This window comes from Pseudomonas sp. MT92, from assembly GCF_058792515.1.
Window position 1 is genome coordinate 55,992 of the sequence record NZ_JBXAFA010000014.1, and the last position, 52,750, is coordinate 108,741.

At 54.7% G+C, this 52,750-nt stretch carries 69 protein-coding genes and 1 pseudogene (2 of these 70 only partly in view); 27 read left to right on the plus strand and 43 right to left on the minus strand.

Translation table 11 applies throughout. From position 1 onward, the window contains the following. Nucleotides 1-228, minus strand: the 5' portion of a protein-coding gene (locus AC1Q6D_RS24235; RefSeq protein ID WP_050683034.1) for a hypothetical protein. Its footprint begins 45 nt before the window's first position; 228 of the gene's 273 nt are visible here — the first part of the coding sequence; the start codon lies at nucleotides 226-228; its stop codon lies beyond the left edge, outside the window. A gap of 286 nt (nucleotides 229-514) precedes the next feature. Here AC1Q6D_RS24235 and AC1Q6D_RS24240 point away from each other — a divergent pair, with 286 nt between their 5' ends. The 3 genes from AC1Q6D_RS24240 (at nucleotide 515) to AC1Q6D_RS24250 (ending at nucleotide 2,331) form a co-directional block, all read left to right on the plus strand. Beyond that, nucleotides 515-1,036, plus strand: coding sequence for a hypothetical protein (locus tag AC1Q6D_RS24240; protein WP_103403800.1), 522 nt, complete (start codon nucleotides 515-517; stop codon nucleotides 1,034-1,036). Between the two features lie 137 nt (nucleotides 1,037-1,173). Beyond that, nucleotides 1,174-1,536: a hypothetical protein gene (locus AC1Q6D_RS24245; protein ID WP_050683032.1), complete on the plus strand. Its 363-nt coding sequence runs from the start codon at nucleotides 1,174-1,176 to the stop codon at nucleotides 1,534-1,536. A 201-nt stretch (nucleotides 1,537-1,737) separates the two neighbouring features. Beyond that, nucleotides 1,738-2,331, plus strand: coding sequence for a GNAT family N-acetyltransferase (locus AC1Q6D_RS24250; protein ID WP_050683031.1), 594 nt, complete (start codon nucleotides 1,738-1,740; stop codon nucleotides 2,329-2,331). Between the two features lie 58 nt (nucleotides 2,332-2,389). On the opposite strand, the gene AC1Q6D_RS24255 is transcribed toward AC1Q6D_RS24250, so the two are convergent. The 6 genes from AC1Q6D_RS24255 to AC1Q6D_RS24280 form a co-directional block, all read right to left on the minus strand. Beyond that, entirely contained in the window at nucleotides 2,390-3,085 is a 696-nt protein-coding gene (locus AC1Q6D_RS24255) for a hypothetical protein (protein ID WP_050683030.1), read from the minus strand. A gap of 36 nt (nucleotides 3,086-3,121) precedes the next feature. Beyond that, nucleotides 3,122-3,421, minus strand: a complete 300-nt coding sequence (locus AC1Q6D_RS24260) for a hypothetical protein (protein WP_103403799.1) — start codon at nucleotides 3,419-3,421, stop codon at nucleotides 3,122-3,124. 17 nt (nucleotides 3,422-3,438) lie between these two features. Continuing rightward, on the minus strand, nucleotides 3,439-3,714 hold the full coding sequence (locus AC1Q6D_RS24265) for a hypothetical protein (RefSeq protein WP_082239634.1): 276 nt from the start codon (nucleotides 3,712-3,714) through the stop codon (nucleotides 3,439-3,441). A 328-nt stretch (nucleotides 3,715-4,042) separates the two neighbouring features. Continuing rightward, entirely contained in the window at nucleotides 4,043-4,306 is a 264-nt protein-coding gene (locus AC1Q6D_RS24270) for a hypothetical protein (protein ID WP_050683028.1), read from the minus strand. Nucleotides 4,307-4,614: 308 nt separating this feature from the next. Continuing rightward, entirely contained in the window at nucleotides 4,615-4,872 is a 258-nt protein-coding gene (locus AC1Q6D_RS24275) for a hypothetical protein (protein WP_050683027.1), read from the minus strand. Between the two features lie 61 nt (nucleotides 4,873-4,933). After that, on the minus strand, nucleotides 4,934-5,371 hold the full coding sequence (locus AC1Q6D_RS24280) for a hypothetical protein (RefSeq protein WP_050683026.1): 438 nt from the start codon (nucleotides 5,369-5,371) through the stop codon (nucleotides 4,934-4,936). Nucleotides 5,372-5,622: 251 nt separating this feature from the next. Between AC1Q6D_RS24280 and AC1Q6D_RS24285 the strand changes: the two genes are divergently transcribed. The 3 genes from AC1Q6D_RS24285 (at nucleotide 5,623) to AC1Q6D_RS24295 (ending at nucleotide 7,743) form a co-directional block, all read left to right on the plus strand. Continuing rightward, nucleotides 5,623-6,075, plus strand: a complete 453-nt coding sequence (locus AC1Q6D_RS24285; RefSeq protein ID WP_103403798.1) for a hypothetical protein — start codon at nucleotides 5,623-5,625, stop codon at nucleotides 6,073-6,075. A gap of 79 nt (nucleotides 6,076-6,154) precedes the next feature. Further along, on the plus strand, nucleotides 6,155-6,595 hold the full coding sequence (locus AC1Q6D_RS24290) for a hypothetical protein (RefSeq protein ID WP_103403797.1): 441 nt from the start codon (nucleotides 6,155-6,157) through the stop codon (nucleotides 6,593-6,595). 2 nt (nucleotides 6,596-6,597) lie between these two features. After that, nucleotides 6,598-7,743, plus strand: a complete 1,146-nt coding sequence (locus AC1Q6D_RS24295; protein ID WP_158249383.1) for a tandem-95 repeat protein — start codon at nucleotides 6,598-6,600, stop codon at nucleotides 7,741-7,743. Nucleotides 7,744-7,816: 73 nt separating this feature from the next. Here the strand turns inward: AC1Q6D_RS24295 and AC1Q6D_RS24300 are convergent, their stop codons facing one another. Next, nucleotides 7,817-8,119 (minus strand): hypothetical protein, encoded by a 303-nt coding sequence (locus AC1Q6D_RS24300; protein WP_050683023.1) that lies wholly within the window; start codon nucleotides 8,117-8,119, stop codon nucleotides 7,817-7,819. 502 nt (nucleotides 8,120-8,621) lie between these two features. Here AC1Q6D_RS24300 and AC1Q6D_RS24305 point away from each other — a divergent pair. After that, the gene (locus tag AC1Q6D_RS24305; RefSeq protein ID WP_103403796.1) at nucleotides 8,622-9,164 is read left to right on the plus strand and encodes a hypothetical protein; all 543 of its coding nucleotides are present in this window, start codon (nucleotides 8,622-8,624) and stop codon (nucleotides 9,162-9,164) included. Between the two features lie 657 nt (nucleotides 9,165-9,821). Then, nucleotides 9,822-12,803 carry a YARHG domain-containing protein gene (locus tag AC1Q6D_RS24310; protein ID WP_158249382.1) on the plus strand — a complete coding sequence of 994 codons (2,982 nt, stop codon included), beginning with the start codon at nucleotides 9,822-9,824 and terminating at the stop codon, nucleotides 12,801-12,803. Between the two features lie 174 nt (nucleotides 12,804-12,977). Here AC1Q6D_RS24310 and AC1Q6D_RS24315 read toward each other — a convergent pair whose 3' ends face one another. After that, a complete protein-coding gene (locus AC1Q6D_RS24315) occupies nucleotides 12,978-14,189 on the minus strand; it encodes an adenine nucleotide alpha hydrolase family protein (protein WP_256590184.1) in 1,212 nt (403 codons plus the stop codon). Nucleotides 14,190-14,192: 3 nt separating this feature from the next. Then, nucleotides 14,193-14,702 (minus strand): adenine nucleotide alpha hydrolase family protein, encoded by a 510-nt coding sequence (locus tag AC1Q6D_RS24320; RefSeq protein WP_256590183.1) that lies wholly within the window; start codon nucleotides 14,700-14,702, stop codon nucleotides 14,193-14,195. A 251-nt stretch (nucleotides 14,703-14,953) separates the two neighbouring features. Between AC1Q6D_RS24320 and AC1Q6D_RS24325 the strand changes: the two genes are divergently transcribed. Both AC1Q6D_RS24325 and AC1Q6D_RS24330 read left to right on the plus strand, forming a co-directional pair. Beyond that, entirely contained in the window at nucleotides 14,954-15,697 is a 744-nt protein-coding gene (locus AC1Q6D_RS24325) for a hypothetical protein (RefSeq protein WP_103403794.1), read from the plus strand. A 144-nt stretch (nucleotides 15,698-15,841) separates the two neighbouring features. Then, entirely contained in the window at nucleotides 15,842-16,507 is a 666-nt protein-coding gene (locus tag AC1Q6D_RS24330) for a hypothetical protein (protein WP_103403793.1), read from the plus strand. A gap of 267 nt (nucleotides 16,508-16,774) precedes the next feature. On the opposite strand, the gene AC1Q6D_RS24335 is transcribed toward AC1Q6D_RS24330, so the two are convergent. Next, the gene (locus AC1Q6D_RS24335) at nucleotides 16,775-17,872 is read right to left on the minus strand and encodes a hypothetical protein (protein ID WP_103403792.1); all 1,098 of its coding nucleotides are present in this window, start codon (nucleotides 17,870-17,872) and stop codon (nucleotides 16,775-16,777) included. 214 nt (nucleotides 17,873-18,086) lie between these two features. Here AC1Q6D_RS24335 and AC1Q6D_RS24340 point away from each other — a divergent pair, with 214 nt between their 5' ends. The 4 genes from AC1Q6D_RS24340 to AC1Q6D_RS24355 all read left to right on the plus strand — a co-directional run bounded on the left by AC1Q6D_RS24340 (nucleotide 18,087) and on the right by AC1Q6D_RS24355 (nucleotide 22,477). Beyond that, entirely contained in the window at nucleotides 18,087-19,265 is a 1,179-nt protein-coding gene (locus tag AC1Q6D_RS24340) for a merozoite surface protein 3b (RefSeq protein WP_256590182.1), read from the plus strand. A gap of 1 nt (nucleotide 19,266) precedes the next feature. Further along, on the plus strand, nucleotides 19,267-20,691 hold the full coding sequence (locus AC1Q6D_RS24345; protein ID WP_178083120.1) for a DUF6384 family protein: 1,425 nt from the start codon (nucleotides 19,267-19,269) through the stop codon (nucleotides 20,689-20,691). Further along, nucleotides 20,691-22,010: a hypothetical protein gene (locus AC1Q6D_RS24350; protein WP_103403790.1), complete on the plus strand. Its 1,320-nt coding sequence runs from the start codon at nucleotides 20,691-20,693 to the stop codon at nucleotides 22,008-22,010. The genes AC1Q6D_RS24345 and AC1Q6D_RS24350 overlap by 1 nt, the downstream gene beginning before the upstream one ends. A 182-nt stretch (nucleotides 22,011-22,192) precedes the next feature. Continuing rightward, nucleotides 22,193-22,477, plus strand: a complete 285-nt coding sequence (locus AC1Q6D_RS24355; RefSeq protein WP_103403789.1) for a hypothetical protein — start codon at nucleotides 22,193-22,195, stop codon at nucleotides 22,475-22,477. 576 nt (nucleotides 22,478-23,053) lie between these two features. Here AC1Q6D_RS24355 and AC1Q6D_RS24360 read toward each other — a convergent pair. From AC1Q6D_RS24360 to istA, 3 genes are all read right to left on the minus strand, one after another. Then, nucleotides 23,054-24,355 (minus strand): hypothetical protein, encoded by a 1,302-nt coding sequence (locus AC1Q6D_RS24360; protein ID WP_103403787.1) that lies wholly within the window; start codon nucleotides 24,353-24,355, stop codon nucleotides 23,054-23,056. Nucleotides 24,356-24,564: 209 nt separating this feature from the next. Next, entirely contained in the window at nucleotides 24,565-25,368 is an 804-nt protein-coding gene (gene istB, locus AC1Q6D_RS24365; RefSeq protein WP_029241171.1) for an IS21-like element ISPsy20 family helper ATPase IstB, read from the minus strand. After that, the gene (gene istA / locus AC1Q6D_RS24370; protein ID WP_102619021.1) at nucleotides 25,361-26,860 is read right to left on the minus strand and encodes an IS21 family transposase; all 1,500 of its coding nucleotides are present in this window, start codon (nucleotides 26,858-26,860) and stop codon (nucleotides 25,361-25,363) included. The genes istB and istA overlap by 8 nt, the downstream gene beginning before the upstream one ends. Before the next feature lie 106 nt (nucleotides 26,861-26,966). Here istA and AC1Q6D_RS24375 point away from each other — a divergent pair. From AC1Q6D_RS24375 to AC1Q6D_RS24385, 3 genes and pseudogenes are all read left to right on the plus strand, one after another. Next, nucleotides 26,967-27,437 (plus strand): annotated as a pseudogene (locus AC1Q6D_RS24375) (polymorphic toxin type 44 domain-containing protein); the annotation flags it as partial. Further along, on the plus strand, nucleotides 27,409-27,825 hold the full coding sequence (locus AC1Q6D_RS24380; protein ID WP_050683012.1) for a hypothetical protein: 417 nt from the start codon (nucleotides 27,409-27,411) through the stop codon (nucleotides 27,823-27,825). The pseudogene AC1Q6D_RS24375 and the gene AC1Q6D_RS24380, both read left to right, overlap by 29 nt. Nucleotides 27,826-28,104: 279 nt before the next feature. Beyond that, nucleotides 28,105-29,049, plus strand: coding sequence for a restriction endonuclease (locus AC1Q6D_RS24385; protein WP_103403785.1), 945 nt, complete (start codon nucleotides 28,105-28,107; stop codon nucleotides 29,047-29,049). Between the two features lie 145 nt (nucleotides 29,050-29,194). On the opposite strand, the gene AC1Q6D_RS24390 is transcribed toward AC1Q6D_RS24385, so the two are convergent. From AC1Q6D_RS24390 to AC1Q6D_RS24435, 10 genes are all read right to left on the minus strand, one after another. Further along, a complete protein-coding gene (locus AC1Q6D_RS24390; RefSeq protein WP_050683010.1) occupies nucleotides 29,195-29,431 on the minus strand; it encodes a hypothetical protein in 237 nt (78 codons plus the stop codon). Between the two features lie 70 nt (nucleotides 29,432-29,501). Then, nucleotides 29,502-29,660, minus strand: a complete 159-nt coding sequence (locus tag AC1Q6D_RS24395) for a hypothetical protein (protein ID WP_158249381.1) — start codon at nucleotides 29,658-29,660, stop codon at nucleotides 29,502-29,504. A gap of 228 nt (nucleotides 29,661-29,888) precedes the next feature. After that, entirely contained in the window at nucleotides 29,889-30,254 is a 366-nt protein-coding gene (locus AC1Q6D_RS24400) for a hypothetical protein (RefSeq protein ID WP_103403784.1), read from the minus strand. A gap of 111 nt (nucleotides 30,255-30,365) precedes the next feature. Further along, complete coding sequence (locus AC1Q6D_RS24405) at nucleotides 30,366-30,608, minus strand: hypothetical protein (protein ID WP_103403783.1); 243 nt, start codon at nucleotides 30,606-30,608, stop codon at nucleotides 30,366-30,368. 12 nt (nucleotides 30,609-30,620) lie between these two features. Next, nucleotides 30,621-30,863 (minus strand): hypothetical protein, encoded by a 243-nt coding sequence (locus AC1Q6D_RS24410; protein ID WP_103403782.1) that lies wholly within the window; start codon nucleotides 30,861-30,863, stop codon nucleotides 30,621-30,623. Nucleotides 30,864-30,872: 9 nt separating this feature from the next. Further along, nucleotides 30,873-31,046, minus strand: coding sequence for a hypothetical protein (locus AC1Q6D_RS24415; RefSeq protein WP_158249380.1), 174 nt, complete (start codon nucleotides 31,044-31,046; stop codon nucleotides 30,873-30,875). 3 nt (nucleotides 31,047-31,049) lie between these two features. Beyond that, nucleotides 31,050-31,241 carry a hypothetical protein gene (locus tag AC1Q6D_RS24420; protein WP_103403781.1) on the minus strand — a complete coding sequence of 64 codons (192 nt, stop codon included), beginning with the start codon at nucleotides 31,239-31,241 and terminating at the stop codon, nucleotides 31,050-31,052. A 14-nt stretch (nucleotides 31,242-31,255) separates the two neighbouring features. Then, nucleotides 31,256-31,570: a hypothetical protein gene (locus AC1Q6D_RS24425; protein WP_050683005.1), complete on the minus strand. Its 315-nt coding sequence runs from the start codon at nucleotides 31,568-31,570 to the stop codon at nucleotides 31,256-31,258. A 107-nt stretch (nucleotides 31,571-31,677) separates the two neighbouring features. Further along, nucleotides 31,678-31,911 carry a hypothetical protein gene (locus AC1Q6D_RS24430; RefSeq protein WP_050683004.1) on the minus strand — a complete coding sequence of 78 codons (234 nt, stop codon included), beginning with the start codon at nucleotides 31,909-31,911 and terminating at the stop codon, nucleotides 31,678-31,680. 50 nt (nucleotides 31,912-31,961) lie between these two features. Continuing rightward, nucleotides 31,962-32,450 carry a hypothetical protein gene (locus tag AC1Q6D_RS24435; protein ID WP_050683002.1) on the minus strand — a complete coding sequence of 163 codons (489 nt, stop codon included), beginning with the start codon at nucleotides 32,448-32,450 and terminating at the stop codon, nucleotides 31,962-31,964. A 294-nt stretch (nucleotides 32,451-32,744) separates the two neighbouring features. On the opposite strand from AC1Q6D_RS24435, the gene AC1Q6D_RS24440 reads away from it, so the two are divergent. The 5 genes from AC1Q6D_RS24440 (at nucleotide 32,745) to AC1Q6D_RS24460 (ending at nucleotide 35,968) form a co-directional block, all read left to right on the plus strand. Beyond that, entirely contained in the window at nucleotides 32,745-33,692 is a 948-nt protein-coding gene (locus AC1Q6D_RS24440) for a hypothetical protein (RefSeq protein WP_146041474.1), read from the plus strand. A gap of 178 nt (nucleotides 33,693-33,870) precedes the next feature. Next, entirely contained in the window at nucleotides 33,871-34,143 is a 273-nt protein-coding gene (locus tag AC1Q6D_RS24445) for a hypothetical protein (protein WP_256590181.1), read from the plus strand. A gap of 263 nt (nucleotides 34,144-34,406) precedes the next feature. Beyond that, a complete protein-coding gene (locus AC1Q6D_RS24450) occupies nucleotides 34,407-34,799 on the plus strand; it encodes a hypothetical protein (RefSeq protein WP_103403778.1) in 393 nt (130 codons plus the stop codon). 96 nt (nucleotides 34,800-34,895) lie between these two features. Beyond that, nucleotides 34,896-35,450 carry a hypothetical protein gene (locus AC1Q6D_RS24455; RefSeq protein ID WP_146041473.1) on the plus strand — a complete coding sequence of 185 codons (555 nt, stop codon included), beginning with the start codon at nucleotides 34,896-34,898 and terminating at the stop codon, nucleotides 35,448-35,450. A 71-nt stretch (nucleotides 35,451-35,521) separates the two neighbouring features. Next, nucleotides 35,522-35,968: a hypothetical protein gene (locus tag AC1Q6D_RS24460; protein ID WP_103403776.1), complete on the plus strand. Its 447-nt coding sequence runs from the start codon at nucleotides 35,522-35,524 to the stop codon at nucleotides 35,966-35,968. Between the two features lie 248 nt (nucleotides 35,969-36,216). On the opposite strand, the gene AC1Q6D_RS24465 is transcribed toward AC1Q6D_RS24460, so the two are convergent. After that, nucleotides 36,217-36,816, minus strand: a complete 600-nt coding sequence (locus tag AC1Q6D_RS24465) for a hypothetical protein (protein WP_103403775.1) — start codon at nucleotides 36,814-36,816, stop codon at nucleotides 36,217-36,219. A 94-nt stretch (nucleotides 36,817-36,910) separates the two neighbouring features. Further along, nucleotides 36,911-37,423, minus strand: coding sequence for an Arc family DNA-binding protein (locus AC1Q6D_RS24470; protein ID WP_050683327.1), 513 nt, complete (start codon nucleotides 37,421-37,423; stop codon nucleotides 36,911-36,913). Between the two features lie 185 nt (nucleotides 37,424-37,608). Here AC1Q6D_RS24470 and AC1Q6D_RS24475 point away from each other — a divergent pair, with 185 nt between their 5' ends. Together AC1Q6D_RS24475 and AC1Q6D_RS24480 are read left to right on the plus strand one after the other, a co-directional pair. Continuing rightward, on the plus strand, nucleotides 37,609-38,208 hold the full coding sequence (locus AC1Q6D_RS24475; RefSeq protein ID WP_103403774.1) for a hypothetical protein: 600 nt from the start codon (nucleotides 37,609-37,611) through the stop codon (nucleotides 38,206-38,208). A gap of 229 nt (nucleotides 38,209-38,437) precedes the next feature. Beyond that, nucleotides 38,438-38,674, plus strand: a complete 237-nt coding sequence (locus AC1Q6D_RS24480) for a hypothetical protein (protein WP_050683325.1) — start codon at nucleotides 38,438-38,440, stop codon at nucleotides 38,672-38,674. Nucleotides 38,675-38,809: 135 nt separating this feature from the next. Here the strand turns inward: AC1Q6D_RS24480 and AC1Q6D_RS24485 are convergent, their stop codons facing one another. Both AC1Q6D_RS24485 and AC1Q6D_RS24490 read right to left on the minus strand, forming a co-directional pair. Next, entirely contained in the window at nucleotides 38,810-40,513 is a 1,704-nt protein-coding gene (locus AC1Q6D_RS24485) for a DNA cytosine methyltransferase (protein WP_103403773.1), read from the minus strand. 899 nt (nucleotides 40,514-41,412) lie between these two features. Next, entirely contained in the window at nucleotides 41,413-42,342 is a 930-nt protein-coding gene (locus AC1Q6D_RS24490; RefSeq protein ID WP_050682895.1) for a S49 family peptidase, read from the minus strand. A gap of 278 nt (nucleotides 42,343-42,620) precedes the next feature. On the opposite strand from AC1Q6D_RS24490, the gene dnaB (AC1Q6D_RS24495) reads away from it, so the two are divergent. After that, on the plus strand, nucleotides 42,621-44,123 hold the full coding sequence (gene dnaB, locus AC1Q6D_RS24495; protein ID WP_371919894.1) for a replicative DNA helicase: 1,503 nt from the start codon (nucleotides 42,621-42,623) through the stop codon (nucleotides 44,121-44,123). 170 nt (nucleotides 44,124-44,293) lie between these two features. Here dnaB (AC1Q6D_RS24495) and AC1Q6D_RS24500 read toward each other — a convergent pair whose 3' ends face one another. The 14 genes from AC1Q6D_RS24500 to AC1Q6D_RS24565 all read right to left on the minus strand — a co-directional run bounded on the left by AC1Q6D_RS24500 (nucleotide 44,294) and on the right by AC1Q6D_RS24565 (nucleotide 49,499). Next, the gene (locus AC1Q6D_RS24500; protein ID WP_103403771.1) at nucleotides 44,294-44,899 is read right to left on the minus strand and encodes a hypothetical protein; all 606 of its coding nucleotides are present in this window, start codon (nucleotides 44,897-44,899) and stop codon (nucleotides 44,294-44,296) included. Nucleotides 44,900-45,006: 107 nt separating this feature from the next. Beyond that, nucleotides 45,007-45,687, minus strand: coding sequence for a GNAT family N-acetyltransferase (locus tag AC1Q6D_RS24505; RefSeq protein WP_103403770.1), 681 nt, complete (start codon nucleotides 45,685-45,687; stop codon nucleotides 45,007-45,009). 10 nt (nucleotides 45,688-45,697) lie between these two features. Further along, entirely contained in the window at nucleotides 45,698-45,880 is a 183-nt protein-coding gene (locus AC1Q6D_RS24510) for a hypothetical protein (protein ID WP_146041472.1), read from the minus strand. 9 nt (nucleotides 45,881-45,889) lie between these two features. Then, complete coding sequence (locus tag AC1Q6D_RS24515; protein WP_103403769.1) at nucleotides 45,890-46,303, minus strand: hypothetical protein; 414 nt, start codon at nucleotides 46,301-46,303, stop codon at nucleotides 45,890-45,892. Between the two features lie 106 nt (nucleotides 46,304-46,409). Continuing rightward, nucleotides 46,410-46,703 carry a hypothetical protein gene (locus tag AC1Q6D_RS24520; protein WP_256590179.1) on the minus strand — a complete coding sequence of 98 codons (294 nt, stop codon included), beginning with the start codon at nucleotides 46,701-46,703 and terminating at the stop codon, nucleotides 46,410-46,412. Nucleotides 46,704-46,738: 35 nt separating this feature from the next. Beyond that, the gene (locus AC1Q6D_RS24525) at nucleotides 46,739-47,029 is read right to left on the minus strand and encodes a hypothetical protein (RefSeq protein ID WP_103403767.1); all 291 of its coding nucleotides are present in this window, start codon (nucleotides 47,027-47,029) and stop codon (nucleotides 46,739-46,741) included. Between the two features lie 12 nt (nucleotides 47,030-47,041). Next, nucleotides 47,042-47,248: a hypothetical protein gene (locus AC1Q6D_RS24530; RefSeq protein WP_103403766.1), complete on the minus strand. Its 207-nt coding sequence runs from the start codon at nucleotides 47,246-47,248 to the stop codon at nucleotides 47,042-47,044. Nucleotides 47,249-47,278: 30 nt separating this feature from the next. After that, entirely contained in the window at nucleotides 47,279-47,419 is a 141-nt protein-coding gene (locus tag AC1Q6D_RS24535; RefSeq protein WP_158249379.1) for a hypothetical protein, read from the minus strand. A gap of 10 nt (nucleotides 47,420-47,429) precedes the next feature. Continuing rightward, the gene (locus tag AC1Q6D_RS24540) at nucleotides 47,430-47,756 is read right to left on the minus strand and encodes a DUF6388 family protein (protein ID WP_103403765.1); all 327 of its coding nucleotides are present in this window, start codon (nucleotides 47,754-47,756) and stop codon (nucleotides 47,430-47,432) included. 31 nt (nucleotides 47,757-47,787) lie between these two features. Continuing rightward, nucleotides 47,788-48,024 carry a hypothetical protein gene (locus AC1Q6D_RS24545; RefSeq protein ID WP_146041471.1) on the minus strand — a complete coding sequence of 79 codons (237 nt, stop codon included), beginning with the start codon at nucleotides 48,022-48,024 and terminating at the stop codon, nucleotides 47,788-47,790. Nucleotides 48,025-48,127: 103 nt separating this feature from the next. Then, nucleotides 48,128-48,454, minus strand: coding sequence for a hypothetical protein (locus AC1Q6D_RS24550; RefSeq protein WP_103403764.1), 327 nt, complete (start codon nucleotides 48,452-48,454; stop codon nucleotides 48,128-48,130). An 11-nt stretch (nucleotides 48,455-48,465) separates the two neighbouring features. Beyond that, complete coding sequence (locus tag AC1Q6D_RS24555; RefSeq protein ID WP_103403763.1) at nucleotides 48,466-48,783, minus strand: hypothetical protein; 318 nt, start codon at nucleotides 48,781-48,783, stop codon at nucleotides 48,466-48,468. A 100-nt stretch (nucleotides 48,784-48,883) separates the two neighbouring features. Then, nucleotides 48,884-49,099, minus strand: coding sequence for a hypothetical protein (locus AC1Q6D_RS24560; RefSeq protein ID WP_103403762.1), 216 nt, complete (start codon nucleotides 49,097-49,099; stop codon nucleotides 48,884-48,886). Between the two features lie 16 nt (nucleotides 49,100-49,115). Continuing rightward, entirely contained in the window at nucleotides 49,116-49,499 is a 384-nt protein-coding gene (locus AC1Q6D_RS24565; protein WP_103403761.1) for a hypothetical protein, read from the minus strand. A 995-nt stretch (nucleotides 49,500-50,494) separates the two neighbouring features. Between AC1Q6D_RS24565 and AC1Q6D_RS24570 the strand changes: the two genes are divergently transcribed. After that, nucleotides 50,495-50,956: a hypothetical protein gene (locus AC1Q6D_RS24570; protein WP_103403760.1), complete on the plus strand. Its 462-nt coding sequence runs from the start codon at nucleotides 50,495-50,497 to the stop codon at nucleotides 50,954-50,956. A gap of 63 nt (nucleotides 50,957-51,019) precedes the next feature. Here AC1Q6D_RS24570 and AC1Q6D_RS24575 read toward each other — a convergent pair whose 3' ends face one another. Further along, the gene (locus AC1Q6D_RS24575; protein WP_050682409.1) at nucleotides 51,020-51,271 is read right to left on the minus strand and encodes a hypothetical protein; all 252 of its coding nucleotides are present in this window, start codon (nucleotides 51,269-51,271) and stop codon (nucleotides 51,020-51,022) included. Nucleotides 51,272-52,080: 809 nt separating this feature from the next. Between AC1Q6D_RS24575 and dnaB (AC1Q6D_RS24580) the strand changes: the two genes are divergently transcribed. Further along, on the plus strand, nucleotides 52,081-52,750 hold the 5' end (the start) of the coding sequence (gene dnaB / locus AC1Q6D_RS24580; RefSeq protein ID WP_050682408.1) for a replicative DNA helicase. 725 nt of this gene lie beyond the right edge of the window; 670 of the gene's 1,395 nt are visible here — the first part of the coding sequence; it begins with the start codon at nucleotides 52,081-52,083; its stop codon lies off the right edge, out of view.

Sequence of the window (52,750 nt, forward strand, 5' to 3'; positions counted from 1 at the left end):
GGCGATCGCCTGACCAGCGTCCCGATCTATGGCATGCAACTCTTCTGCGGCGCTTTCACCCAGCCCGCTATTTGCGAGGGTGGCCAGCATTGTCAGGCCATTGAGCATCCAGAAAGACGACGAGATCTTGGAAGTGCGATCCGGCCCCTCTGGCAGCAACAGCGCACAGCGCAGGTTCTGCAGTTCGTGGCGGGCTTGCTCAACGATGGTCGTTTCTAAAAGGGTCATACGTGACTGTCCGAGATGTGTGAGAGCAAGAGGGCGTCCTTTTAAGTTCTCCATCCCAGACTCGGCCGAGGCTTTGGATCTAAAACTCAGTAGTGTTGGAACATCCAGTGCTCCAAAAGTGAACAGGATTATACGCAAGTGCTGCAGGTAGCGGAGAGCGTGGCCACAGCTGTCTGAGGCTGACGCTTGCATGTTCGAATTGAGTGGGAGAATTTCCCGCATAGAGCCTGGGTTAGGGCAATGCCGATACCCCCTGCCTTCAAATCAACTGTCGAACGGAAAAACAATGTCCCCTGAATCGCATCCTCAAGTCATCGTCAAAACCGTTACCTCCGAAAATGGAGACATGAACCATTGCTTGGTGATGGTGGGCGGCGCCACCTTCGAAGCACACTTTAATCAAAGCAGTACGGCGCTGCGAGATATGGTTCTGGACGCAACCGGCGTTTCCCTTTCGGTTGAAGAAATGATGATGGTTACCCGCGCTTCACGCTCCCAGATGGAACGTGAGGCCGAACGGCTTAAGCAGGCCCTAATTGGGATGCCTCGCGGTACCGTGGCCACACTCAGGGACGGCCTGTACTTCTGGATCGATGGTCGCGGAAACCTGCTATGGGTGGAATGGGTCGAGCCTGGCTGCTCTGACGCCAAGGAAGTCACTCCTGGCTTTATCACGTGCATTGGAGAAATCGACACGGAAGAATTGTTCGCGGTCGCAGAAGCGATTCGTATCTGGTTTCAATCACCTTCAACGATCCATGTCGATACAACCTGGCTCGAACTTGCCGAGTCCAGCCTTCAAACCTGAAGCCCGGGTAAACACCGAGGACAGCATATTTCTGCGCGGAATGGACAAACAACTCAAGCCCGGCATTGCCGGGCCGAAGCAGTGGAGGGGCGCGGCAAATCGTGCCCGTGAATTACAGTAAGCCGAAGGAATGATTCATGAAGAAGATTTTTGCAATGGCCTTGATGTTGGCTGCCGGTTCCGCTCAGGCAGGGATTCCGGCTGGAATGCCTGCAACTGCGTCTGCGATGACCTTGCGTGACGATTGCTTCCAGCGTCTGCGGGGCCATTTGGACTCGTCCGCGCAGCAGCGTGGCCTTCAGGTCACGGCGATGACTGAAGGGTATGGCGCCCAAATGGAGAACGGCAATTTCGAGTGCAGGGCGAAATTTGACTTGAAGGCAGCAGACGGTGTTCGCCAAAGTTCGCCATGGCTTACATACGTGGTTTTTGCGAACGGCCAGCCGGCTGGGAGCAAATCGTCGGCGGATGAGTTGCGTGACGCAATGAAAGGGCTGTGAAGTCAGAATTGAGCACCACTAACAGCCCCGTGGTAGCGGGGCCTTGGTCGCAACCGGGTAATTAGTATGCGCCGTTGAGAGCTTGGCTGCTGCCGCTTCCAGCGCAACGAGAAAACCCATCGTATTCGCCAGCCCGCCAGCGCGAGCTATGTCAGTATGGGACATCCATTTTTGTCCTCTAAAAACTGACAGAGACCGTCTATGACACAGCAGCCAGAGTCACCCCAGGACCTTGTCGGTACCTTCCTTCCGACGATTTTTGAAAATGACGCGAAAGGAATTTTGGCTGATTTATTGGCGCAACCTGGGCTCGCCATGCACTTCATGGGCTTCACAGAGGTCCAGACGATGCGGGCGATCCGCCACGTTGTAGGCATCCTTGAAGAGTGTTATCGAGCTGGCCACCTGAAAATTGCAATCAGTCATGAAGACGGCCGTCTTTACGGCTATGCCATGTTTTTTGTGCATCCAGACCCTGCGATGTCCCGATATCTACACAAGATCTTTGTCTTCAAGGCATACAGAGGCCACGGTATAGGCAGCCAGTTGCTGGACGGCGTTCTGAACTATTCGCAGGGCACCTGCCTACTCTGCAGCCACGATCTGATTCCGTTCTATGAGCGTGCCGGCTTGGAGTTCAAGGGCGGCTTCACGCCCCCGAGTGCACAGCAAGGCTTTGCCCTCACAAGGGACATGTACGCAGATCTCGCCTTAATGGGGAGCCCTGGGACCGATGGGGCCGCACCGGTGTTCATGTTGAACGATGACGACATCAAGCAGCTTCTAGTCAGCTGACCCTCGAAGCTGCAGTGAGAAATGTCGTCATGGGCGTCGAGCCTGGTCAGGTGCGGGCCTAGCGCTCCAGCTGCAGAAGAGATGCCTCGCGGTCTACGGCAGCTTTAATATCGCGCACGGCGACCGCGAGGTCTTCACTGCTGCCCTCAACGTAGTCAGGCCATGGCGTGAAGGGCTGCTGAGAATCCTGATTGAAGAGAACACTAGTGGGGCAGCGGTAGGCGAGGGGGCCAGTGTCTCTGAACTGCACCAGGGCGACCCCACTTGCGCATGCTTTCATGTCGCCCAGTTCGGCCTCATCGCGCAGAAGTTCAACGTTGGCAATGCCGTCATTGTCAGTGCTGAAAAAGGTTAGGTGCTTGTAGGCCGATAGCACTCCGACCGTGCCGGCGAGGAGAAGAATGACAAGACGACCGGAAGCCCAGAAGGCGAGTTTTCTGTCAGACCAGGCCTTACGTGCTCCGATGAGGGCTGTGACCAGAATGACCAGTGAGCCGGCAAGGAGCAGGTAGATCTGCCCGCGGCCACTGGTGGCATCGATCCGCACATTCTCACCGGTAAAGAGGACTCCGAGGACCACGGTCATTACCGGTGCGGTATAGGCTGCGGCCACCATGATGGGGATCAAGGCAGCGGCTGGGTTGGGGCGTGCGCCTTCTGTGGTGCTCAAAAACTCGAGCATCTGCAGCACTACTTTGTGGACTTTGACCATGGCGACAATCATCACCAGGGAACATAAGAGCAGGTACAGCATTGGAAATCCTTCCGCGGTGGATCTTGAGTGGAATGTCTAAGCCTTAAAGATGCCCAGTCGGCGCAATTGGCTGCGTTCTTCAGCCCTCGTCATGGCCTCATCAAACTGCCTTTCAGGCAGCCAATAATCCTCATCGCTGCGCGCTTGCGAGCCCGAAGTAAAGAGCCACGAATCGCTTGCCTTCCGGTAATACGGGCGAAGGGTGTAAACAGTCATAATCCCGTCCGGGCCGTGTCGTGCGACGACATAACGAGCGCCGTCCTCCGGCTCTCGGGAGTTTTCAAACTCCGGCAGTAGGTCTTCGGCGGTAACGTCGCGCCATGGGTCACGATTCATTTTTGGGCCTCCTTCGCTTATTGCTCGACGGTAGTACCATGGTCGGTCAATTCCCCTAAACTTTCGGCGCGACGCGCCAAGGCGCGCTGCATGTATTCAATTGCCAGTTCGAGCTTAGCAACGGCCCAATCCGGACACGGTGTTGAACTAGGCTTCTCAGGATCGTTAACCCATGACCGGACGGTGCGCGCTGCGCAAGGGCGGCCTGTAACCGCTGCAATCAGTTCAGCACTTTTAGCCTGGGTGATCTCGTAGTCATCCAGCAGTTGTAAATAGCGTGTGCGATTGTCCACGCGTCCTCCGCTTTATCTGTAATAGGCAATCTTGCCTATGCAAGCATATAGGCAAGATTGCCTATTAATCTATTTCCCGAAACGGCCCCAAATGTGCCGCTATCTACGCACGCGGCCTCACATTTAAAGCGGGGATGGCGAGATTTCCTATCCCCGCCGGGTTGCGCGTCGGGCACGACGGGCAGCCTTGCGCGATGCTTTGGATTTCGGAGAGCCACCACGGGTAGCTGCTGGGCGATCCTTGAGAATCTGACCTGCTTGCTTGCCCATGAAGGCAGTAGATCGAATTAGAGAGTCCGCAAGCGATTCATTAATGTTCATTGGTTTCCTACGTCGCTTCGGGTGCTGGTGTGAGCTGCAACATGCTGCACGCTGACATGTACAAAGCATCGCTCACAGCAGCCGTATGGGTTCCCTTCACAGGGAACGGGAACTGGGCGAACTTACCCCCGTTGAAAGTGATATGGATAACGCGCTGTGACCCCGCGCCGATTCGACTACCTTTCACCGTTTCTACCGGGAAGGCTGGGTGGTGTTCCTTGAGCGTTGCCATGAGCTTCCTGGCAAAGAATGCATCGCTATGGGTAGTCATGGCCGCCTCTTTTTATACTGACCTGACCTGACCTGAGCTGTCGTCGCACTTCGACATGCGATGAGCTTTGAATGCAAAAAACGTGGTTACGAGTAGCGTCACGCAAAGTCCGGCGAATTGCCATTCACTTAGTGATTGCTCGTTTAACACATTGAGGAGCTGAGCAACGCTCGCAACCCCGAAAAATAAAACACCTAGATCGTAGGCGGGTATTTCCGGTGCGCAGGGATGCTTATGCTTTACAGTCATGATGATTTTCACTTGTTGGTGTAGCTGGTTGGGCGTCTTGTCCGTTTCTAGATCACTGCCTACTCGTGGAGGAGTCGCTCAACGAGCAAGACCTTTACCTTTTGTTTTGGGTCATGGACTGCATCTTCGCCATTGAGGAAATTCCAGAACCGTTCGTAGGTGACTTCAACATCGCGAACGGTCTGGCATTGCGTGAAGCCTTCATTTGACAGGGTGTCGATTACCTCTTCACGCGGCGCTTCCAGGGAGAAGGGTGGTACCAGCGATAGCGGGACGGTGGTGGTGTCGATCGCTACAGAGAGAACGCGAAATTTCATCTGGGTTTCCTAATCGGATCAGGACTTGTTGGGATGTCCAAAGGGTGCGGGCCGGAGCGGGTTAGGTTGTCAGGCAATATGCCTTAAGACTGTTAGCCAGACGGTGCGCAGTATATGCGTCGACGTCCATGCAGAGGACCTCTGTGTGGTCGGGCCGGCTGATTTCGAGGCGTACTCCCTCGCGGTATGGCTCTCCATCGGTGTTGTGGGTGATCCGGATGATCAGACCGCTTTCTGGGTCCACGCGATTGGTGGATGCACCGGTGCGCTCTTGATAGGGGATAACTCCGTTGCTTGTGGGCGCCAGCTTGAGAATATCCGCAGCGAGGGCATGAGCCTCTTGAGCGCTCAAGGTAAGGACGGCGCTCCCGCGAAAAGAATCTTCGTAGCCCAAGGTCACATCATGTGCTCGCGTGATGAGAGTCAGTTGCGAACGTTCATCAGCGTCACGATTCCAGTTGAAGTACGTCGAGACTTTAGCGCCAGTAATAACTTGCATGTCGCGCTCCTAGTGAGGGAAATCTTTGACCCGAAGGTCGCACGGCCCTGGGTATATGCAAGTTTGCTAAAGCCGGGATTGTAGGTGGAGCCAGCGTGTGTGGGTGCACTGTCTGAACCCAAAACTGGGATGAACTGGACCTATTTTGCACTCTGGCCCGTGAGACGCTTCCGATCAGGCCGGCAACATGGTCAGGAGGATGTCCGACCCGAGTGCGGCGAACTCCAACGTTCCCCTCCCAGAGAAGCGAGATGACAGGATTGAAAACACTAGAACGACGGGTGATCAGCTGGTTGCTTTCAGATGACACCGGCGCATCGAGTCTCTCGATCTGCGCCCACATGCTCGGCGAACCCTGCGAGGGCTACGCGCCGTCTGATTGCTCCGATCTTGGTCGCTGCCTGCGCTTGCTGGACCTGGTGCCGGAGTGGGGGGCGCGTGTTCACGAGATGGCCACGTACGGGCCAGATTGGAAAGGGCTGCTCGATCAATGGGACCAGATCGTCCACCTGTACCACAATGAGGGTGGGGTCCCCGTCAGCGAGCGTCCCCGCTCCCCCGAGACCTACAGGGCCATGAAGTTGGCCATTGCCGAAGGCTACCGAAACAACCCCAACTACGAGTGCGGATTCGGCGACGATGGCACGCTCACGTGGTCCAGGCTAATCGAGGGCGAATCGGAAGAGGAGGAACAGGAGGGCTGATGGCGGCTCGACTTGTTCACGGCTCTAGACCTTTCCAGCAAGTGGATCCGCACAGTTTCCGGTTATACGAGATGATTTTATGACACGCAATATATTGGCCTTGCCACTAATTTTATTCTCTTTAGTAGTTGGGGGCGTGATGACTTACTCCCTGTTTCATATAGACACCGTTGAGGATGTTGATCTTGAACGTCTTGAGGTAGGGCAGCATATTGCTCTAAAAAAGAAAATTGGCATGGTGGATTACGAGGCAACTATTTACGTCAAGGTTGCCGATACAGCAGTTGGGCAGTTGGGTGTTTTTCAGTTAAATGGAGTGGTGGAAGGGCTGGGCTCTAATATGGATGGGCAGGCTGTTGATTTTGTTTCTACCGACAAAGATTGTGTCGGGACTAACTTCCAGCTCATCTACCGTAAATCCTTTGCGGATGTAATAGTACAGCCGGGTGGTATTCCTAGGACATGCAACTTGCATGGTTATTTAAAAGATAATCGCGCTCTAACCCGGGTGGATCAATGAACATGGCTTCATTAATACGCTATACGTTATGTCTGATGGCGACTTTGGCTTTTTCGTTCACGAGTCTGTGCGCTAGGGCGTACATTTATGATGGGATTGTCTATCCACAAACTCCGGGCACGACAATAAGTGGTGCGTCACAAGTGCCGATTGGTTACAGTCAGATGACTTTCACGATAACTTTTCCTAGCAGAATCGGCAATGGCTGTACTGCGTCTGGCATGGGGCCGGTACCCAATGTTGGCGCTAACCTTTTTTACCGGCCTAAAGGCTCTGGCGGCCTATTCACTCTCGTCCCAGTTATGGTGGATGGGTCATTGTTTGGATTCGTTTCTTGCGGTGGGGCATCGCGAACGTCAACAGTGGTAAGCTTCAGCACATTGGGCCCTACCGCACCTGGCGAATACGAGATTGCCATTGCTGTTAGTTGGCAGTTGTGCACGAACTGTTCAACTATCGATGACTATACCAATATCATGACAGTATCGGTGGGCGAAACTAATAGACCTCCGACAGCAGGAAATGCCTCTCTGGTAACTGCTGAGGACACTGTAGGTGCTGTTGCGCTTCCTATATATGACCCTGATGCAGGTGATTACCACTCTTTCCAAATTCTTGGTGGGCCATCAGTTGGATCTGCGTGGCTGTCCGGGAATGTGCTTAACTATTCACCTCCAGCAAATTGGAGCGGTTCCACGTCTGTCACGTACAGAGCAATCGATTCAAAAGGAGCGGCGTCTAACGCGGCTACGGTTTTCATCACCGTTAACCCCGTAAACGACCCACCCGTTGCTGATGCCAAATCACTGACCTTGAACGAAGATACCTCCGGCAGCGTGCAGCTGAGTGGCTCCGACATCGACTCACCGGCGCCGACGGTCTTTCAAATCGTAAGTGCGCCGCCAACGACTCAGGGCAGTGTGAGTATTGTCGGAAACGTGCTCACGTTTACTGGTTTTAAAGATTGGAACGGAGTCACCAGCCTCACCTATAGGGCCCAGGACAATCAGGGCGCTTGGTCGCTACCGGCAACGGTGCAAGTCACCGTTAACCCGGTCAACGATGCCCCTGTGCTGAGAACTCCTCTGAAGATTGAAGCGAGGGAGAGTCGACCGGTAACCATCAAAGGTGTCGTAAGCAAACAATAACGCCAGACAACCCGCTGTCACGCTCTGACAGCGGGTTATTTATTGATAGGGCTTGCGTTATATATCTTGCTCGTCAGATTGGCTCGGCGATGAACTCCTTCATCTGCGTAAGCAATCCGGCGCCTTGCCGGATTGTGCACTTTACGGAAACTCCATTAGAGCCAGCATGCTCTTTCATCAGGTTGATGTAGTTCAGAATCAGTACCGCGGCGATGGCTCCAAATGGCGGCACGCCGGGAGCAAGCAATGCTGCGATCGTAGCTTGTGTGACAGGGCTACTCAGCGTATCCACTTCAGGCTTATTGAGGGTGAAGTAGATATCGCAATCAAGGTCAATACCACGTTGCTCTGGCGGCCCGAACTTAGTGATTTCCATAGCGGCGCTCCGGTTGTAATCGATGAGAACGAATCGAGCGCAGCGGAATGACCGTCGGTTGGAGTGGTTTCAGCTCGCATTTACGGCCTCGACTACGCATCCTCGCCACCATGACCCAGGCTTGCTGAATCATTTTCGGCAGCTCAGTAACTGACGCTAGTCAGTAACCACAACTCTGTCCATCACAGCGCCGACTGCCGTGATCAAATGGGGCGAGGTGCAGTCGACTTTTGGCCATCAGCAGCCTGGGGCCAAGTAGAAGAGGGAGGTGCTGTGACCGCTATAAATTAGATTGGATGTCCGACTTGCCGCCAATCACCACCAGGTTATACTGCGCCTCAGCCATCAGGCACCATCCAAAAGTTTCTTTCAGATCGAGTGTTCGGTCTGAATGAATGGCAGTTCTACTGCCGCCACCAGCTGCGATGCAGCACATCCAAAACCCTCGCGGGATGCCATCCCGCTTGGGGTAGCTCCGCGACTATTGCTCAGGAGCTATACCATGCTTTCCAGAAACCAGAAATTCACCGCTATTCAAGGTGACGTTGAACTGACAGCCGAAATCAGCCCGTGCGTGTTCATGTATCCGGGCTACGGCTTGCAGCTGACAGTCAAATTGCCGAATGGCGGTAACACGATAGTTTCCCGAAAGGATATTCCGATCGAGACCGCTACCGAGCAAGATTGCCAGGCTCTGATGGAAACTGTGAAGGTTTTGCCCTGCAAGACCTGCCAAAAGCCCGCATTTGATCCGTCGACCTGTCGGACCAATCGTGACGGCGAGTGCGAGAGCTGTTTCATGGCCAAGCTCAATGCGGAATTCGAGAAGGACATGAAGAAGGAAGACGACAAGCTCAAACGTGACGACGCCAAGTACAAAGCTCGGGGCTATACGCATCGGGTTCATGCTTGGATTCATCCGCCGAGTGGTTCGGACTACGAGCTCATGATGTGGATGATTAATCCGACACCGGAGCAGATCACCGCTGAATTGAAGAAAAAGAAAAGTGCCGATACGACTGACTACAAGTTGATCGAGCTGTAGCAATACCCAAAGGCCATTCCCATCCCGGGGATGGCCTTTTTTCATTGGGGGGTTGCATATCCAGGAGGTCGTGGAGAATACAAATCAAAGAGGCACCCAAGGAGCACGAGCTCACCTGGTGCCGAACAGTTTCTAGACGACCAAATAGTGGCCACTACTCAGTGTGGCGACGTAGAAATACGTCCGCGGCGATCAGCTACACCGCCGTGGGGGTCCGCAGAAGGTGCCCCGGATTCCAGGGATGAGAGAATCCGCAAAACAGCTGCAGGTTAGATGGACTTGAGGTTCGTTCCACTCAGTAGTTGCGCAGCAATGGGCAACGAACGGCACGGGCAAACCACCTCCACCCTCGATGAGGGTCCGCTACGGGAACGTAGCGTCTCGGAAACGGGAGAGTCCAGGCAAGCCCGACCGCCCCTCCAGTCAATGGGGCAATGATTCGATAAAAAAGCCCGGCCTTTTGCGCCGGGCTTTTTCGTTTCCGGTGTCCCGCTGGAACGGCTCGGGCGCCACGCGCTATGCGTACGGTCCGTGGGGCGCAGCAAATCGGTTGCTCGCTGCTAGACTCCCTGGAGCAGCCGTGATCCGTTTCGCAGTCGCTCCATGGCTCACGTCGTGTTCCTTCGCGACGCCCCTGCCGAAACGGAGACTAATCAGATGGCATTTTTAGCTGCTATTGCTCATTTCGATTCAATTGAAAAAAGGTCGAGAGTTCCGACGTCGCGCTCGGGCGTTGTTCGATGCATAAACCGCCGATGCGCAAGAGCAATGACTTGCTTCTTTCTAATCAGCGTTTTAGCGGGCATTCCAGCTCAAAACTCGCTCGCATTCTCCCTCGACACGCATCTGTATATCGCAACCAAGGTGCTGGATGATGCGCTGACTGGTTCGATATCCGTATGTGCTGGCGAAGCGCTGGCGTCAGCGAAACCTGGCAGTCAATGCGCAAAGCGGTACCCAATCCCCCCGACCACGCTGGAAGCTCTTAAAGGTAATCCGAACGCATATTTGGCTGGAGCGTTGGGTCCAGATGTATTTCCCGACTTCATCACGTCGCAGGTGACGATCCATCCTGGGCTGAAGGATGGGTGGGGGACCGATGACTTTTTGCGCCATCTGCTGGCAAATGCCGGCGGAGGCGCGGACCTGGCATGGGTGAGCGGCTTTCTTTCGCACGCAAGCTCCGACGTGTTCGCTCATTCGTGGGTCAATCACTACGCCGGCGGCATCTTCGACATTGCCGAGCATAGCGACAGCAACGAAATTGAGGTACGACACTTCGTACTGGAGCGCTACATCGCGGATCGGACCCCTCGTATCTGGTCTAAATACGCCGCGATACCAGAAGCCCCGAATGAATTCGTCGCCGACCAACTGATGCTAGCAAACCCCGTCTCATTGCAGTTTAAGAAGGTCATCAAGGTTACTGGACATGTGGTCGCCATAGAAGTGCTGCACGAGAACGTGCAAAAAGTCTACGAGGACGCGCTGGCCATCTCTAAGACCATCAATGACATCGGCCTCAAGAAGCTTCAGCCGTTGGAGATTGCGAAGGGAAATCTAAAGCTGGCGGAGGAAGGGCTGAAGCTGGCCGGCAAGGGGCTGGAGGAAAGCGAGAACGTCCTCAAGCATCGCGACGAACTCATCGAGGCTGCTGGAAGATCACTGCTCGATGCCGCCAAGATAATCGACGAGAACCCGGGGCTGATTACTGGATGGCGGCAACAGATCGAGGTGGCAAAAAATTCGATCAACCTGCAGGAAAGCGGACTAGAGGGATTGCGCGACGCGGCGAGGGCAGCGAAAAATTTGGTCGATGATGCACAGAGAGTGCTCGATGCTACTGGGGCGACCATCTGCAGTAAATGGGGCTGGCTGGGCGATCTACTTTGTTCGACCAATCCGGCATATAGGTCGGCACAAACGACGCTGAATATTGCCAGGGAGGCATTCAATGCCAAGCAGAACGTGCTCAATGAGGCCTTGAGCGTGATCGATGGATTCAAAAAGCTGATTAAGGATCTTGAAAGCAAGATTGTGGAGGCGGAACAAGCCATCGCCAATGCCAGAATCGCGCAGCGGACTGTTGGTCTGCAATTGGAGGCTGATCGCGCACAACGCAAGCTGGACATGGAGGCGGTCAAGTTCACGCGAAAGCGTGTCGAAGAAGCGACAAAATTAGCGCAGCAGTCTCAGCAGGACCTGGACAGGCTGACGAAGGACTTGGCGCCGGTGGTGGACCTGCTCGCGCGTTACAACCCTATCGTGCTCTTTCTGCAACATTGGGCTGCAGATATTCGGCGGGCTTCTGTGGCTTTCTCGAAGTCAAGCCAGGGCGTCGCCGTTCACTTGTTGACCGCTGAAGAGGGCAGTGCGCTCGACCCTTATTTCAAGTGGTATGAGTGTTGGAGCCCCGTGCTAGGTGCCGTACCCAGCGAGGTTCCGCAGACAGTCTGTACTGCCAAGGACATCTACACGGACCTGCACGACAAGTTGACGACTGAAATCAATCAAGTCGTGGACAGCCTGGGCTCGCTTGGCTGGCTGATCGCACCGAACATCAAGGTCCAGCAGGAGTTTGAGAAAAAGGTTAAAAAACCCCTGGAGAAGGAAGTGAGGAAGGCTGTCAGTCGTGCGGGCGGAGAAATTGCGGCGTTTTTGTACAATCCTCAGCTTAAGGTCCTGATAGAACTCATCACCAGCAAGGAGCGTATCTCCGATGCGCGGTTGAACGACATTTACGCAAGAGACGAGAGCAAATCTCGTCTCCTGGAGATCCCTGATGCTGCTGAACGGGTGCGACGTGATGCCGGGCTGGTTTTAGAAAGCGACACGATCTCGGAAGATCGGTTCGCGGCTCTCTACGACGCCATAGTGTTGTCGAAGCTGGCATTGCTGGATGCCTTCGCATTGAACGCGGTCTACAACGATTTAATGGTGGAAGCGAATCCTCAGGCGCAGCCGCGGAAACTGTTCGCAGAGACGCCAGGACAGCCCTTTAGCATCCTGCTGCGGGCGGTTTCGTCAATTGACGGTAATCACCAATGGCAGGCCGTCGGCCTCCCTTACCCGGTGTCCACCGGCGCTGTAAGTGGGTGGCCCTCCAAGAGTCGATTTGGCAGATCGGGATACGCGGGTGCCCAGTCCGGATTTTTGCTTTGGGGTGACCCGAATGCACGAGAGGCGGTGTTCAAACGGCTTTTCCGGGGTCCTTTGAGTCCTGGCATGGACGCACTTCCGGCTATCGTGGCCAACTACCCGTTTCCGTCCTGCGAGCGCTATCCGTTTCCATCAACGACCAAACCGGATGGCTCCGAGGCAACTTATGACACCACCTGTCGTTTGATGCTCGGCGCTGTGGACAATAGGGGTGAATACCCTGTTCTTTCGGAGCGTGTCATCAAGTCACGTGATTTGGCGCAGCTTAGCCCCTGGGCACTCCGTGTCGCGCGCAATGAGATTTTCGCTCGCCATGGCTACAAATTTGGGCCCGATGAATTGGTTCGACATTTTTCCGCTCAGCCTTGGTATGCGCCAAGCGATATTCCGATACCTGAGCTTGTCGAGAATCTGACCCGAACAGAATGGCGAAACATCTCTTTGATCCAGCAAGCAGAGCTTCGAACGAAGAGAAGATGATCGTCAACGATGGTTGCATCCATTATCCCCGCAGGGGAGCCGCTGACGCAGTAGGAGTCGGCACTGGCTGCACCTAGAACTCCATCAGATATTGCCCGTTATCACAACGCGGCACCGGTCGTATTGGGGGCTCAGCGGCCTTTTGGGAGCCACCGGTGGAAGCGAAAAGGCCAGTCAGCTTAGCGACCAGCGCATCAGGGTTATTGAGGATATCCCGCAGCCCGTGCCGGTGCAGCTGATTCCCAATACGCAGCATGCGGTCCCAGGCTGAGTGGCCACCTTTCTTGAACGATACAACGCCATAGCGCAGCAGGTAGTGGAGGGCCTGCGACGGGTATACGTCCTGGTGAGGGCCGTAGTACTCGAGTGCCCGGTCGAGCTCGAAGGAATAAAAGAGCTGGCACCTTCGTCGTCCAAGTCGAACTCGTTTGTCTCATTGACGTTGGTGTAGTAGATGCCCTTCTTCAGAAGGGTGCCCTGGCAGGAGAGCTCATCGTTTACCGAGCGCAGACCTTCAAACATGCCGTTGAATTCCTTGTCGGCGAAGGGCACCTCGATGGATTGGGAGATATCCAGATCCGACCGTTGAAACTCAGTGTACTCAGCTGGAAGCGGGTAGCGTTTACCCTCTTCGAAAATGGCTTTGTACTCGGAAAGGGCAGTGAAAGGCCGCTGATACGAGTACCTCGACCAGTGCAGATCGATGGCCAATACCTCCTTCATGCCCAGAAGCTGGAACCGGGCAGGGCGCTGGTTGCGCTGAGACCACTCAGCCTCATTCGCGTCGATGGTCAGGGCGTAGCGCAGGAGGTCCAGACACAGGTCCGGGGAGTAGGCATTGGCAGCAATCTTGATATGCCCGTTCTCAGGGTTGATCGATCGAGCCAGCCAGTTACGCCCTTTGGGATCGTAGTGGCGGGATTTGAGGTAATTGCGGAATTCGTTGAGTGGCTTCATCCAGTCGTATATGCCGTCCTCATGACCCAGCATGTTCTCCATGCTTTTGTCCGTGCTTACGCGCAAGCACATCCAGCACCCGTGTCGGGCGCCGCATGAGGTTTTGCGCTCTGCCCCCCCATCACGAATCATCACGTTCACCATGCAATCCCCAGCCGAGTCGCGGTAAACCTCGGTCAGTTGAGAGAAGTCCGAGTAGGTCTGCAGACGCCCATTGGTGACCTGAGAAAGAAACGCGAAAATATCCATGGTCGTGAAATCAGCTATGGGACTCATGATCCAGTTGGGTTTGTCGCCCGGCTTAGCCATGTTCACAGGTTGGAAGGCGCTTTCGCCGCGGGCGGCCATATTGCGCCCACGAACCGCCGATTCATCCCGGCGGGTACCGATCAACGTAACGATGGTATCGCTTGTAAAGTCGCCGCCCATTTCCTACTCTATGACGGCCTTGATCTGGCGCTTTGTTCGGTCCATCGGTGACGCCTTGATTTGCTGCTGGCATTTGGCAGAGTTTCCGGGCAATGAGGCGACGGTGCGACCACCGATGATGGAGACCAGCCAATTTTCGGAGAGGTTGGGACTGCAAACCCAGATTCGTACAGGAAGGCCGTGCTTTTCGGAGTACGCCTTCAGAGAACGGATCTCGTCCTTGCTGTAGGAGTGGACACGTGGATTTTCGAGGAGCGTGTCGCTGTTAAGGACATGGAGTTCGGGTACTTCGATACCCTCAGCCTTCAGCTTCTCCATTGCCTTCAGCGCAATCGCGAGAGTGACGGAGCTATCTTTTCCGAACGAACTCGCCACGATTAATCGCTTACCGGCGAGAATCAGCGATTTGATCACTGCAACTGCTTCGGCCACCTTCTCCGCAAACGAGCGCTCGAAAATGGGCGACGCCACCGGGGCTGCATCCTGGAAGAGGGAAGTGGCGATTAGTTGCATGATGATGGCCTACGGGTTGATTGATCTCCCTCAAGATAACTGGACGTAAAAATATGCAAGCCGGTAAACGAATATGAGCTGATTGAAGGACTTGCTTCTGCTGGCGCGAGCTCACATTTCGCCTAGTTGTTATCCGTAGCTTGTGAGACGCCGCGTAGGGTTACTATCGTTGTGGAACCTGCCAGGCTGCCCGTGAGTACCAATAACAGGCATAGCGCAGGGCGGGTAGGTGACTATTTTGGAGGACCTCGATGGCCCGTATGCAATGTCCGCAGGAGAAGGTTCTGAACGATGTTATGCGCAGTGCAGTGGCGGAATTCGTTGCTGCGAAGGATCGATTTGATGTCGAGGGAAGAGCCTATATTCCTGGTAGTTGGTTCCATCGAATTAAACGCAGGGTGCAGGGATGGACAGTACCGGAGCGTGGGTGGACAGCCACGTTCCCCAGTAAGTTTGTAGAGCGCACGATTCCATTTTCTGAAGTGTTTTTTAGAGCCAGCAAGGCACAGCCGATGACAATCGACAGTCGGATGATTGTTTCGGGGGCCTTCAACTACTACACAGACGATGAGCGTTCTGACCAGGCCGTCCAACGAACAATGGACCGGTCTGATGAATATGCATGTCGTGAATTGCTGAAATACCCATTTGCGCCGAGATCATGCCAAATCGGCACATTGCCCCTGATCGTAGCAACGGAAGGAAAGAATCGTGTCGCTCTGTTCAAGTCCCATACGCGTCCGATGCAATCCATGGTTGCTCCCACAGCCTATCCGGATGCCTCATCTCTAATGATTCATCGCTCCTGGCCATTCAAGGTTTATAGCCTGCGCTTTGGGCAATGTCGGCGTGTGCTCCCGCTTCCTGAGGCTGTACTTCCAATCCTCAAAGCCTATGGTGTGAAGACTTCGCAAGCGGTGACGTTTTCCATCCGAGATTATCTAGATTTGCGCCGCGCGCGAGTCGAGCTATGTAATTCTCAGATGGGAGAATAAATAGACTTCAGCCCTACACCCGCCATCTGATTCTTGTTAAGTGATATGCAGGGATAATGCCCTCCGGTAACCGTACTTGCGATAATGACAGCTCTTGGTATGGTGCCTCGTACAACGACTTAACCAGAATCAATGGGGGTAGCAATGGGCGTTCAGCAAGAGCAAACCGTAGGAATGGATAACGAGAAAGCCGCTGAGCTGGTAGCTGGGATTAGTCGATCAGGTGTGGTCATTGCCAATGAGCAATGGTTGGTTGGCAAGTTTGGGGAGAGCGGTGAGCCGGCCAGCAATGTTCGTGATGCTATCTTCTCCGCTGGGGCGCATGGGGTGAAGTTTGACGCGTCTTCTCACGGAATTGACTTCAAAGCATTAGTTCGAGCATTTGCTTCTGTCATTTCTGAAGAGGCGTCAAATGAAGCGGCGCACAACCTAATTGCGAACCTTAAGGATCGCCCTGTTTGGAACGGCAATAAGATCACGACCGAAAAGGTTGAGCGCAGCGACCACCTTGAGGGGTGGCGGAAGTTCGTTCGGCACCAGTATGGATGGCTCGTGATCCTGTGCCTGGCTGTCTTAACGTTCGTGGCTTGGCACGCTTCATTTAACCAAATCATCGTTGTGGCACTTGCACTGTATCCCCCTTTGACATCGGCTTGGTATTACTCAACACCAGAGGTGGTACACGGCCCAAGGTTTAGAGAAATGAATCGGGCGGCACAGATCAATACCATGCTCAGGATTGCGGGTCTGTTCATGTCGTTTGCTGCATTTCTTCACACAATTCCAAAATTGTTCGGAGTTACGGTCTAAGGTCTTGCTCTCGGTCCCACAAAAAAGCGGTGTGGCACTATGCGGTTGAGGCTGTGGGTGCATTCCTCGCCCATACCTAGAATAAGAAACCGCCAGCTTTTGATGCTGGCGGTTTTTTTTGCCCCGTGGTTCCTAGAAAGGTGAAATTTGTGGGTTACAAGCGGTTGAGGCCGATCGCCTCGACGGCTACCTAATTACCGAAACCGGCCGTCCTCAGTGGTCCCAGCTGACTTCATTTTCTTAAGCAGGGTTATGAAAATATCCGAGTTAGATCAACCCAGCTTCCTGGAGCTCGATGGTTTCTATGCGCCTTTTCATAGCCGTCGGTGGGGTGAAAGCGGGATTGAGTTGCGTCGAGGCTTTTTCCACTGCAGCAAAGTAGCTGTGAACATCGGGAGGAGTTCCTTTCACGAAGTCAGCCAGGGCGCAGACGAAATTGACAAGGACTATCCCGTCCTCGAGCTGTTGACCACTTCCAAGACTTGGCCCGCCGTCGAGCTCAAGAGTCAGCCCTCCTGAAGAGTGCTCCCGGAGGAGCCGGACAGATCGCCCAAATCGCTCACGCAGGCGTCTTGTTAGGGTTCCATGGTGATAGGTGCCTGTGTATTGCAGAAAGCTCGCAAGCTGGCGGATCTTTTCGTACACGGTCAGCCAATGACGGCGATTGTCGTCCTCGCGTTGCCCATCGCGGGCCGCCACTCGCGCATCAAACTCTCTGATGCTGATCGACCCTGCCTTGACCTCTCGTAGCCATCTTTCTTCCTCACGCCAAAGAAACTTTCTGCGCAGTGCATACAGGTACTTGTCCAAATAGTGGATCTGCCCATGCGCCGCTAGGTGGTTAACCTGCTTCTCTATGTCGGCTTGGGCATCGAACATGAACTCTGGCTCAAGGGCATCCATAAGCCCGTTGAGCTGGGTTGCGATTGCTACCGCATCCTGTAACCACTGGAGCAAGTCGACTGCGCGAAACCTGCCCGCAATGAATTCGAGGGGGCGTCTCGGCCCCCCATATGGCAGGCCCCTTGTCCTCTGCACAATGTCCGGCAGCGTGTTGGGGAGTCCGAAAACGAAACTGAATCCGTCACCCAGTTGCTGGCGCTTCATTGCAGACCAGGAGCGCGATCGTTCTTGTACGTTGGTCACGGCAGGAAGGTTCTGGACAAGATTGGCTGTCCGACTGTACTGACTGTGGGTGTAACACAGGTCCCGCCCGGCCGGGAGCTCGAACCAGCCGCCCTCGATCGCGGTGAGCACGGCCTCAACTCGATGATCACCTGGCCGGGGCCGCTCTTCCTTGGATTTACGGTACGCAATGGCCGCCGCGATAACAGCGTCCGTGGTGTGTACTTCACATAGGTGCATCACAGGTGTCCTAGAGACGATTCATGCGTGCATTGTCCGTGAGTTAGCGCATATGCAACCCCGCCCGGGCAGCCCCCTTAGAAGGATCGACGGCTTTAGGTTGACGGTGAATTCCGCACATTCTGCTTCAGCTTGAGAGGCCTCACCCGCATCAGTAATTGGTACCGAATACCGGGGCGGATGCCCTCCTTGCATATTCACAGATCAATGGAAGATGGCTTCATCGATCAACAAGGCTTTAGCCTTTGGGAATGTGCTTATGCTCACGAATTACCTCGAACGCTCTATGAACTCGTTGCGGTCGATCGGAATCACCTTTCCCAGCCAGGATGCACCTGTCCTCGCGCTTCTGGACAAGGTGTCGGTGTATGACGCCAACCGCGTAACCAATATTGCGGCAACCCTGCAGCAGTCGACCGTGTTCAATGCCGCGGTGCGCGACAAACTTCAGGGGATGGATATCGGTTCTCGCTACGCAGACATCAGCGCAAGCTTCGACTCGATCCGCGATGATGCGCAGAAAATGATGGAGTGGATGGCCGACGGCAAATTGCAGCTCTCCGAACGGGTGCAGCTGACCTGGTTGAACCTCCGTCGTGGATCGATCCCGGACCGTTTCGAGGACATCCGCAAGAATTACCTCGCCGTTGCAAAGTCTGCAAATTCGCAGATCGAATTGGAAGCGCTCATCCTTGATGCCTATCAGGATTATCGGCTCGCAATGAAGTCGGCCGAAGTTGACGCGTGCGAAGTTCAAAAGCTTGCCCAGGTGCAAATGGATGCCAAGCGCAAGGCACTGGCGGATGCCGGTGCAGCTGTGGAAAGCCCCGATCTGGAGGCCACTGAACGTGTGCGGCTGGAGCTCGCGCGTGATGTGGCACTGCGTGACCTGCAGGAGGAGGACAAGCGCTTCCAGATCATCACGGATATCGCCGATCAGCTGAAGGCTGCTTACAACGCCGCAGAGTTGGTCTTTGCGCGCCTGAACCAGTACCGCTCAGTCAAGGAACGTCTGTACCAGCGTGCGGTAAGCTTTTTCTCTACAAACGAGACGGTGCTTTCCGGCTTGGCCGCCGGCTTCACTTCGTCCAGCGGGCTCGCTGAAACCACCAACACGATCAATGCGATGACCGATGGTATCAACGCCAGCCTTGAGGCGCAGGCCTCCGTAGGAGGGGACCAACTGGATGCTGCGTTGAAGGCCGGCTACGGGTCGAATCTAAAAGCCAGTTCGGTGAAAGCGCTTGCAGACGCTGTGGTGGATTTCCAAGAGAGCAGCCTGAATCTGATTCAGGAGCTCAGGAAGGAATCCAGTACGGCGTCGGCAGAGATCCAGACGATTACCGAAGACAGCAAGCGTCGCTTCTCTGCTCTCCTGCAGAAGGGGGTGTAAGGTGGCGAGCGTTTCCCTCACCGACCAGATGGGCGCTATGGCGCTCATCGACGAATTGCGGCACAGCCAGATGGAGGTCCAAAAGCACTTGGACCTTCCTGAGCGCCGGCGGGCCGTTGCTGAGCGTATTCGAGAATTTTACAAGGCCAAGGGCGTCGACGTGCAAGACGGGTTAGTAGAACAGGGGGTGAAGGACTACTTCGCCGCCCGTTTAACCTACGATGCGCCGCCAATTGGCCCTGTTACCCGACTGCTGACTCGCGTTTATATCACCCGGGGCAAATGGCTGAAGCCCATGATCTTGGTGCTGGCCTTATCTGCCGTTGCCGGCGGCGGTATCCAAGTTGCCGCCCATTGGATTGGCGAGGAGCGAGTTCAAGCCGCTCAGAATCAGGTTGATGGGATTCGCGTTCACGCGCGGTTGCTGACTGGCAAGGTCGAACAGCTGAGGAAGCGTGCTATTCAGCTTCAGCCTGAGGTTGCCGGTTCAAACTTGCCTGCAGCTGGGCGAATGCTGCTGCAAGTGGTGGTTTTGCTGGATAAAGCACAGGGTCAGATGCTGACAACTGTCACGGCCAAGGTCACGGCGGACAGTCGAATTGGAGATCTCAACCTTGCTGCGACGGCGACCAAAGCGCTTGAGGAGGGTACCTCCACCCTACAAGCCGCAGATGAGCAACTGTCCGACATCACGGAGCTCTTGTCTGCCAGCCTGAAGCTGACCGCGCTTTCAACGGGTGACCGATTTACTGCGACCAGTCGCCAACATGCGGCGCTGGCCATTGCAGCCGCACATGCTCGGTCCGCAATTGCGCAAGCGGACACAAAGGGGGTAGCCGCGGCTCGAAATGCGGTGGATCTGGTGGCCAACTTGCTGGGTCGGGCGACAGCGATTGATCCATTTGTCGATCAGCTGCAGGAAGCGCAGGTGGCTGTCCGGGACATGGGGTTGAGCAAGGTGGACGCTGACCAATTCCAGCCGTTGTTCGCCAAGGTGGATGATGCCATCAAGGGGCTCGACGTCAGTGCCGCAGAGCGGGCATTGCAAGAGGTTGAGCAGCTGAAAAAGTTTGCATCAACGGCTCTGAAGCTGAACGTCGTTAGTCGGGCGGGCGAGAAGTCCATGATAGAGCGGAACTTTGATCCGACTGGAGGCAAGACTTGGTACTTGCTGACGGAAGCGACAGATTCGGCCGGTAACGTCGTGTCGGTACCGGTAACGAGCGCCGAGACCGGAAAAAAACGCTTTGCCAAGGTCTTCGGCGTCCGCGTTAGCCAGGCAGCCTACATAGAAGCGAAGAACGACAAGCTTGCCGATGGCCGCGTTGACAACAGCCGTATGGGCGTCAAGGACGCCAATTCATTGACCCTCAAGTTTTCCGAGGGCCGCACATCCGCCAACCCTGATTACATCCTGGAGTGGTAATGAAGTCGAGCAGCATGATTGCCACCGTAGGTGATAACTCCCGGCGGTATGAGAACGATCTGCGCAATGCCCAGCGTGAACTATCCAACGCTCACGAGCATGATCTGCGCTTGCAGCACAGCATCGGTAGCGCCTTCCAGAAAATGGCCAGCTATCAACTCGCTGACGGTGCTGATGTTTCGCGCGAGGTCCAGCGATTGTTGGACCTGCGGGCGGAGAGTGAGGCTGATCTTCGTCGCTGCCTATCCGTCGCCGAGGCGGGTATCGGGCAGCACATGGATGTGGAATCTGGTCTCTGCACTGAAATCGCAGCGGCGGTCGCGGGCGTTAGCCGACAGCTTCAGGATGATCCTGCATACAAAGCCCAGGCCGCCCTTCTAGGGGAGGCCGTAGCTTTGAGCGCTCAAGCTGCGGTTACCTATGCGGAGTTGCGTGAGGAATGCAAAACCAAACTGCAGGCTTTCCAGGGTGACCGACTCTTCCTCTACCTGAAAGGTTCTGAGTACGGTACGGAGGGGTATCGTCGTGGGACGGTAATCCGGGCGATCGATCGTCGGATCGCGCGCCTGTGCAATTTCACTCAGAATCTGGCAACTGAGAAGACTCTTCTGGCCATGCAGGAGGCCAATGAAGGCGCAAACAGCTTGCGTGAGGCGAATCGTGCTGCTCAGCAGGCCGAACTGTCGCGTTTCCACGATGCGGCACTCGTAGTCGCCGGCGTGCCTCAGTTAGAGGATCGTCTGGAGCAAGTTCGCCAAGCTTTGGGGGCGGCGAAGGCCGATGCCAATGGTCTCCATCAGCAACTCGACAGCTATGCGGGTAAGGCCGACCAATTCTTCATCAAGGCTTCAGCGTTGCTCGCAGCCCAGCTTGCAGATATGAGCATGGAGTCCCTGATGCGGCAGGCGAGGAGCACAAGCACGCCGCATGACGACGAGCTGGTAGATCAAGTGCGCTCACTTCGGAGCGAACTCGACGCGCTTCAGTCCCGATTGCCGCTCATGGAAAGGGATTGTAAGCAAGCCGAGCGCAACTACGAACGAGCAAAGCACCTGGAGCGCGACTTGCGGTCCAGCCATTACACAAGTGACAACTACCGGTACTCCGACGGGATGGATCTCGATTCCATGCTGGTTGGATACATGGCTGGCTCGCTCTCTCATTCACAGGTGGTGAGTGAGGTAGACAGTAATCGCCGATCCATCCCCGTCGAGTCCACTCCTACGTTCGGAGGCTCTGGCGGGAGCGACACCGGTGGCTTCTTCAACACGTCCAGCTCCGATGGCGGGGGAGGATTCAGCACTAGCGACAGTCTTTAGTCGCGCCGAAGCCAATCGTCGTCGGGGGCAGGGAGCTTGTAGGGGTTCCCGCCCCCCGATTTTGGTTGAGCACCGCGGAAAAAATTGGGAATGCTGCAAAACGAAAACACGCCGGGAAACTGCCTTGTGGTGAGTGCTGTTTAGGCGTTGAATTAGGCGGGCCTGGGAATGGACGCGAGACAATGAATACAGCCGTAAAACTGATTGGTAAGGGGGTTGGCTCGATAGCTTTGCTGACCACCGCTTCATTATTTGCGGTGTATGCCAAGGATCATTTCCCGGGCTGGGCTTTTGCCCTATCTTTCGTACTGGTGGTATGCGCTTCGATTCCAGCGGTGCTTTTCTTCAACCTGTTTCCGAGTGCAGATGCGCCTCCAGTCAAAACCTATGTGATTGAAGACGACCCAAATAGTGACTGGAACGATCTGTTCAGCCCTTGGAAGGACAAGGACCCGTTCGATGACTGATATTGTTGCTTCCTGGCACGCTATCGTCTTTGACTCAATAGCTGACTAGGGGCCGAGCACTGGGTCTATTCTTAGAGCTAGCCCAAGAACCATGGAACCTTCAAACCAGCTGGATGGAGCACCTTCATGAGTCGAAACGAAGCGCCAGAAGCCCTTAAGGCCCGCAAGCTAGCCGAACTGCGCATTGATCTAGCCCGAGCTATAGAGGAGAAACAGTCTGACCTCCGTATTTGGAGGCAGGGCCTGATCCACGGGCGACTGTTGGAGTTGGAGTCGGCTGGGGTACTTTCCAGTGCGGACAGCGATGCATTTAGCAGGGAGGTCCAGGCGACAATGGAAGCTGCAGAGTGACTCGTTTCTCCTTCGGAGAATTGCACTCCACCTGACTACCCGTTTGCATTAACACTGACCAGTCATTTGCATTCGACCTGACCAAGCGTTTGCATCGGACTTGACCAGCACGCTGCGGGTCCTCGCCCGGCAGGAGTCGCACCATCGCAGTCGCTTGCCACCGGCAGAAATCGGTCGATTCTGTTGTAAGAAACTGCATGGAGCGGCTCTCTAGCGTCAGGCTTGTCACCTCGAATGCGCGTTTAGTAGGACGCGTTGCAATTCCTCGCTGATCTTGTCCTGGTACGCCCTGTTGGAGCGCTGCGCCGCTGCTCCCTCGAGCTTCTCCATGAGTACCTGTGGCGATGTGACCCCCACGAGAGTAGTCGTGAAGGAGCGGGAACCCTTAGTGGAGACGACATCTGAGTCAGGCGCGAGTAATCTAATCAGGCTGATTTCTCCAGATGGTGAAATGCCGATGGACACGTGTACAACCTCACCACCTTTCACGGTTGTCATCTCCCAGGCGATTCTGTTCTGGACGCGCAGTAACGTGCGGTAGTCTAGCGCGAAGTTCACAGCGTCCACAGCTGCACCGAAACCGCCGACAAATCGCTCCCAGCGAGTATCCACCTTGGGCATGAATTTCGAGTTATTGGCGACTTCGCCCATTGCATTGAGGATGGCGGCGGTATCAAGTTGAGGTGCTGGGAAGGGAAAATCGCCTCCGAACAAGGCAAAAAAATCGCCTCCCTTGCCCGTGTAGGAGGCAATGCGTCGTTGCTTCAGGTCCTGTTCGAACCCAGAGGTTAGGATCGACTGGATTTCACTGAGGCTCTCCATCGAGAAGTCCTGCGCCGCCCCTTCACAACTGCGAGCGCACTCATCCATCTTATAAGCTGCGCCTTCTCCCTGGTCTTTGAGTGCGCTTGAATCCTTGAAGAGAATTTCCCGAGCGGCTAGGAACCTGTCCAATTCTTCCTTGCTCCGGTTGTTCCGGTCTTCGTCACTGCCAGGCAAATCGTAAGTCTTTTCGACTGAGCCATAAACGTGGCAATTAACGCCGGGTTCCTTGTGAACGACATCACAGACGACCTTACTTGCTTCCCTTCCCGCGGCGTCAATGGGGTCGACAATTACTTCAAACACCAAATGGCGTACGTCACGACCCGCCTTTTCCAGTACTCGACCGATTTTGTTGCCCCAACGGTACTCCTTCACGGTAGTGGTAGTGGCAGGGAGCGTGCACAGAAATTGCCCGTCGCTGAGCAAGGACACTGCGCCAGAAATGCCGGCAGGCGACTTGCAGCCATAGGGCGGCGCCGGCAGGGCATCGAAGAAGCCGGCACCTTTCACGTCGTAGGTAAACACCCATCCCTGCACAGTCGTGCTCTGGCACGAACTAGGCTGACGGCTGAAAGTCAAATCCGCGGACTGGACTGCACCAATCACATCTCCACGGACAGCCTCCATAAGCTGGTCGATGTCGCGGTACGCCTCGACCGGAGGGTAGGTGCAGTCGTAGTGGGTACCACTCGCATCGGTCATGCGTACTGCCTGGCCGAGCCCTGACTTGGTGAAGTCTGGGTGTTGGCGCTGATTGAAAACTGACCCACCCTGCCGATTGAAAATTGACCCAGGACGGATTGCTGATTTCTGTCCCAGCAATTGTGGATAAGCTTAGCAGCAGTGGGCCGATTCAAGACGCATCAACCCCCACCGCATGTAGGCATGCAGCAGGGTATTTATGGTGCGGATCAAAATGGCTCATCGTCCTCGACATCATCTCCGTCCTTGCGCTTTCGTTCCCGTGACTTGATCTTTGTCTGGGCGGCCAAGGTGCTGTGTTGTAGGCGGTAGGACTCGTTGCCCGTTTCGACGATGTGGCAGTGATGTGTCAGCCGATCCAACAACGCGGTGGTCATCTTGGCGTCGCCAAACACACTCGACCATTCCGAGAAGCTGAGGTTGGTGGTGATGACCACGCTGGTGTGTTCGTACAGTTTGGACAGCAGGTGAAATAACAGGGCACCGCCGCTTTGGCTAAAGGGCAAATATCCCAGCTCATCCAGTATCACCAGGTCTGTGCGAAGCAGTCCCTGGGCGATTCGCCCTGCCTTGCCATCGTACTTCTCACGCTCCAGCAGATTCACCAGATCCACCGTGGAAAAGAAGCGCACGCGTTTGTTGTGGGCCGTGATTCCGGATACAGCCAAGGCACTGGCCAGGTGTGTTTTCCCGGTTCCAGGGCCGCCAATGAACACGACATTCTGCGCCGTTTCAGTGAACGCTAAGCTGGATAGATCGCTGACCAGCCGGGCATCAGCGCTGGAAGCGCTGAAGTCAAAGCCAGCTAAGTCACGGTGCATGGGGAGTTTTGCCATGTTCATCTGATGATTCACCGAGCGCACCGCGCGATCCGCATGTTCCTGCTGAAGCAGATGTTCCAGCAGCCATTTCGATGAAGCCGTCGACGCTGTTCCTTGAGAGACCAGTTCTTCCCAAGCACTGGCCATGCCGTGCAGGCGAAGTTCTTTGAGTTCAGTCATTAGGTCACGCATTGCGATTCTCCTCATCGGTCGCACGGAGCCGGTCGTAGCGTGCTGTATTGGCAACAGGCGCGACCTTGAGTTGCAGGCTGGTTTCTACACTGGGAGGTAGTGCGGTGGAGGTCAGGCGGGCAAGGACATTGAGGATGTGATCGGCGCTCAGACTTCCCGATTCAAGTACCAGCTCCACCGCCACCAGCACAGGTTCGAGCCCCGCAATTGGCACAGCAGCCAGTACCTGCATCATGATTCGATCACCGTTGGTGTGACGCCTCAGTCCTCGTTTGAGAAGCCGTAACGGTTTTGGCAGATCAGCAAATGGCGCACCGTTGCGCAATGCACCAGGCTTGCGTTCGATGAGTGGGATGTAGTGCTGCCAGTCAAAACTGACCTGATCTCGATCAAAGAGGCGCTCGTGACTGGCGATCACCGTTTCGTCAGCAATGACCACGATCCGCGAAGGGTACAAACGGCTACTGACCCACTGGCCGACGCGCTCACATGGCACTGAATAGCGATTTCGCGCCACGCTGATCAGGCAGGTGCTGGAGACCCGCACGGTACGCTCGACGTAGCCATCAAATGCCGTCGGCATTGGCATCATTTCGACCTGCTCCAGCTCTAAGACCTCGGCCACCGTCAGCCCGTTGTACTGCGGATGCACCAGTTCGCTCCAGAGCGACCGACAACGTTGGCCGAGCCAGACATTCAGTTCCTCGAAGGTGTGAAACATACAGTTTTGAGCATCGAGCCAGATTCGCCTCCGGCTGTCCTGAACGTTCTTTTCGACGATGCCTTTTTCCCAGCCAGAGGCCACGTTGCAGAAGTCCGGATCGAACAGATAGTGCGCGCACATCACGGAAAACCGGGCGTTGACCGTGCGCCCTTTGCCTTTGTTGACCTTGTCGACAGCCGTTTTCATGTTGTCGTAGATGCCGCGACGCGGCACACCACCCAACGCTCCAAACGAACGGGTGTGGGCATCAAACAGCATCTCGTGGCCTTGGCTGGGGTACGCAACTAACCAGAATGCGCGGCTGGCACACAGCTTCATGTGGGAGACCTGGATACGTCGAAAAAGACCACCGATCAGCAGACCTTCTTCGCTCCAGTCAAATTGAAAGGCCTCACCGAGCGCAAACGTCAGCGGTACAAAAGCGCGTAAAGACTTGCCTTGCTCGCCTCGCCAAGAGCGCACAAACGCCGTGAGCTGGCTGTAACCGCCGTCATAACCCTCGGCTTTGATCTGCTCAAAAAGTGCTTTGGCGCTCCTGCGGTTGTGTTTTGGCCGGAACGAATCGGCCTTGAGCGCCTGCTCCAGGGTCTCGTGAAAAGGGCTGAGCTTATTGAAGGTTGCGCACCGTTGGTACGCTGGCTGAATGGCTTCGGGCGCTCTGACCCATTTTCGGATGGTGTTTCTCGACAGCCCGGTACGCTTGGCTATCTGATGCAGCGAGAGCTTGTCGCGGAAGTACATCCGCCGGATTTTTCCCAACATTTCCATGCTGATCACCCTGTGTTCTCCTGCTCGAAAAGTGAGCAGAAGCAGTTGAACACCTGGGTCAGTTTTCAGTCGGCAGAAGAGCCTCTACTGGGTCAGTTTTCGGTCAGCGGCAACAGCCGCGGCGGCAATGGCGATTTGGACTGAACGTGTCGGACAGGATCGTCCCTGGGATCACAAGCCGATAATCCAGCAGAAGTTCGGTGGAGTTCGCCATAAACAAGGTGGCTATGATTATTTCTACGACATCTGGTCCAACATCCATTATGGGTACGTCGGGCGGGCAGCGGGGCTTTCCGAAAGCGTTCTTTCTGACGGCGCAGGGGCTGAGCAGATCGTCTCGGATGGAATAAGAAAACTGTTTGACTGGGATGAGCGCAGAGGTCCTCAGGCGACCGATGGTGTCGCCGGCTTGAAGGCATATGACGATGCTCCAGACCGAATTTCAATCGGAATAGGAATCGAGCTATTCACTGAGCATCCTGACGGTGGAATCACCGCCGAAATGATCATGGAGAAAGTGCTCGCAGTTAAGCCAGAGGATTGGGGGGATGGCGTTCGTGTTCACGTTTGCAAGTAAGTTCCGAAAATGGCCTTTCCTGGTTGCGCTCCTGCTTTCTCCACTCATTTTTTGGTACGTCGTAACGCCGCGCGTAGCGGTGTATTACTCCAAGGATGGGAAGGGGGAGCTTCGCTATATCTGGAACACTCAACACAGGATAGATAAAGGCGGGATGCTTCCAGGCGAGGCGACAGCGGATCTTGGCCACATCTTCCCGAATGATCAGTTCTTCATGGAGTTTAACTGGGGGAGTAGGGGAGGTCGGGACCACTGCATCAGCATTGTGCCCAAGTGGCCAAAAACAAAAATCTATCTCGACTCAAATGGGAACATCGATTCAGGCATTGGTAGCGGTACCGATATCGATCACTTGAAGCGTTGCACTATCGATGATGCCAAGCCCTAACACCGCTTTGGGTGAATGCAGTGTTTCTGTCATGCGAGAAGTGGCGTAGCTGGACGTAAGCCGAGGGTTGCGGTTTTCGGCACGTGCCATGAGTCATCCCCCACAAAAACTCTGAACCGCATAGGGGCCCACTTGCTGCAGGAATTTTCCCACATCCCAACATCGGAAACGCGCCGATCCAGGCCTTGAAGGGTGAAAAGCGCCTATCCAGGGAACAGATTGACGCCCATGTTTCGTCGCAAGTGACCATGATTGCTTCTTCACTCAATGGAGCTACTTATGGCCAGACGGCGCAAAACCTCAACTCTTGATGACCTGCTCAATATTGCTATGAAAATCCCGCTCTGGGCGAATTTGATGATTGCTGGTGGCTCGTTTGCCTTCTTACGGTATTACGGTGGTACGGAATTGCCGATCCTGGCAGTAACACCTGGCAGTGAGCTTGGCCCTGCGATCGCGCAACAAATCCTTCGGCTGTTCGCCTTTATCGGGCAGTACGTCATCCCGCCTGTGTTTCTGCTGGGTGGAATCCTTGGGTGGGGGCAGCGAAAACTGAGGGCTCGAAAATTCAGCCGCATTGGGACTGCGCAGGAGCCAGGCGTTGCTATCCGCAACCTCACCTGGGAGCAATTCGAGAACATGGTCGGCGAAGCCTTTCGAAAACAGGGGTTCACTGTTCAGGAGACGGATAAGGGGCCGGACGGTGGTATCGACCTGGTGCTGCGTAAGGGCAGGGAGGTGTTCCTTGTCCAATGCAAACAGTGGCGAGCCTCGAAAGTGGGAGTACAGGTCGTCCGCGAGCTTTATGGCGTGATGTCAGCGCGTGGCGCGACGGGAGGGTTTGTGGTCACCTCTGGGGCATATACCAGCGATGCCTGGAGGTTTGCGAAGGGGACCAATCTGCAGCTGGTCGACGGGAAACGGCTTGTTCAGTGGTTCAAGAAGCCTGACCTGGGCAGGAACACCCTTCCTGCAGAAGATTCTTTTGGAGAGGCCGATCGCGCGATCGTCAGTCACGTGTCGCCTACAGCTGGTGAGGAGCTGAAGGAGTGCCCACCTTCGTCGCACGCCGACAACTCACCCAGTTGCCCCCGGTGCGGTGGTGGCATGACGGCTAGGTACCCTCGCTCCACCAATGGTGGAATAGCAAACAGTGTGTTTCTGGGGTGTCTCAATTTTCCATCGTGTCGAGGTACCCGACCGCTCGAACCTGAGTCCGTGTAACAGAACACAATTACGGTGTAATGCAGGGCCGGCCAGAAGGTCGTGGCTACATTGGTAAAGCGTTCATTGGACTGTCCCCTACCAGCTGTTTTGGGCAATGAACGCTTTCCGATGCAGCTTCGCGGTGTATGTGCCTATCGAATTTTTATGGTTTTTCCTCGTCATGAAGGCTGTACCAAAGCACCGCTTGCGCACCAAAACCAGTAACCCCGCACAGAGCACCAAGGGTGATAAGTGACCCTGCAGCTTGCCATAAGCCCAACAGGGCTAACCCTCCACCGACAACGCCAATCAACATCGGTGCCCGGCGTAACCACCGCGTTTGATGTTTGACCTGGGCGACCATTTGACGCTTCAACTCCCTCAAGTCCTCATCACTCATTCCTGTCCGGCTCCTGAGTCTGCGGCTGTGTCGTCGTCGAGGAACGTTCACTTAAGCCCGTAGTTGCGCTTCAATTCGACGATGCGAGCTGTACGCTGCGGTGGGCCCGGGCGTTGTCCCGATCGGCTTGAAGCGCGCCGTAGGCGACGGCAGCAGTGTACTGCTCATCCTGCTTCACCAAGTCCATCAGTTCTTGGAGCTGAGCTTGCATTTGTTCGTAGATAGCCATGCGTTTTCTCTAAGTGCTTCGAGATGGCCAACGGCCAAGCATCCAAAACCCCCCGGCCCCGATGGCGAAGCCCAAAGCATCCCACCCGGTGAAAGTGTCAGTTCCTAAAGTGACGCGGGCGATGATGCAAAGGATGACGCCAACAAACGGAATAATTTTCCTGTTCATATGTTTCTCTTATAAAGCAGGTTGGGCAACGTCAGCAGTGGTGATTTTCCCTCATTTTCCTCATCTTTGCGCATGGATGACAACCTGGGCACCTTTGCCGGTGACGAATGGACTATTCGCACCTTGCGTTGAGAGATTCGTAGCCACGCACGATTGTTTGCTTACCAACCAACCATAGGGGGTTTCGTTTGTGCGCTGCATCGTCAGCACGCACTTTTGATTCAAGATCACAGCGTTGACGGTTGCTGTGTCACCGTCAATAACCGGCTCATCCACCACGGTGAACATCTGCAACAGGAAATTAGGTGCCAATTCTTTCGCCGCCGCCGCTGTACCTGGCTCGGGGCCGGTTTCGGTGGGGACTGGCTTGCTGCAACCGGCGAGCATTGCGAGCATCAAGGGCAGTAGAAGCAAAGGGCGTTTCATCGGACATTCATCCTGGTTGATCCATGACGCGAAAAGCGCGCCTCTCTTACGGCCTCGGCCCAGCGCGAAGGCTGGGCTTTGGTATTGCGGGGTCTTTACCTATAGCTCGTTCTAAGACTTGAACCACTGAGGTCGGCAGTACCGAATCCACTCGCTAGATGTATGGCCCAAGCCTGTTCCCAAGGATCCAATAATCAACAGAGCCAGCCACCAGTAGCCGGCTTCAAATAGAACGGTCATGGTCATTACGATAAGCGCGAGGCAAGTCGCGCCCAATACAGCAATCAAAGTCCACAACGCTTTGTTACTGAGGGCCTGGGCCTTGTCCTGACTGATGACGTGAATGAGTGCCATGCGGGATTTTCCTTACCTGAACGCTTGCCAGAATTCGTCCATAATCATCATCGTTCGCCCTGGGATTTTTCCTTTGAAAAACCGGCCTCGTGGCAGTCGATCCCCACGATTGAGTTTCTGACGCCACTCTTCGAATGCGGCAGTCTTCTTGCGATAGGCTTCATGACGCTGATAGTCAGGTAGCGTCTGGGTGACTGTAATAACTCGGCACCCAAACTTCCTGGCAGTAGAAGCGATCTGCGGCTGAATACTCATGTTCACTTCCTAAACCTTGACGATTTCCAGCTGGTACTCGGTCATCCAGTCACAACCTGCACCGCCGTCGTCGGTCACGACGCCGTTATCGAGCTGGTTACGAAATTGCTGCTCGAACTCGTCCAGTGATTCGCACTGCATGGCCTCTAGATCTTCGTCTGAGACGTCTACTCTGATTTTCATCGGTTACCCCTTTGCTGGCCGGTTCTCGGCCTGCATGCGCTTCAGGCAGCGCTTGCAGGTCACATGATCCGGGTAATTTGTAAGATGCTCCGCTTCAAAGTCAGCTTGGGTGCCACACGCAATTTCTGAATCTCCTTCGGGATCCGCTTCGGTGGCAGCACAGGTAATCACTTCGAAATGTATGCGTCGCTTCATGCTGCTCTTCCTGATTATTCGCTCAGTAAGGCCTGCCCGGCAAAGGAGAGGGTCACCGGGGACCGCAATACACCACCGTTGTCCATTGCGGCGGAGCACGCGTTCAACAATTGCTGCGCCAAATTCATGGCCTCTCGCGGATCAGTAATCTCGACCTGCAGGTAGTCGGGGTAATGAGTCTTGCCCTTGATGACCTGCTGACCTTCACCTTGGATGAAGAGAATCTGACAGTCTTCCCCCGCCGCATTCAAAACCGCGGCCAGCAGCTCGGGTGTGAGCTCTGGAATTGCATCACAGATCTGGGTGGTAATCTCTTCGGTTGCCTTCATGGCTGCATCGACTCTCTGTGGGGTTTTTGATGTTGAGTTGGGTAGTAAATCCGCGGCGCTTCTACAGCCAAAACCCGCAAGCGCGGGGATTAAGTGGCAGTCGCTTGCTAATCTTCCAAGCCAGTGACGCCATCCCCTTTCCAGAGGCGGGCAGCAACACGGCGAATGCGGGCCAAGTCAGCTTCTTTGGTGGGCGGGCTGTACAGATTGTCCACGAACTCGTCTTGGGCAATCTCACGGCAGAAGTCCGGTCGGGAGTAGCCAGACTTGAGCAGGTTGGAGTACTTCTCTTCTCCGAGCAGCCGTTGAGCTGCTTCGTCGAACTGGGCCTTGGTGGTCACGTGAATTTCCTTTTCAATTCAGGTGTTGGATTTCAACAGTTTTCAGTTCATCACGCCATGCCAACTGCTTTATCAAGCGCTGCATTAAACAGTTCCGAAACATCTGTTCCGTCATCGAGGGTTTCGACGAACTGGCCTTTTTCGACCTTCAAGAACACCGTGATGCCGGTGACGTTGCAGGTTACCGACTCGGGCATTTTTTCGTCATCGTAGGCAGCGCAATGCGCGGCGGAAATCGCTTTGATAAAGTCGCCGTTCGCGAACGCGTGATGGATAGTGAACCCGCCCGCCGGCTCAACAGGACTGACCTTGTTTTCGACCAAGTCGTAGATTTCTTCAGAAGTGAAAGAAACGCGATACACCAACCCCTTCTCGATCAAAGCGCTGAGGCAGTTGCGAACCTTCAGGCCGTCATTCGATTTTGTGACGTTGAGAGCGGTCACGGCAGGGACGATGCCTGTAATCCAGTTGCCCTTGCCAGCGGTAATTGCTTCCAAGATTGCTTTTTTGATCAGTTGGTTGCGCTGGGCCGTGTTCATCTTTGTCACCTCATAAAGTCAGTTCAATGAGGTTATGATGAGGGCGTCAAACTGCAACATCGCCGCGCACTGAAACCATCTAGCAGTCCAACTCGAACTCCACAGGACTGTTTTCCATGCCGCTCAGGCAAGGCATAAAAACGAAAGTCTCACTTAAAGTGCATCACATTGCGGCCAGTGATCCTCCTTTGTCGCGATCAAGATGTCCTCCGGTCCATCCGTACGATGAGTCCTGGCTGGGCGTCTATGCTAACTCGATGGAGACTAATCCATGAGCGCATCGGAATGCATGATATGAACATCGAGCAATCCATTCTCATCCTGGCGGTTTCATTGTCGGTGCCACTGGCTGCTGCAGATGATTGCACGGCCATACTCGAGCAAGGGATTCGAAACACCTACCAACTATCGAGCGGGAGCGACTTCCAATCGAATATGAAGTCGTCATTTTGTGACAAGTCGCTAAACCGGCTCCAGGACAAGTCGAGTGGTGGGTTTAGCTTGGGCGTCACGATAGAGGGGTTTCCTTTATCCATGGGGGCACAAAACTCCGAACAGAGCGCTAATGACCTCAAAAAAGAGCTTTGCAGCGATGGTTCATCGTCCATGAACGATAAGAAGTATGAGCGACTGCTACAGACCTTCGCTGACAAAAACGTGGTCGATGCCTGGTCGCTATGTAAAAAAACCGATGGTGGTTTGATCCTTGAGGGGGATGCTCATGATGAATCGCTGACCCTAAGGCTGCGGTTTCGCAACGTTGGATCTGTGCATGAGACAACCCTCACTGCCCCGACACAGGTTATTGGCGCAAGTTGCCCCTCGATGCAATGGAACACGGGGACGAAGATCACGGGGAGTGAGCAAATGATTTACTGTCAGAGATTTGCCGATCAGGCAGTGACTGTTCTGGTCAATTCAGACTTCAACGGGGCGCGTTTTTATTTGCCCAAGCCTGCAAAGTTTGAAGTAGTGAAATCTTCACCGGTCCACGAAACAGCAACTGAAGGGTTTAGAAATTGCTACTTGATAGCCACGAATCCGACATTGGCTGCTTGCCCTGCAGATCAGAGCTTATCTGAGGGGGCCAGCTGTTCATGTGGCCCGCCGGCATTTCCAGTGCCTCAAATGGGAACGGTGAAAATCTCAAAGCCAAGCCTCCCAGGCGAAGGTGCGCTACCGTTACCGGGAGGCTCCATGGGTATACCTGGAGCGGGAGGAGTACTCCCAGCGCCAAAATGAGGGATTGCCTTAATTTCCCAAGGTTTGAGAAGGTCGATATCAAGTCATTATCCATCCCCGCAAATAATCATTCCTCAGTTTGTCACTCACTCCCATACCCCCGCCGTATGGGGGGGTTAAACGGCCCGCAAAAGACGACGCTAGCGGCTTTGATCGATTAATAGGAAAAGGAATGGGTATGAGCGCAAGCGAGCCAACAACCGATCAACTGGCACCTTTGGGCCTACCATCCGCGATCCGCCTCCAGGCCAGTAAGTTGCTGCGCGCGATCAGCAGCGCCGCAACCCTTGAAGATGCTCTCCGCGCCGCGGATCGCGCTGAGGGCTTTGCCCTGGGCATTGAAACCGTGCGTGCGCTGAATCCGGGCGATGTTGAAGAGTTGTATCTGGTGTTTGACCGTGCTTACCAAGCCCGTCACTCGGAACTGGATGCATACACGCCCTGCTGTTAGCTTGTATCAATGCGCTGGCGTTCGGTGATGTCAGGAGCAGCGTCCAAGGCCGCAGGCCGCACAGCTTGAATCGCAGCGAGAGTCGCGTCGAGCGCACTTGCCGCGGTTAGGTGGTTAAGGCAACATTTGAGCCTCTCACGAACCTAGAATGTCTGGGTCCGTAGTGAGCTGGCCACCAGCACTCAACGCGCAACTCTGCGCACACCAACCCTAGCGGGGCTTTGTCCCTGTCGGGGCAAGCTCCGTCCAAATGGAGCTTCGAAATGTCAAATTCCAATATGAACTACCAAGAGATGAAACAGGCGATCCTGCGGGGCCTGGTGCATTCCGGCTGGATGGCCGTGGATGAGATCAGCATGAATCACACCTCTGCAGTGGCGAAAAAGTCGTTTCAAACCGCGGTGGGCGAGCGAACCGCTATTGCATACTTTACGGATGCTCCCGAAGAGTGTTGCAAGCTCAGCGGCGAGTACACCAGTGAGGGCAATAACGTCCTCAGCACAACAGGGTTCTTTGTCTGGTACCACCAACATCCTCGGAGCGAGGTGACGACAGAAGATCTTTTCGCCGGCGCCGTCGAGTTCTCGAAAAAAGCTGAGGTACGGATCTCCGATACCATGCCGATGCGATTGATGCGTCAGCGTTCTGCTGAATAGATCCCAAGGGCCAATCGGGTCCTGCGTCATAAACCCAAAAACTAAATGAGTGACGGCCCAATGCGGGCTGTCGCTCAGGCATCTTGGAGTTGGATCATGAACCTTACGCAGATGATGTTCGCGCTTGGTGACTTTTTGGCGAGCTGCGAGCTAAAGCTGCTCGCCGCTCAGAAGGAACATGCTGTCTCAGAATTGTGCCGTGATCTCTGCGGCGCAATTAATGTTTGTGCGTACATAGGCTTTATTGCCCGTGACAAGGGGGCAAAGGGTCTGGCAAATGCCATATGCCCCCTGCATGACAGAGGTATCGCCGATGATCATCTTGTTCCTGGTCTGGAGGCCGCGGGCTTGATTGATCTCAGGATGGAGCTGCAGAAGCGGATCCAGCAGATCCGCCTTCGCCTGATAGTTGATGAAATGGCTGGGGCGCCTGATGTGGTTTCCAACACACTTGGGTATCTGCGTACATCCAATCCCGGGCTCTTCGAGGACAATTCCTCAACGCCTAAGCTTGATTCCTTGGTAGAGGAGCGGTCGGTACTGATCGGTCGTGCCATGAAAATGGGAACGATCGAGATGAAGGTGAAATTCTTGCTGGGCCTGGGCGTAAACCCAGATCAAATTTACGGCTTGGTTTCTCAACCGAACTGAAGCCAATTCCCATAAAACCCATGCGGGCCTAGGCCCCGCCGGGGTCATGGCTCGCTCAATTGGAGAGAACCATGACGATTACTGCAATCAGCCGGGTTACCGTTGCCCTTGGCTTCGATATCGCTACCAAACTTCCTGTCATCCGTCACTGGATCGACAGGGAGGAGGTAGTCGATACAGACGGCGCTCACCTGTTCGTAATGGTGGGCAAGAAGCGGGGAGCGATATCTATCCGCTACAAACTTCACCCTCTTGAAAAGGAGGATGAACGCGCATTACAGGGTGGGCCATACAGCGATTTCAACCGGGCCTTCGGCAAAAAGGATGCATTGCTGTTCTCACCGGATCAGTCAAAGCAGCTGTTGCAGGTCTCGTTCGCGCACTGCCGAATCGGCTATGAGCAAGAAGTACTGGAAAAAATGCTCTGCGAATTGCGTCAAGTCCTGCTTGCTGGAGCCGCATTCCGACTCAGCTGCATCGACGAAATCGATGCAATTCCCACCAGCTGCAAAATCTAAGACATCGGCGGGGTTCCCCGCCGAGAGTCTTTTTTGGCAAGCCTGCTTTTCCAAAGAAGATTCTTCTGAGCGCCGTTTGGCTAGGTTGTGGCCGCTCAGGTCAACCCGAAAGGGCGGGGTGAACTAGATCTTGCATGCCCCTTAGGGGCGATTAGCAAGCACGCAGATCAGTTCAGTCACTAGCACCACCCACAAGTACCAATGCTGCCAAGGTTGCGACCATCCGTGCATTTATCATCAGTATTTCTTTAACTTCCGAAGAATGGCTCAACTTTATCCAGCAAAGCAGTACCTATACCGTCTAGTTCGACCACGGGGGCGTCATCACCAAGGATGTAAGCGGGGCTTACGATGGTCGTAATTTGTCGACCCTCCAGTTCACTTTTGAGGTAGTGAACCCTTGAACCTGGTGCGGTGCCATGATTGAAACTAGCCACTCGGCGTTGTGCGATTTCCCTAGAGGATATATGGGGGTGCATCATTTGGGAGTTCAAGGCGATTGGGGGGGCATTACTTACGACAGTCATATCGGTGAACCATCCCATATGGCCCGCATAGGCATTATTGTTTCTCGCCAGCATGGTCATGTAGTTATCTATGTTCCACTCGAGCCAATCGAACTTAGACCCGTTTTCCTTCCGATCCTTCTCTGACACGAAGACACTTTTGTCCGAGTGATCAAGCCGTCCGATGCGCATTTGCGCACCAGGATGAGCAATAGAGTGATAAAGCAGGAAGGCTGATAGAACCTTGAACTCCACTCTTGGCCAGGCTTTGCCTGACGAGTGAATCACGACCTCTACAATTTCATCCGAGTCGTTGCAGATCAGCCAGTCTTGTACGCTCATCTCTTCTCCTTGTTATTAACCGTAATTGCGAACGGCCAAACCCAACTCAGGGGTACTGAGGAAGGGAGGGATTTTTCCTTGTTATCCGTTTAGGTCATTCAACGTTGGAACTGTCCTGATGCTGAATTTCAGCACAGGCGTTTTGTAGCGTGTGAATATCGCGTTGATCATTGATCCAGCATTGAAGTGCCTTCAGCATCCACGTCATCATGGACATCTGCTTTAAACCTGCCTCTATTGCTATCGCATCCCGAATGCCGTCTGGAAAACGGACCGTGGTCGAATGGTCCCCGCGCATTGCGGAAAGGTCGATATGACGAACCCCAACCAGAATCAAGCTGGCCCGGCCTTCACCAAGATGGTTCACGTAAAGCTGACGTTCGAATGCAGTCCTTTGGCTTCCGTCTAATGCCTCAGCTACCGCCATGATTATTTCTGAGTTGATGCTCCGGCTGTGGCTTCTCGCGATTTCATCCAGGGCGTCAATGATGGTCGAGTGGGTGGTTAGGACAAATTTATCCGCTTTACGTGAGTCTTGCACCCGCCGGCAAGACCGTGGCGGATGGGTTGCTGTATGGGCCGTGGTAGCCATGGATAGAGCGGTCATTGGGGGCGTCCCTGCGGTAAGGTTCGTCGAAGGTCATGCGGGCGGACGGCGGCGCAGACCACGTCTTTCAAGTTGCGTGATGGGGCAATAGTAGCGAGAAGGTGCCGTCAATGACGTGCAGTCTGCCCCCTTTGAAAGGGCCGAAAGGGTAACCTTGCCTATCCCGGGCACTGGAGGAGCCACGAATGTCCACTTACTCAATTGCAGATCATGCCCACCGATTCGCCGTATGGGCCGCTGGGCGTGCCTATTCGCGTAGTGGGGGTGACGGAGGAGGGTACTCCGTTAAGTACGCGCAGACGATGCTTGAGGCAGCCGGTATGCGGGACATCAACACGCCAACGGATCTCCCAAGTGCGGAGGGAATTGACGCGTTCATACATGAGCGAATCGAAGCCGTACGTGCGGCGCGACCGGCGACCTATGTGCATCACAAAACCGGAGAGCACTTGAAGTTCCGGTGCACTTATGGCCGAGCGCAGAAGCTTGTGAACGTCTACCTGAAGTCCAAACTGGTCTGCGGTGGCTACCATGATGACGAACGCGTTGAGCGTCTGCATCCCCCAGTTGACAGTGTACTGCTCAAGGGGTTGAGCGCGTTCAGCGAAAGCGTTGCTGGCCAGGTTCAGTACGCGGAGTTTCAGAAAGATCTTCTCGATGCCCAAGCTTTGGGGAGTTCCTGGGTAGTCTTCACGCAAACCACCTATGAGGCTTACATAAAGGCGTTCAAATCTTTGCAGAAGGATAAACCCTTGTGGGCGATTGAAGAGCACTGGGTGCTCTAAGGGCTCGAGCGGCGTTTTCTGTCGATTACCGAGGGAGAGGCATCCTGGTATCTGGCTGGTGACTGTCACAGTCCCGTCTGGGCCGTTGCCGGGGGCAAATACCGGCCTTTCCCAGTATGGCCCTGAAGGAGAATTAAGGGGCAAGTAGTCACGCTTTGCCTGTCTCCCGCTCACATGTGGATATCAGGGTCTGAGAGCGATTGGTCAAAACACTCATAGGTAGTTCGGCATGCAAACCTTGCTTGATAAGCGACTTCAGCGCCTCAACCGCATTAAGCTGGTGTTGCTCGTAATTGAACTGGTACTCCTTGTTGTTTCAGGGATGTATGTGTCTCAACAAGAAGGATCACCAACGGTCATGTGGGCGGTGAATTTTGGCCTGCTCATGATAGCTGCGGGCGCGCACTATGCTGTTTCGTCACGGATTGACAAACTCAAGTTCCAGGCGAGTGGGCACAGATTTTAAGGTAGGCCTGCAACCGCGATGAGCATCTGTTCGCGGAAGGGAAAACGCTTCCCACTGGGAAGACTGGCACGTTGAATTCTTGGAGGGGGAGGACCTTACAACGGGACCTCACAACCCTCCAGAAGGCTGGCTGCTTCAGGCAGCGATGGCTTCTCGCTGTCGAGCCTTCCATGGATCATTCGCACGAGCCAGTCTTGCCATTTGCAATGGGCTAACAGAGTTCCCGACCAGATGGCTTTGCTGAGTCTTATTCAACTCCCGGCCGTCGTGCCCTCGATCGATGATATAGCTCTCGGGAAATCCCTGGGCTCGATACAGCTCACGTGGTTTGAGCATGCGCAAGCAGATGTCGATCATCAGGTACTTGATGCCATTAACATCAACGGTTACCAGCGCCAGCTTATCTGCAATGGTTGGCTGAAGTGGGAGGTTTGAAGCCTTTCCATGCTCCACCATAAAATCCGCGACTCGCAGAGCGCCGGCCATTTGTTCGGCGGTAATTTGCAGACCGAGGTCAGAAGCAAGTTGCATCAGTGATGCGGTTGCCAGCTGCTGTTGACTGCCCGCGCTGGTGATGGTGCTAAATGGCGCCAAGGCGCTATGCGCGGGGGTCGTATTCTTGCCGCCGTTGGCCTGGACAATGATGGGCGCCACGAGCGAGAAATGACCACCTTTGACCTGTGCACAAATGGTTCGCAATGGACTGTCGGCCGGCATATTTCGCTGGTGGGTGGCATTGGCGTGCTCGGAGATAAATGGCGTCAACATCGGCGAGCCCAACATCAGTTCACCACGGTTGGCGCCGGTAACGGTCCGCATTGGTTCGTCAATGCTGTGAAGGCGCACGGCACCCTGGTGAGTGACCGGGACAATAAAGGGTCGTCCGTTCAGGACAAACTTCTCGATGCCAGTGGCGATCCGAACATTCGTGGTTTTAACCAATGGCCGGCTTCGCGCCCAGATGCTCGGACCAAGATCGGTCCAGTCGATACACTCAGCAGCGGTGCGGTACGGCAGTTGGCCCTTTTTCGGCTCGGCCGCGTGTGACGCCTCCGGCCATACAATTGGATGCCCGTCACATCGGGCCATCAGGAATAGGCGTTCGCGAGTGGTCGGCGCACCATCGTCGCAGGCGCGCGAAATGCGCCATTCGACTTGGTATCCCAAGCGTCGCAGGCTTGCGACGAAATGATCCCAAGTGCGATTCACCGGGCTGCCGTGACGTTGGTACTTACGACGCTGCTTACGACGGTGAAGCGCATTGCCGGTGAGCTTGCCTTTATCCGGTACCAGAAATTGTTCGTGACGTGGGACGTGCTCGCCTAGATCGGCAACGGTGCCATCCAGTTTGATGACTCGACCGGTTTTAGCGCAGCGCTTTGCAACCAGTGGGCTCCAAAGCTGCATCTGGCGAACATTTTCCATACTGATCGTAATCGGTCGGACCTTGCCGGCCCATTTGATGATTACCCAACCGAGGTCGCGGATTTCCTTCTTGCGCGACTGACCACCGGCCGCCTGGGAGTGGTGAGTACAATCAGGACTCCCATGCAGGAATCCCACCCTGCGGCCGCGGCAAGCCTTCACTGGATCGACGCCCCACACATCAGTTTGGTAGTGCTCTGCATGTGGGTGATTCGCCGCATGCATGGAAATGGCGGTCGGATTGTGGTTTACGCAAATGTTCACTGGCCTGTTCAAACCCATTTCCAAGCCGGTCGAAGCGCCACCACCGCCAGCGAATAGGTCGACAATGATCCAATTGTCAGAGTCGTCGAGTGCCAGTCCGTACTGAGTTGAAAAATCGATGGTTGGGAATTTTTTGGGGAAAGAACTCATGCTGTAAACACCGCTGCCAGGTCAGAGGAGGGCGCGACGCCCGTTTCTGATCCAGATCCTCCATGCGTTCCCAAAACTGCAACTTCATAGCTTTTCTGCGCGTAGCGCCGATTGGCCCATTCACCAGGAGCAAATCAGAAGTTTCGTTTTCTTCGTCGGGTGCGAGAATACCCGCATGATCTTTATGAGGAGTGATCTGTGGGCAGCATCAGGTTTTTGGGATTTCTCGTTTGGGTTTGGGTCGTGGCGTTTTGGGCATTCCCGCGAGTCTATTCAGCTGCGATGGTGATCGAGGATGGAACCCTCATTGGCATGCCGCCGGAGGTTTGCCAAGCACTCAATCTTCCAGTGGAGAATGCGCGCTGCAAATTCCGAGGAGCGTTACAAGGCACTCTGCGCCTCACTTGGGAAGTTGTAAGTGAAACGGGGTTGGCTGTGGAGTTGGAACAGGGCAAGTACCCACTCGCTTATGCAAAGTCGCGGGTCGCCGGTGGTAAGCCCACGGAGGTTGCTCTGTTCGTAGGGTTGGGGACTTTGCTGTTCCTCCCGCTCCTCCCGGAGGCGATGCTGTTTCTTCGCAGACGCCGGCGAGAGGGCGTTGGTAACGCGTAAGGTCTCTTTGCCTCGTTTATTGAAATAAATGCGACGTTTTCATATTACTGCAGCAAAAAAACCCGCAGCACACAAGGCCCAGTGAACGGCCTTGTGTGCTGCGGGCTTTCTTCCATTTTCCTAAGTGGCTTTCAAACTAACCAACCTTGTCCACCCCATAGACCGGAGGAGAGGGCGGCTACCACTGCAGCGACAACCACTAGCATCATCACCATTTTCATTAATTCAACCTTTTGCCTTGATTCGCTTGGTGCTGGGGACCCTGCATAGGGCCGGGTCAGTGGCCGTCAGCGAAGGCTTTGCCCGGAGAAACCGAGGGACATCGAGAGTTCCTGAGCCGCAGATGTACCGATCCGTTTGGCGAATCGGTCGATCGGGTTGTCCTTAGTCGAGAAATCCACAACCTTGGTTGCGCCTACGACCTCACGCGCCACATAGTCCACGTCACCCAACTTATCGATAAGACCTAGCTGCTGAGCCTGCTGGCCCGACCAGATGAGCCCCGAAAAAAGCTCTGGGTGGTCGGCTGACTTCAGCCTGTCGCCGCGGCCGGCTTTGACCGCCTCGATAAATTGATTGTGGGTTGTTCTCAGGACCTCGCCCCAGAAGGCGGTTTCGTCAGCGTTCCTGGGTTGAAATGGGTCCAAAAAGGCTTTGTGCTCGCCAGCGGTGTAGGCCCGGCGTTCGACCCCCAATTTTTCCATCACACCGACGTAGCCAAAGCTTGCAGCGGTGACGCCAATGGAGCCGACTAGGCTGGCCTTGTCCGCGTAGATCTCGTCGGCAGCGCTGGCGATGTAGTAAGCGCCTGAAGCGCCGAGGTCCGTTATCACTGCAAAGACTTTGATATTGGTGTGCAAGCCGCGTTGGCGCTTGATCTCGTCATACACATAGCCCGCCTGCACCGGGCTTCCACCTGGACTGTTGATCTTCAGCACGACGGCTTTAGTGCGCGCATCGGCGAAGGCCTGGCCAATGCTTTTCTTCAGAGACTCAGCGCTGGCGGCTTCGCCCTCGGCGATGGGACCGCTGACATCGATTCGTGCCGTAATTTCTTTGGCGTCAGCGCCGTCGGATGTGAAGTGCTCGACCGCCAGTGTGGTCGAGATGACAGCCAGGGTGCCTATCCACATCAGGTACTTGAAACGGCGCCGGCTCCTTTGCTCGCGGACCATCTCGCGTACCAACTTGTCGAGCACCTCAATAGGTTGAGTCATAAATTTCCTCGGTCGAGTTCTGAAAATTGGGGTGAGGATGCCCCAGGGAGCGTCGGATATGGCCCCGATTGGCCCCTAAACGCTGACCCAATTCCGGAAATGATGCTCTAGAACTTTGCGAGGCTCAGTGCACGGATGTCGGCGGTTCAGCGGTCGGCAATCGTCGAATGCTTGCGGTTCGCTCAAGTGTGGCAAAATCGCGAGCAGCTTTCGGTGGTAATCCGAAGTTAAGAACTGAGGCCGGATATCCTGCCTCCAGACCTTTGCAGGTGCCCTTGATTAATCCTCCCACCACACTGCCGGTTGATTCGCTGAGCGAAGCGCTGCGGCAGGCCCCATATTCTCTGGAAGCGGAACAAGCCGTTTTGGGCGGCCTGCTGCTTGAGAACTTGGTGTGGGAACAACTTTCTGACGTGGTGTCGGAAGGTGATTTCTACTTCAGCGATCACCGTCATATTTTTCGCGTCATCAGTTTGCTGGCCGAACGTGGGCATCCATTCGACGTGGTTACGGTGCGAGACCAGTTGGTGCTGGAAGGGTTGGTTGAGAGTTCACCTGACCTCGACTACGTCAATGCGCTGGCCAAGAGCACGTGGTCCAGCGCGAATGCAAAAACCTATGCGAGTGTCATCAGGGAGCGAGCAAAGCTGCGGGAAATAATCGCCACATGCGAGGACATTCAAGCTCACGCTCTACAACCGGAGGGGAGGTCGGCGTCAGACCTCATTGAAGAGGCCGAGCGGAAGATTCTTCTGGTCGCCGGAAAGCAACCCAAAGAGGGCGGCCCCGTTGGCGTCAACGAGCTCCTGGTCAAAAGCCGGGAAAAGATTGAATCACGCTCAAAAGGCCAAGTAGCTGGGTTGCGCACTGGGTTCGATGACCTGGACAAAATTGTCGATTCTCTGCAACCCGCTGACCTGGTCATTGTGGCGGGCCGCCCCTCGATGGGCAAAACCACTTTCGCGATGAATATCGTCGAGAATGCAGTGCTCAAGACCGACAAGGTGGTGATTGTCTACTCCCTGGAGATGCCGGGTATCTCCTTGCTCAACCGAATGATTGCTTCGGTTGGCGGGATAGACCTGACCAAGGTTAACAACGGTCAACTACAGGATACGGATTGGCCGAAGCTGGTTAAGGCGGCCGACCTTCTCAACCAGCCTAACCGCTTCTTCATCGACGACTCCTCCGGGGTAACCCCGTCTGAGATGAGGGCCGAGACACGGCGAATTTTCAGAGCGCATGGCGAAATCGGCCTAATCATGGTCGACTACCTGCAGCTGATGAGGGTTCCTGGTTCAAGTGGGAAAAACCGGACCAACGAAATTTCCGAAATCTCACGATCCCTGAAGGCTCTGGCAAAAGAGTTCGGATGTCCGGTGGTCGCACTGTCACAACTTAACCGCAGTCTCGAGTCGCGGCCGGATAAGCGCCCCCTCAATTCGGATTTACGCGAGTCGGGCGCCATCGAACAGGACGCGGATGTGATTATGTTCGTGTACCGCGATGAGGCGTACTACCCCGACTCAAAGTACAAGGGCACTGCCGAAATCATCATTGGCAAGCAACGTGAAGGCGCCACTGGGTTTTGCAGGCTGGCCTTTGTTGGAAAATACAGTCGATTCGAAAATCTGAAGGCAGGAACTCACGAGTTCAGTGAACTTGAGATGGGACGTAAACCCCCGAGAATATCTCCCCGGGTTGGTCGAGTTCATGTCCCAGAAGTCGCTACCGTCGAGAACTTCAAGGCATCACGTCGCAAGCTTAAGCCCAAGAAATAGAAATCAACTGCAAAAGGCCCACTGGGCGCGCTGGTGGGGTAGGGCCTTTTCCATGAATTACGGGGAGTACCGGATCAGGTGCCCAATTCTTCGTTTGGGTGACGTTCGTTCAATCGGTGCAAGGAAAGTAACCTTGCCCGATTGGGGGGTAATCAAAAGTCAATTTAAGATTATTCTCTTGGTCGCTTGTCTTCACGATCCAGGCGTCTCTGCCGCTCTCGGCGCTCTTGCCTCATTTTCTTCCCAATCTTGGGGGCTGCTGCCGTTGTTTCCGTGAGGGCTTGGTCGCGCTTTTGATTGAATTGAATACGGTCTTTGAGCAATGTCAGGAGGTCGTGACTTACGTGCGCCCCATCAACGGCCTTTTCCAAGGATACAAGACTCATAGCGGCGCCCTTGGGCCAGATATTTTCTATGAACTCGTCAACGGTGCGGCATTGCATTGCCAACTGATAGGAGGAATACCCAAGCGCATGCGCGAGCATGTGTTTGGCTGCTGTAAGCGTCAACTCACCACCGTTTTCATGCCCGAGCTTTTTGAGCTTTTTAGCCAACCGTCTAAAACGGTCAACTGACAGGCCAGTACATTGACTGACCAGTAGAATTTGGTCGCTGAGGCGATCTTCACGAAGAACGTGGTCGTCCTCTGGTGCCCAATTGCTCAAGTTGTTTGCAGCCAGAAAACCAGCTAGGTGTTCACCGAGATGGTGTGCAACATGCCGTGCAGTAATCTGCTTGGCAGGTTCTTGAGGCGGGACTTCGACATACTCAACCACTTTCAGGTTCTCCTGCTTGATTCTGGAAGCCAAAAGCGGCCTGTTCTGCGTACTCGGCCCCCCCGGCTTTTGAAGGCCGGGGCTTGGGGGCAGCTGAGCGACATTTCCTATAACGCATCAGCATGTGTAAGGCCGGACAGGCGCTTGACGACATACCCGTCGACGTATTCGAACCGACGTTCCTGTATCTCCCCCATCTTGCAAAAGATCCCTTTAGCCTTCGCGCCGTGGACGCGCTCGAAGGTGGCCACGGCCTCTGCGATTTTTGAATTCAAACTAAAATCCAGTGCTCCCATCATGGCCTCGGGCTTGTCGATACCACAGCACATGGCAACCTGGGCGCAGTCGGAGCCGGTGATATGAAACCCTAGCGCTTCATAGTAAGGAACCTTGTCCACGTTGCAAGACAGCCCGATGTGGCTGTATCGCGCCTGGACCCCTTTCAGCATTTCACGAAGGATTCCTTGCCGCCTGTGAGTTGCGCTGACCACGGTGTAACTGATGCCACAATCCTCTGGGTTGTTGCCGCGCAGCACAATCGTGAACCCAATTAGATCGCCCCTCTCCTGGTCTCTTGCGAGCACAGCTTCAACAAATCCCCCGTAACAGCCTGTCAGCGCGTCTAATAGATACTCCCGCACCTCCGCCTCAACTTGCGCAATGCACAGGCTGCTAGTGGGGCCGTGAGGCTTCACGAATTTGTTAATCAGCTCGACGTAGTTGGCGCGAGCCAGCTTGATCGCTTGATTAATGTCATTTTCGGTTAGGTCAGCGGTAATGATAGGCATGTACTTTTCCCTAAATGCTCGGCCTTATCGTAGTAAGTGTCCTGACTAACGCTTCAAGAGATACCCGATAGTTGACACCAACATCATCGGCAAGCGATTTATCCGAAGCCGGGCCAAGCGCGACGAATGCTTTACGCGCCTCGCGATACTTTTGGAGACTTTCACCCGTGGTTGCTGAGAGATTCAATTGCATGAGATCTTCCTAGATTCGATCAGCAGCAATGACGATGTAATAGACATCACCGCCCGTGAAGATCGAAAAGCTGGTTTTCGATGTGGACGGCTTTTTGCGATTAAACGCCAATCTGTGTTGAATAACCTGGCTGTCGCGCCAAGGCTGTGAAAAGTCCCACGACCCCATGTCATTTACGTAAACCGATTGGATCGGCTCTCCGTCAGGGGTGCAAAAATTTGCTTTTTCAACTTCGCTCGATTGAAAGGTATTCACCGCGTTTTTCGACACATTCAAGCACGGCAGATCAAAAGAAGCTTTTGGCCAGGCAGCTATTGGCTCAGCGTCTCCAAGACCTGTTGCAGCTTTTCCCCATCCGAATTGAATGGCAAGAGAGACGCAGCTGATAACTATGGCGGCTAGGGCCAAGGGTTTGGAATTCATCTATGTTTCCTGCTCGATCCTGTGGGCCAAAGCGGCCTGCTCCTACTGCCAAAGCCCGCGACAATGGCGGGCTGACGTTGCATGGCCGTCCACGCAGCCCAACCCGCTATAGTTTGGCGCTCCCGTCCCGGACCCACTGCATTGCGGTCGCATTGTGTTGGTGCAGCTTGGCGGCAGTCGCCTCGCTCATCGGGAGCCCACCGATACCGGGGTATGCAAGGTCAGTCAGCGCGGAAAGTCGGCTGACCTGGGCATGTACGTCCGGCTTCTCCACTCCATCGGCTTTCCGGTGCTCGCTCTTGATAAGCCAACGGAGCTGCACCAGAGCCTTCTCAACTGCGACGATCAAAGCCACCTCCCAGTTTTCAGGCATACCAGTTGCATCACGTTGTTCAGTCACAGTGACTCCTTAAAAGTTTCGGTTGGGCAAGTTGTTTATGGTCGAATGCTTTTGGCAGGAACGCTTAATGCGTGCCCCCTTTTCGAAAGGTTTGAAAGTGCAGCAAGCAGGCGCTCATTGATCCATTTGGCCATCACAGGAATGCCGCTGTAGGTCGCTACAAGCGCGATAGCAACGAAGGGCAATGCCCACTTGTCACCAACGGCCAAGACGACAAGGAAGGCATAGAAAGCCCCAATGAAAGCTGAAATTGCTGCTGTGCCCGCGATGACCGCGCAGGTCAATTTTATCCCCCACGGCGGCATTGTTATCTTACTTTGCTTCATGCTTTTTTCCTGTCATTTGGTCACGCTTTTGTTGGTAGGCAAGGCCCATACAAGCCCCAGCAGCCGATGGCGACGTAAGCAGTAGGTGACCTGGGCCTTCGTTTTGGTTATTGCGCTGTTCACCTCAAAGGTGAACAGCTCCCCTGGTCGTGCCATTTGCTGTCCTTTGCAAGGACCATCAATGACCGGTAGCTTCACCGCAATGTCGCGATCGAGCATCGGATTTCCCGTGATCATTTGTTTGTGCGCTCAGATCGTTAAGCCGTTGGCGTAGGCCACCAGGCGGCCACGTTCAGTTACGTCGATTTTCGAACGGTAAAACATCGCTCCCAAACCGACAATCAAGCTGATGTTGCACAGCACGTATCCGGAAGCTTCTACATATTTCATCGTACTTTTCCTATCCAGCGATACGGTTTAGCTGCTTGTACTCATCCCAATCGATACCAAGCGCTGCGGCGATTTTGCGGTGGTGATCCAAGCGCCATTCGTTAGCTTGCTCCGGTGATTCGGCCACCAATCGAATCACGAACTCATCAACCTCAAGTCCATGGCTTCGGGCAGCTTCTGCAAAAACCACAAGGCGCTGCTGTTCACGGTACTCATCAACGGTCATGCCGCATGCCTCGATAACGGCTGGTTTGACCGACTGAATCTGAGTGAGAGCGCGAGGATTTTCAGCGAAGAATTTTTCGCGGGCTGCGCTGTAGCGGTTTTCAATGTTCATTGATTCAATTTTCCCGTCTGCTTCTGCTGAATCAGCTTTCCTCGGCAACCTGTCGAGCTTCGTTTGCCTGATGAAAAAGCTCACCTTCCTGAGTTGCGTCGATCAAGCCTAGCGCTGCAAGTGTGCGCAGTCTGCCATTAAGCTCGGCATACTCGACCGCCACGACTGCCGCAGGCATGGTCCGCAGATCTTCAATAAGGCGACGTACAGCAGCCACACAAGAGTCAATCAAAGTCGGGCTTAACGTAATTGGTCGGGTCGTGCTCATAATTCAGATCCCATTTCAGTATCGCGGACGCGAAAACCGCGCCCTGGTAATGCCAAAGGCCCAATCAAGGGCCGGTGGTGTTCAGCGGAATTATTCCCTCAACTTACGACTTTGAGCGCTTACCGCCGAATAACGTGTAGAAACACGCCGTCCAGACCGCCGCGTTCGCGATTACCGAAATCAGGGCAACGATGCCCATATAAGGCTGCAAGTGGGGAGCGAAACGCTCCGCGACTTGGAAGAGGCCCGACAGCGCAACGGTAGCCAAAAGTGCCACGAAGAAAAAAAGCCATGCTGCGGTGTTGCTGATTTGCCAGCGACGTTGTAGATGGCCAACTGCTGACCCGAGGAGTCCAGCGGCAGTGAATACAACGATACTGCCGACAATCACTCTCTCAAGCGCCAATGGTGCGATCTCTGGTAAAGGCATGGTCTTTTCTATTACACCCGCGAGGTGTCGTAGGCCCAGTGCGAATGCTGGTAATCCAGCCGACCGAAAGCAGCGTTGCAGTCGTGAATCATCACCATGAAACGCGCCCTGAACAGTCCCCGTTCGTTGTACTGGTTCATGTCGAACTCCTCGCTTAACAGTGCACCAATGTCGCCATCAAAGCTCTCAGTGGCCTCAACGTCGCCTCTCTCCCGCGCAGCGATGTAGTGCGCAGCGAGCGTGCACGCGGATTTCAAAATCGACGGCGGAAACCCAGTTTCATTTTCTGCCAGCTCGGGCAGGGTGAACGGGTTGCTTGGCTTGAGCATGGCTCGCTCCAATGTCGTTATGACGCGAAGTTGCGTCTCTCCTACTGGCTTCCCCGGCTTTTGAGAGCCGAGCCTTGGGGTACAGCGGGCGACTTTTCCTTTAACCGATTTGATTTTCGGGTGACTCCACGACAGCAGCCAGAAAGCGGCGCTGTCGTCGCACAGACTTCACCAGAAACACAACGAACATCACCACGCCCAAAATGACGTAATTCCGTGTCGCGTTGCCACCTGTTGTGTAGCTGTACAGACCGTAACCGGCCTGGGCACCGATGCAAGCTGTCAGCAGCCAATAAAGGATCAGCTTCGTTTTCATGGTGTTCTTTTCCGTGCTATTCGGGCTTGTCGGTCTTGGCCTCAATCGAGGCCAAGACTGCCAGTGCACCTGGTGATGGGGATTCGACACCTTCCATGACTGCGAACCTTGCCAGCGACTCAGGTGTAACCCGAACCCCTGATGGCTGGTAAAACATGATCGTTTCGAAGGGTTTGAACTGGCTGAGGTCATAGGGTTTATTTGCATTGGCCTGCCAAAGCTCATCCATGAATAAAAAGGCTGAACCAGCTTTCTTGCCTTTGAAATAGGTGCCACGTGGAAGCCGGTCATTGGGGCGCAGCCTTTGACGCCATTCATCGAAGGCCGCCGTTTTTTTGATCTGGCGAAGCCTCTCTCGATCAGTGGCAGTAAGGCTCTGAGTAGCGGTGATTGTCTGCATGGTTGATCCTGCTTGATCCCGGGGAGCGAAAAGCATCCCTCTCTCACTGCTTAGCCCGCACGGGGCGGGCTTGTGGGGGCAGCGACTTTTCCTCTGTTAGCTATTGGTTAGGATTACGGCTCAGAGCGACATCCCAACTCGATGCTGGCATTTTCCCACATTGCAAGAGAGTGCAAGCACCAAATGGACACCGTTTCTGAAGCGAATAGCTAGGCCAGGGCGAACTCAAAGGCTCGGCGGGATCGTATTTTGATCTACGGACAGTGTGGCCGACAGCCTTTCGTAATCTCGGCCGGAGATAGACTTCGGGGCGGATCGCGCCGCTGGGGAAGAGCACGTCGCCCACCTCAGGAATGCCAGCGCGATAACGCTGATGCCGGTGGTGTGAGTCAGGTACAGCAGCATCACGTCAGGTTACGACATTCGCCCGGTAACTGCGGTAACGCGGATCTGGTGCCGGAATTGAATAGGGCGAAGGGGTGCAGCTCGGCAGGTGGCCATGTGGGATTCTCTGTCAGGATTGGACGGGGATCGAGGTCGATCCTGAGAGAGATGGCAACGGGTTTCCTGATCATTATTCCAACAAGCCCGACGCGGTGTTCAAGGAAAATGCCACAGCTTGTCGCAGCTTTTTCCAAAGGGGCATACGGCAGTCGTTGCTATTTCAACGAGCAGTCTCATTCATTACGACAGGCCAGAACTGTCATGGGACTCATCTGCGAGCAGTCGCTTTTAATTTTGAGTGGACAGCAAGTTCGTCCCCTTAACTTGGGGCGGATTGAACTCTGTTTATTTCAATCTGGTGAGACCATTCGAGTTGTTTGGTGGGCGGGCTGTGCTCGGGTGTGCACCCTGAGTGAACCTCCTGTAGCAGACCATTGACCAGCAAATAACGTTGCCAGTAGGGACAGGCTGTTCGGCTGAGCTCGACCTGGCATATCGATTTTAGGTTAATCGTCCGGTCCCGACCGGAAGCACGGATTGAGGAATGAGATATGGAAAATACGCCGGCTAAATGGGTGGTGAGTATGAATGGAGTTTCTGTTGGCGAGCTCGACGGCCAACAGGTTGAAAATCTCGAGCAGGAGGTCAAACGAGATAAACGTCTGTATTTGAAACAGGGGTTTAACTATGCCGCCAGCATGTTGCGCGGTGTAGCAACAGTGGTACAAATCGCACCCTTCATCATGGTCGTGGGCGCGACGTTGTTCGCTCTCGATTCGCCTGGGCGGTTCAACGAGTTACTTTCGGAAAACGCAGCGGGGCTAATGGTTGTTAGCGCTTACACGTCGCTCCTGGTTGGAGGAATGGCCGTCGGACTCGGGACTGCTTGCGGATTACTTAAGCTTGGCATCGTAAACCACTTTACCAATCGTAAGCACCTGTTGATCCGTCGCGCCTTGGGCCTCGCTGCAGATGGTGATATTCAGCTCAGTTTGGCTCAGAAGGCCGGTTAGCGGGCCGCCGTGATTTTGGGCGAAAAAAAACCGGCATATTCGCCGGTTTTTTATTGGGTAGATCTAATTGAGCTGCAGCAGTTGAACCGAGCGCAAAGTCCTGACCACCTCAGCAGTACGTTGGCTAGGGGAGTAGCATCGCTCGATTTGATCAGCGAAAGCATCAAAACTGAAACGCTTGACCTGGGCTGACCCGTCCTTGAGAACGTGTCCGAAGCTAATCAACGCGTGAGTCACAGTTTCTGCTTGTTCAGATGTGCCGAGATACGAATCTACGCCAATGGTTTGGCCACACACAATAATGGGATCTTGCATTTTCTCGCTCCTGCAGAGGGAGTGAGACGATGCCCCGCAGGGGACATTGCCCCACTGACGGTTGAGTGTTTTGAATCGAGTCCAAGCAACTGGAATTAAGCATGGGGCAACATACACATCGAGGTGGTTTTCCCCTAAGGGACCCACTACGAAGATTTTCTACCTACGAGTAACCGCTACCTGACCTTTTTCTCAGGGATTGCCTTCGACGGTTTCGTACGGCGGAACCAGAGGTTTGCCAGAACAAATATGATAGTCAAGCAAACAAATGAGAGCAGCAGAAGGAATGCCGGCTCGTACTGGTATGAACCGCAGATCATCGCGATAAACCAAAGGAAAATCTCCATGGAAACCTCATGCGTATTGAGGTTCCACGTCCCGACAGGGGCATGAAACCCCAGGTGGGTGGATTGTTGTGCTTTGTTCGGCGAACCCAGGTCCAGCTTGACCTGCCCCGAGGGGACAGCCGGAGGCTGTAAGGAGACAAGATGGTACACGCCGTCACGCATGCTCGACAATACGGGGTGCGGTGTGGCACCCAATGGAGATGACCCGATCAAGGAAACTTGCGGTTTTAGGAAGTGTGAAACAATTTTGACTCTGCTGTGCCTTAGGGCTAAGCGTCCCATGGTGTTCGTTGCCAGCCGCGAAAGGTGCGGTAGGATGCCACCCACCTAATTCACGGATTGACGCGGAGGCCCTGTCTGGGGTCAATTGCGTGCAGTCATTAGCAGCCGGGCCCTTCGTAGATTCGACCAGGACCGCCGGTAACGGGTTTTCATTTCACCAGATGAAGAAAAAGCGAGCCCATGAACGAATTGTCCGCTCCTGAGCAATACGACCTCCAAACTGCATCTCTCAAGGTCCCACCGCATTCCATTGAGGCCGAACAGGCAGTGCTCGGTGGTTTGATGCTGGACAACAACGCCTGGGAACGCGTGCTCGATCAAGTCTCCGACGGCGATTTCTACCGGCATGACCACCGCCTGATCTTCCGCGCGATCGCCAAGCTCGCCGACCAGAACTCCCCGATCGACGTCGTGACCCTTGCCGAGCAATTGGACAAGGAAGGTCAGACTTCGCAGGTCGGCGGCCTCGGTTACCTCGGCGAGTTGGCGAAAAACACGCCGTCCGTCGCCAACATCAAGGCCTATGCGCAGATCGTCCGCGCGCGGGCAACGCTGCGGCAGCTGATCGGCATCGCGACCGAGATTGCCGACAGCGCCTTCAACCCGGAAGGACGCACCGCTGAAGAGATTCTCGACGAAGCCGAGCGTCAGATTTTCCAGATCGCCGAGGCCCGGCCTAAAACCGGCGGCCCGGTGAGCGTGAATGACCTGCTGACCAAGGCGATCGACCGCATCGACACCCTGTTCAACACCGACAACGCCATCACTGGCCTGTCCACCGGTTACACCGATCTTGATGAAAAGACCAGCGGCCTTCAGCCAGCCGACCTGATCATCGTCGCCGGCCGTC

Coding starts and splice junctions, on each gene's coding strand:
- AC1Q6D_RS24245 (WP_050683032.1), top strand. CDS start 1,174: ATGAAGAAGATTTTTGCAATGGCCTTGATGTTGGCTGCCGGTTCCGCT.
- AC1Q6D_RS24320 (WP_256590183.1), bottom strand. CDS start 14,702: ATGCAACTAATCGCCACTTCCCTCTTCCAGGATGCAGCCCCGGTGGCG.
- AC1Q6D_RS24525 (WP_103403767.1), bottom strand. CDS start 47,029: ATGAAGCAAAGTAAGATAACAATGCCGCCGTGGGGGATAAAATTGACC.
- AC1Q6D_RS24505 (WP_103403770.1), bottom strand. CDS start 45,687: ATGCCTATCATTACCGCTGACCTAACCGAAAATGACATTAATCAAGCG.
- AC1Q6D_RS24445 (WP_256590181.1), top strand. CDS start 33,871: ATGAGCGCAAGCGAGCCAACAACCGATCAACTGGCACCTTTGGGCCTA.
- AC1Q6D_RS24485 (WP_103403773.1), bottom strand. CDS start 40,513: ATGAGTTCTTTCCCCAAAAAATTCCCAACCATCGATTTTTCAACTCAG.
- AC1Q6D_RS24415 (WP_158249380.1), bottom strand. CDS start 31,046: ATGAAAATCAGAGTAGACGTCTCAGACGAAGATCTAGAGGCCATGCAG.
- AC1Q6D_RS24465 (WP_103403775.1), bottom strand. CDS start 36,816: ATGAGCGTACAAGACTGGCTGATCTGCAACGACTCGGATGAAATTGTA.
- AC1Q6D_RS24330 (WP_103403793.1), top strand. CDS start 15,842: ATGGGCGTTCAGCAAGAGCAAACCGTAGGAATGGATAACGAGAAAGCC.
- AC1Q6D_RS24380 (WP_050683012.1), top strand. CDS start 27,409: ATGGCGTTCGTGTTCACGTTTGCAAGTAAGTTCCGAAAATGGCCTTTC.
- AC1Q6D_RS24400 (WP_103403784.1), bottom strand. CDS start 30,254: ATGAAACGCCCTTTGCTTCTACTGCCCTTGATGCTCGCAATGCTCGCC.
- AC1Q6D_RS24530 (WP_103403766.1), bottom strand. CDS start 47,248: ATGCTCGATCGCGACATTGCGGTGAAGCTACCGGTCATTGATGGTCCT.
- AC1Q6D_RS24565 (WP_103403761.1), bottom strand. CDS start 49,499: ATGCAGACAATCACCGCTACTCAGAGCCTTACTGCCACTGATCGAGAG.
- AC1Q6D_RS24310 (WP_158249382.1), top strand. CDS start 9,822: ATGGCATTTTTAGCTGCTATTGCTCATTTCGATTCAATTGAAAAAAGG.
- AC1Q6D_RS24250 (WP_050683031.1), top strand. CDS start 1,738: ATGACACAGCAGCCAGAGTCACCCCAGGACCTTGTCGGTACCTTCCTT.
- AC1Q6D_RS24260 (WP_103403799.1), bottom strand. CDS start 3,421: ATGAATCGTGACCCATGGCGCGACGTTACCGCCGAAGACCTACTGCCG.
- AC1Q6D_RS24540 (WP_103403765.1), bottom strand. CDS start 47,756: ATGAACATTGAAAACCGCTACAGCGCAGCCCGCGAAAAATTCTTCGCT.
- AC1Q6D_RS24560 (WP_103403762.1), bottom strand. CDS start 49,099: ATGAAAACGAAGCTGATCCTTTATTGGCTGCTGACAGCTTGCATCGGT.
- AC1Q6D_RS24240 (WP_103403800.1), top strand. CDS start 515: ATGTCCCCTGAATCGCATCCTCAAGTCATCGTCAAAACCGTTACCTCC.
- AC1Q6D_RS24350 (WP_103403790.1), top strand. CDS start 20,691: ATGAAGTCGAGCAGCATGATTGCCACCGTAGGTGATAACTCCCGGCGG.
- AC1Q6D_RS24355 (WP_103403789.1), top strand. CDS start 22,193: ATGAATACAGCCGTAAAACTGATTGGTAAGGGGGTTGGCTCGATAGCT.
- AC1Q6D_RS24325 (WP_103403794.1), top strand. CDS start 14,954: ATGGCCCGTATGCAATGTCCGCAGGAGAAGGTTCTGAACGATGTTATG.
- AC1Q6D_RS24440 (WP_146041474.1), top strand. CDS start 32,745: ATGAACATCGAGCAATCCATTCTCATCCTGGCGGTTTCATTGTCGGTG.
- AC1Q6D_RS24290 (WP_103403797.1), top strand. CDS start 6,155: ATGACACGCAATATATTGGCCTTGCCACTAATTTTATTCTCTTTAGTA.
- AC1Q6D_RS24450 (WP_103403778.1), top strand. CDS start 34,407: ATGTCAAATTCCAATATGAACTACCAAGAGATGAAACAGGCGATCCTG.
- AC1Q6D_RS24390 (WP_050683010.1), bottom strand. CDS start 29,431: ATGAGTGATGAGGACTTGAGGGAGTTGAAGCGTCAAATGGTCGCCCAG.
- AC1Q6D_RS24300 (WP_050683023.1), bottom strand. CDS start 8,119: ATGGAAATCACTAAGTTCGGGCCGCCAGAGCAACGTGGTATTGACCTT.
- AC1Q6D_RS24470 (WP_050683327.1), bottom strand. CDS start 37,423: ATGACCGCTCTATCCATGGCTACCACGGCCCATACAGCAACCCATCCG.
- istA (WP_102619021.1), bottom strand. CDS start 26,860: ATGGAAATGTTGGGAAAAATCCGGCGGATGTACTTCCGCGACAAGCTC.
- AC1Q6D_RS24575 (WP_050682409.1), bottom strand. CDS start 51,271: ATGCAAGATCCCATTATTGTGTGTGGCCAAACCATTGGCGTAGATTCG.
- AC1Q6D_RS24270 (WP_050683028.1), bottom strand. CDS start 4,306: ATGACTACCCATAGCGATGCATTCTTTGCCAGGAAGCTCATGGCAACG.
- AC1Q6D_RS24545 (WP_146041471.1), bottom strand. CDS start 48,024: ATGAGCACGACCCGACCAATTACGTTAAGCCCGACTTTGATTGACTCT.
- AC1Q6D_RS24255 (WP_050683030.1), bottom strand. CDS start 3,085: ATGCTGTACCTGCTCTTATGTTCCCTGGTGATGATTGTCGCCATGGTC.
- AC1Q6D_RS24460 (WP_103403776.1), top strand. CDS start 35,522: ATGACGATTACTGCAATCAGCCGGGTTACCGTTGCCCTTGGCTTCGAT.
- AC1Q6D_RS24455 (WP_146041473.1), top strand. CDS start 34,896: ATGAACCTTACGCAGATGATGTTCGCGCTTGGTGACTTTTTGGCGAGC.
- AC1Q6D_RS24570 (WP_103403760.1), top strand. CDS start 50,495: ATGGAAAATACGCCGGCTAAATGGGTGGTGAGTATGAATGGAGTTTCT.
- AC1Q6D_RS24360 (WP_103403787.1), bottom strand. CDS start 24,355: ATGACCGATGCGAGTGGTACCCACTACGACTGCACCTACCCTCCGGTC.
- AC1Q6D_RS24385 (WP_103403785.1), top strand. CDS start 28,105: ATGGCCAGACGGCGCAAAACCTCAACTCTTGATGACCTGCTCAATATT.
- AC1Q6D_RS24425 (WP_050683005.1), bottom strand. CDS start 31,570: ATGAAGGCAACCGAAGAGATTACCACCCAGATCTGTGATGCAATTCCA.
- AC1Q6D_RS24280 (WP_050683026.1), bottom strand. CDS start 5,371: ATGCAAGTTATTACTGGCGCTAAAGTCTCGACGTACTTCAACTGGAAT.
- AC1Q6D_RS24305 (WP_103403796.1), top strand. CDS start 8,622: ATGCTTTCCAGAAACCAGAAATTCACCGCTATTCAAGGTGACGTTGAA.
- AC1Q6D_RS24510 (WP_146041472.1), bottom strand. CDS start 45,880: ATGCAATTGAATCTCTCAGCAACCACGGGTGAAAGTCTCCAAAAGTAT.
- AC1Q6D_RS24340 (WP_256590182.1), top strand. CDS start 18,087: ATGGCTTCATCGATCAACAAGGCTTTAGCCTTTGGGAATGTGCTTATG.
- AC1Q6D_RS24285 (WP_103403798.1), top strand. CDS start 5,623: ATGACAGGATTGAAAACACTAGAACGACGGGTGATCAGCTGGTTGCTT.
- AC1Q6D_RS24405 (WP_103403783.1), bottom strand. CDS start 30,608: ATGGCACTCATTCACGTCATCAGTCAGGACAAGGCCCAGGCCCTCAGT.
- AC1Q6D_RS24490 (WP_050682895.1), bottom strand. CDS start 42,342: ATGACTCAACCTATTGAGGTGCTCGACAAGTTGGTACGCGAGATGGTC.
- AC1Q6D_RS24335 (WP_103403792.1), bottom strand. CDS start 17,872: ATGCACCTATGTGAAGTACACACCACGGACGCTGTTATCGCGGCGGCC.
- AC1Q6D_RS24295 (WP_158249383.1), top strand. CDS start 6,598: ATGGCTTCATTAATACGCTATACGTTATGTCTGATGGCGACTTTGGCT.
- istB (WP_029241171.1), bottom strand. CDS start 25,368: ATGCGTGACCTAATGACTGAACTCAAAGAACTTCGCCTGCACGGCATG.
- AC1Q6D_RS24315 (WP_256590184.1), bottom strand. CDS start 14,189: ATGGGCGGCGACTTTACAAGCGATACCATCGTTACGTTGATCGGTACC.
- AC1Q6D_RS24550 (WP_103403764.1), bottom strand. CDS start 48,454: ATGCCTTTACCAGAGATCGCACCATTGGCGCTTGAGAGAGTGATTGTC.
- AC1Q6D_RS24420 (WP_103403781.1), bottom strand. CDS start 31,241: ATGAAGCGACGCATACATTTCGAAGTGATTACCTGTGCTGCCACCGAA.
- AC1Q6D_RS24475 (WP_103403774.1), top strand. CDS start 37,609: ATGTCCACTTACTCAATTGCAGATCATGCCCACCGATTCGCCGTATGG.
- AC1Q6D_RS24410 (WP_103403782.1), bottom strand. CDS start 30,863: ATGAGTATTCAGCCGCAGATCGCTTCTACTGCCAGGAAGTTTGGGTGC.
- AC1Q6D_RS24435 (WP_050683002.1), bottom strand. CDS start 32,450: ATGAACACGGCCCAGCGCAACCAACTGATCAAAAAAGCAATCTTGGAA.
- AC1Q6D_RS24395 (WP_158249381.1), bottom strand. CDS start 29,660: ATGGCTATCTACGAACAAATGCAAGCTCAGCTCCAAGAACTGATGGAC.
- AC1Q6D_RS24480 (WP_050683325.1), top strand. CDS start 38,438: ATGCAAACCTTGCTTGATAAGCGACTTCAGCGCCTCAACCGCATTAAG.
- AC1Q6D_RS24275 (WP_050683027.1), bottom strand. CDS start 4,872: ATGAAATTTCGCGTTCTCTCTGTAGCGATCGACACCACCACCGTCCCG.
- AC1Q6D_RS24515 (WP_103403769.1), bottom strand. CDS start 46,303: ATGAATTCCAAACCCTTGGCCCTAGCCGCCATAGTTATCAGCTGCGTC.
- AC1Q6D_RS24555 (WP_103403763.1), bottom strand. CDS start 48,783: ATGCTCAAGCCAAGCAACCCGTTCACCCTGCCCGAGCTGGCAGAAAAT.
- AC1Q6D_RS24535 (WP_158249379.1), bottom strand. CDS start 47,419: ATGAAATATGTAGAAGCTTCCGGATACGTGCTGTGCAACATCAGCTTG.